At 71.1% G+C, this 45,791-nt stretch carries 53 protein-coding genes, 1 tRNA gene and 1 pseudogene; 17 read left to right on the top strand and 38 right to left on the bottom strand.

The genetic code is table 11. The features are described 5' to 3' along the window. Positions 1–486 (top strand): Dph6-related ATP pyrophosphatase (locus DJ70_RS00405; protein ID WP_094529020.1); only part of this gene is annotated, 486 nt, incomplete at its 5' end. Between the two features lie 131 nt (positions 487–617). Beyond that, a complete protein-coding gene (locus tag DJ70_RS00400) occupies positions 618–1,085 on the top strand; it encodes a hypothetical protein (protein WP_094529017.1) in 468 nt (155 codons plus the stop codon). Positions 1,086–1,115: 30 nt separating this feature from the next. Here the strand turns inward: DJ70_RS00400 and DJ70_RS00395 are convergent, their stop codons facing one another. Then, positions 1,116–2,369: a Glu/Leu/Phe/Val family dehydrogenase gene (locus DJ70_RS00395; RefSeq protein WP_094529014.1), complete on the bottom strand. Its 1,254-nt coding sequence runs from the start codon at positions 2,367–2,369 to the stop codon at positions 1,116–1,118. 66 nt (positions 2,370–2,435) lie between these two features. After that, a complete protein-coding gene (locus DJ70_RS00390) occupies positions 2,436–3,320 on the bottom strand; it encodes an HpcH/HpaI aldolase/citrate lyase family protein (RefSeq protein WP_094529011.1) in 885 nt (294 codons plus the stop codon). Positions 3,321–3,398: 78 nt separating this feature from the next. On the opposite strand from DJ70_RS00390, the gene DJ70_RS00385 reads away from it, so the two are divergent. Beyond that, positions 3,399–3,947 carry a MaoC family dehydratase gene (locus DJ70_RS00385; RefSeq protein WP_094529008.1) on the top strand — a complete coding sequence of 183 codons (549 nt, stop codon included), beginning with the start codon at positions 3,399–3,401 and terminating at the stop codon, positions 3,945–3,947. Here the strand turns inward: DJ70_RS00385 and cyaB are convergent. Then, complete coding sequence (cyaB, locus tag DJ70_RS00380) at positions 3,944–4,519, bottom strand: class IV adenylate cyclase (protein ID WP_094529005.1); 576 nt, start codon at positions 4,517–4,519, stop codon at positions 3,944–3,946. The genes DJ70_RS00385 and cyaB overlap by 4 nt on opposite strands. A 90-nt stretch (positions 4,520–4,609) precedes the next feature. Between cyaB and DJ70_RS00375 the strand changes: the two genes are divergently transcribed. Continuing rightward, a complete protein-coding gene (locus DJ70_RS00375; RefSeq protein ID WP_094529001.1) occupies positions 4,610–5,569 on the top strand; it encodes an FKBP-type peptidyl-prolyl cis-trans isomerase in 960 nt (319 codons plus the stop codon). 105 nt (positions 5,570–5,674) lie between these two features. Continuing rightward, complete coding sequence (locus tag DJ70_RS00370; RefSeq protein ID WP_094528998.1) at positions 5,675–5,941, top strand: hypothetical protein; 267 nt, start codon at positions 5,675–5,677, stop codon at positions 5,939–5,941. Between the two features lie 72 nt (positions 5,942–6,013). On the opposite strand, the gene DJ70_RS00365 is transcribed toward DJ70_RS00370, so the two are convergent. The 3 genes from DJ70_RS00365 to DJ70_RS00355 all read right to left on the bottom strand — a co-directional run bounded on the left by DJ70_RS00365 (position 6,014) and on the right by DJ70_RS00355 (position 7,869). After that, on the bottom strand, positions 6,014–6,640 hold the full coding sequence (locus DJ70_RS00365) for an RAD55 family ATPase (RefSeq protein WP_094528995.1): 627 nt from the start codon (positions 6,638–6,640) through the stop codon (positions 6,014–6,016). A gap of 83 nt (positions 6,641–6,723) precedes the next feature. Then, positions 6,724–7,434 (bottom strand): MinD/ParA family ATP-binding protein, encoded by a 711-nt coding sequence (locus DJ70_RS00360; RefSeq protein ID WP_094528992.1) that lies wholly within the window; start codon positions 7,432–7,434, stop codon positions 6,724–6,726. Between the two features lie 60 nt (positions 7,435–7,494). Beyond that, the gene (locus tag DJ70_RS00355; RefSeq protein WP_094528989.1) at positions 7,495–7,869 is read right to left on the bottom strand and encodes a YlbF family regulator; all 375 of its coding nucleotides are present in this window, start codon (positions 7,867–7,869) and stop codon (positions 7,495–7,497) included. A 112-nt stretch (positions 7,870–7,981) separates the two neighbouring features. Between DJ70_RS00355 and DJ70_RS00350 the strand changes: the two genes are divergently transcribed. Then, positions 7,982–8,797 carry an endonuclease III domain-containing protein gene (locus DJ70_RS00350; RefSeq protein WP_094528986.1) on the top strand — a complete coding sequence of 272 codons (816 nt, stop codon included), beginning with the start codon at positions 7,982–7,984 and terminating at the stop codon, positions 8,795–8,797. A 100-nt stretch (positions 8,798–8,897) separates the two neighbouring features. Continuing rightward, the gene (locus tag DJ70_RS00345; RefSeq protein ID WP_094528983.1) at positions 8,898–9,479 is read left to right on the top strand and encodes a transporter; all 582 of its coding nucleotides are present in this window, start codon (positions 8,898–8,900) and stop codon (positions 9,477–9,479) included. Between the two features lie 35 nt (positions 9,480–9,514). Here DJ70_RS00345 and DJ70_RS00340 read toward each other — a convergent pair whose 3' ends face one another. Next, complete coding sequence (locus DJ70_RS00340; RefSeq protein ID WP_094528980.1) at positions 9,515–9,967, bottom strand: RNA-binding domain-containing protein; 453 nt, start codon at positions 9,965–9,967, stop codon at positions 9,515–9,517. Continuing rightward, positions 9,964–10,572 (bottom strand): AAA family ATPase, encoded by a 609-nt coding sequence (locus DJ70_RS00335; RefSeq protein ID WP_094528978.1) that lies wholly within the window; start codon positions 10,570–10,572, stop codon positions 9,964–9,966. Before DJ70_RS00335 ends, DJ70_RS00340 begins: the two co-directional genes overlap by 4 nt. A 111-nt stretch (positions 10,573–10,683) precedes the next feature. On the opposite strand from DJ70_RS00335, the gene DJ70_RS00330 reads away from it, so the two are divergent. After that, positions 10,684–10,758: transfer RNA gene (locus DJ70_RS00330), tRNA-Arg, on the top strand. A 223-nt stretch (positions 10,759–10,981) separates the two neighbouring features. Then, entirely contained in the window at positions 10,982–11,374 is a 393-nt protein-coding gene (locus tag DJ70_RS00325) for a DUF1648 domain-containing protein (RefSeq protein ID WP_094528975.1), read from the top strand. Between the two features lie 85 nt (positions 11,375–11,459). On the opposite strand, the gene DJ70_RS00320 is transcribed toward DJ70_RS00325, so the two are convergent. Beyond that, positions 11,460–12,473, bottom strand: coding sequence for a hypothetical protein (locus DJ70_RS00320; RefSeq protein WP_094528971.1), 1,014 nt, complete (start codon positions 12,471–12,473; stop codon positions 11,460–11,462). A 154-nt stretch (positions 12,474–12,627) separates the two neighbouring features. Here DJ70_RS00320 and DJ70_RS00315 point away from each other — a divergent pair, with 154 nt between their 5' ends. Continuing rightward, on the top strand, positions 12,628–13,332 hold the full coding sequence (locus tag DJ70_RS00315; protein WP_094528968.1) for an SDR family oxidoreductase: 705 nt from the start codon (positions 12,628–12,630) through the stop codon (positions 13,330–13,332). 389 nt (positions 13,333–13,721) lie between these two features. Here DJ70_RS00315 and moaA read toward each other — a convergent pair whose 3' ends face one another. From moaA to DJ70_RS00275, 8 genes are all read right to left on the bottom strand, one after another. Next, positions 13,722–14,726: a GTP 3',8-cyclase MoaA gene (gene moaA / locus DJ70_RS00310; protein WP_094528965.1), complete on the bottom strand. Its 1,005-nt coding sequence runs from the start codon at positions 14,724–14,726 to the stop codon at positions 13,722–13,724. Positions 14,727–14,793: 67 nt separating this feature from the next. Then, positions 14,794–15,528, bottom strand: coding sequence for a thiaminase II (gene tenA / locus DJ70_RS00305; protein ID WP_094528962.1), 735 nt, complete (start codon positions 15,526–15,528; stop codon positions 14,794–14,796). A gap of 133 nt (positions 15,529–15,661) precedes the next feature. Further along, the gene (locus tag DJ70_RS00300; protein WP_094528959.1) at positions 15,662–16,444 is read right to left on the bottom strand and encodes an MBL fold metallo-hydrolase; all 783 of its coding nucleotides are present in this window, start codon (positions 16,442–16,444) and stop codon (positions 15,662–15,664) included. A gap of 49 nt (positions 16,445–16,493) precedes the next feature. Beyond that, positions 16,494–16,919, bottom strand: a complete 426-nt coding sequence (locus DJ70_RS00295) for a universal stress protein (RefSeq protein WP_094528956.1) — start codon at positions 16,917–16,919, stop codon at positions 16,494–16,496. Between the two features lie 99 nt (positions 16,920–17,018). Continuing rightward, a complete protein-coding gene (locus DJ70_RS00290) occupies positions 17,019–17,576 on the bottom strand; it encodes a diadenylate cyclase (protein WP_094528954.1) in 558 nt (185 codons plus the stop codon). Positions 17,577–17,702: 126 nt separating this feature from the next. Beyond that, entirely contained in the window at positions 17,703–18,599 is an 897-nt protein-coding gene (cruF, locus tag DJ70_RS00285; protein ID WP_094528951.1) for a bisanhydrobacterioruberin hydratase, read from the bottom strand. Further along, positions 18,596–19,546 (bottom strand): prenyltransferase, encoded by a 951-nt coding sequence (locus DJ70_RS00280; RefSeq protein WP_094528949.1) that lies wholly within the window; start codon positions 19,544–19,546, stop codon positions 18,596–18,598. The genes cruF and DJ70_RS00280 overlap by 4 nt, the downstream gene beginning before the upstream one ends. 5 nt (positions 19,547–19,551) lie before the next feature. Next, positions 19,552–21,051 carry a phytoene desaturase family protein gene (locus DJ70_RS00275; RefSeq protein WP_094528946.1) on the bottom strand — a complete coding sequence of 500 codons (1,500 nt, stop codon included), beginning with the start codon at positions 21,049–21,051 and terminating at the stop codon, positions 19,552–19,554. An 88-nt stretch (positions 21,052–21,139) separates the two neighbouring features. On the opposite strand from DJ70_RS00275, the gene DJ70_RS00270 reads away from it, so the two are divergent. Continuing rightward, positions 21,140–21,886: an SDR family oxidoreductase gene (locus tag DJ70_RS00270; RefSeq protein WP_094528943.1), complete on the top strand. Its 747-nt coding sequence runs from the start codon at positions 21,140–21,142 to the stop codon at positions 21,884–21,886. A gap of 63 nt (positions 21,887–21,949) precedes the next feature. Here DJ70_RS00270 and thiM read toward each other — a convergent pair whose 3' ends face one another. The 11 genes from thiM to DJ70_RS00215 form a co-directional block, all read right to left on the bottom strand. Then, the gene (thiM, locus tag DJ70_RS00265; protein WP_094528939.1) at positions 21,950–22,813 is read right to left on the bottom strand and encodes a hydroxyethylthiazole kinase; all 864 of its coding nucleotides are present in this window, start codon (positions 22,811–22,813) and stop codon (positions 21,950–21,952) included. Then, complete coding sequence (thiE, locus tag DJ70_RS00260) at positions 22,803–23,453, bottom strand: thiamine phosphate synthase (protein ID WP_094528936.1); 651 nt, start codon at positions 23,451–23,453, stop codon at positions 22,803–22,805. The genes thiM and thiE overlap by 11 nt, the downstream gene beginning before the upstream one ends. 194 nt (positions 23,454–23,647) lie before the next feature. Further along, positions 23,648–24,508, bottom strand: coding sequence for a mechanosensitive ion channel family protein (locus tag DJ70_RS00255; RefSeq protein WP_094528933.1), 861 nt, complete (start codon positions 24,506–24,508; stop codon positions 23,648–23,650). Between the two features lie 107 nt (positions 24,509–24,615). Then, positions 24,616–25,788: a 7,8-didemethyl-8-hydroxy-5-deazariboflavin synthase subunit CofG gene (gene cofG, locus DJ70_RS00250; protein WP_094528930.1), complete on the bottom strand. Its 1,173-nt coding sequence runs from the start codon at positions 25,786–25,788 to the stop codon at positions 24,616–24,618. A gap of 73 nt (positions 25,789–25,861) precedes the next feature. Further along, entirely contained in the window at positions 25,862–26,548 is a 687-nt protein-coding gene (gene cofC, locus DJ70_RS00245; protein ID WP_094528927.1) for a 2-phospho-L-lactate guanylyltransferase, read from the bottom strand. 11 nt (positions 26,549–26,559) lie between these two features. After that, on the bottom strand, positions 26,560–27,738 hold the full coding sequence (locus DJ70_RS00240; RefSeq protein ID WP_179233912.1) for a tubulin/FtsZ family protein: 1,179 nt from the start codon (positions 27,736–27,738) through the stop codon (positions 26,560–26,562). A 196-nt stretch (positions 27,739–27,934) separates the two neighbouring features. Next, entirely contained in the window at positions 27,935–28,831 is an 897-nt protein-coding gene (locus DJ70_RS00235; RefSeq protein ID WP_094528920.1) for a complex I NDUFA9 subunit family protein, read from the bottom strand. A gap of 172 nt (positions 28,832–29,003) precedes the next feature. Beyond that, the gene (gene fen / locus DJ70_RS00230; RefSeq protein ID WP_094528917.1) at positions 29,004–29,981 is read right to left on the bottom strand and encodes a flap endonuclease-1; all 978 of its coding nucleotides are present in this window, start codon (positions 29,979–29,981) and stop codon (positions 29,004–29,006) included. Between the two features lie 90 nt (positions 29,982–30,071). Next, positions 30,072–30,836 (bottom strand): response regulator, encoded by a 765-nt coding sequence (locus DJ70_RS00225; RefSeq protein WP_094528914.1) that lies wholly within the window; start codon positions 30,834–30,836, stop codon positions 30,072–30,074. Between the two features lie 113 nt (positions 30,837–30,949). After that, positions 30,950–32,236: a GTPase HflX gene (hflX, locus tag DJ70_RS00220; RefSeq protein WP_245810624.1), complete on the bottom strand. Its 1,287-nt coding sequence runs from the start codon at positions 32,234–32,236 to the stop codon at positions 30,950–30,952. Positions 32,237–32,355: 119 nt separating this feature from the next. Beyond that, positions 32,356–32,721 carry a DUF2209 family protein gene (locus DJ70_RS00215; protein ID WP_094529023.1) on the bottom strand — a complete coding sequence of 122 codons (366 nt, stop codon included), beginning with the start codon at positions 32,719–32,721 and terminating at the stop codon, positions 32,356–32,358. A 203-nt stretch (positions 32,722–32,924) separates the two neighbouring features. Here DJ70_RS00215 and DJ70_RS00210 point away from each other — a divergent pair, with 203 nt between their 5' ends. Beyond that, positions 32,925–34,328, top strand: coding sequence for an MFS transporter (locus DJ70_RS00210; RefSeq protein ID WP_094528909.1), 1,404 nt, complete (start codon positions 32,925–32,927; stop codon positions 34,326–34,328). A gap of 39 nt (positions 34,329–34,367) precedes the next feature. On the opposite strand, the gene DJ70_RS00205 is transcribed toward DJ70_RS00210, so the two are convergent. The 3 genes from DJ70_RS00205 to DJ70_RS00195 form a co-directional block, all read right to left on the bottom strand. Further along, positions 34,368–35,462 (bottom strand): archaeosine biosynthesis radical SAM protein RaSEA, encoded by a 1,095-nt coding sequence (locus DJ70_RS00205; RefSeq protein WP_094528906.1) that lies wholly within the window; start codon positions 35,460–35,462, stop codon positions 34,368–34,370. Between the two features lie 77 nt (positions 35,463–35,539). Next, complete coding sequence (locus DJ70_RS00200; protein ID WP_094528903.1) at positions 35,540–35,995, bottom strand: hypothetical protein; 456 nt, start codon at positions 35,993–35,995, stop codon at positions 35,540–35,542. Between the two features lie 60 nt (positions 35,996–36,055). Then, a complete protein-coding gene (locus DJ70_RS00195) occupies positions 36,056–36,517 on the bottom strand; it encodes a VanZ family protein (RefSeq protein ID WP_094528900.1) in 462 nt (153 codons plus the stop codon). Between the two features lie 202 nt (positions 36,518–36,719). Here DJ70_RS00195 and DJ70_RS00190 point away from each other — a divergent pair, with 202 nt between their 5' ends. The 3 genes from DJ70_RS00190 (at position 36,720) to DJ70_RS00180 (ending at position 39,453) form a co-directional block, all read left to right on the top strand. Beyond that, a complete protein-coding gene (locus tag DJ70_RS00190; protein WP_094528897.1) occupies positions 36,720–38,645 on the top strand; it encodes an aldehyde ferredoxin oxidoreductase family protein in 1,926 nt (641 codons plus the stop codon). Between the two features lie 81 nt (positions 38,646–38,726). Next, complete coding sequence (locus tag DJ70_RS00185; RefSeq protein ID WP_094528894.1) at positions 38,727–39,035, top strand: hypothetical protein; 309 nt, start codon at positions 38,727–38,729, stop codon at positions 39,033–39,035. Between the two features lie 46 nt (positions 39,036–39,081). Next, on the top strand, positions 39,082–39,453 hold the full coding sequence (locus tag DJ70_RS00180) for a hypothetical protein (RefSeq protein ID WP_094528891.1): 372 nt from the start codon (positions 39,082–39,084) through the stop codon (positions 39,451–39,453). A gap of 16 nt (positions 39,454–39,469) precedes the next feature. On the opposite strand, the gene DJ70_RS00175 is transcribed toward DJ70_RS00180, so the two are convergent. The 5 genes from DJ70_RS00175 to DJ70_RS00155 form a co-directional block, all read right to left on the bottom strand. Continuing rightward, positions 39,470–39,826: an AzlD domain-containing protein gene (locus DJ70_RS00175; protein WP_094528888.1), complete on the bottom strand. Its 357-nt coding sequence runs from the start codon at positions 39,824–39,826 to the stop codon at positions 39,470–39,472. After that, complete coding sequence (locus DJ70_RS00170; protein WP_094528885.1) at positions 39,823–40,521, bottom strand: AzlC family ABC transporter permease; 699 nt, start codon at positions 40,519–40,521, stop codon at positions 39,823–39,825. Before DJ70_RS00170 ends, DJ70_RS00175 begins: the two co-directional genes overlap by 4 nt. Beyond that, positions 40,518–41,345: an RNA methyltransferase gene (locus DJ70_RS00165; protein ID WP_094528882.1), complete on the bottom strand. Its 828-nt coding sequence runs from the start codon at positions 41,343–41,345 to the stop codon at positions 40,518–40,520. Before DJ70_RS00165 ends, DJ70_RS00170 begins: the two co-directional genes overlap by 4 nt. After that, the gene (locus DJ70_RS00160) at positions 41,342–41,941 is read right to left on the bottom strand and encodes a hypothetical protein (protein ID WP_094528879.1); all 600 of its coding nucleotides are present in this window, start codon (positions 41,939–41,941) and stop codon (positions 41,342–41,344) included. Before DJ70_RS00160 ends, DJ70_RS00165 begins: the two co-directional genes overlap by 4 nt. A gap of 138 nt (positions 41,942–42,079) precedes the next feature. Beyond that, positions 42,080–42,529, bottom strand: a complete 450-nt coding sequence (locus DJ70_RS00155) for an SHOCT domain-containing protein (protein ID WP_094528876.1) — start codon at positions 42,527–42,529, stop codon at positions 42,080–42,082. 394 nt (positions 42,530–42,923) lie between these two features. On the opposite strand from DJ70_RS00155, the gene DJ70_RS00150 reads away from it, so the two are divergent. Beyond that, the gene (locus DJ70_RS00150) at positions 42,924–44,117 is read left to right on the top strand and encodes a dihydropteroate synthase (protein ID WP_094528873.1); all 1,194 of its coding nucleotides are present in this window, start codon (positions 42,924–42,926) and stop codon (positions 44,115–44,117) included. A 177-nt stretch (positions 44,118–44,294) separates the two neighbouring features. Next, positions 44,295–44,999: a 6-hydroxymethylpterin diphosphokinase MptE-like protein gene (locus DJ70_RS00145; RefSeq protein ID WP_094528869.1), complete on the top strand. Its 705-nt coding sequence runs from the start codon at positions 44,295–44,297 to the stop codon at positions 44,997–44,999. A 22-nt stretch (positions 45,000–45,021) separates the two neighbouring features. On the opposite strand, the gene DJ70_RS00140 is transcribed toward DJ70_RS00145, so the two are convergent. After that, complete coding sequence (locus DJ70_RS00140) at positions 45,022–45,213, bottom strand: hypothetical protein (protein ID WP_143420880.1); 192 nt, start codon at positions 45,211–45,213, stop codon at positions 45,022–45,024. Further along, positions 45,197–45,791 (bottom strand): annotated as a pseudogene (locus DJ70_RS17105) (hypothetical protein); the annotation flags it as partial. The pseudogene DJ70_RS17105 and the gene DJ70_RS00140, both read right to left, overlap by 17 nt.

Genomic DNA, 45,791 nt, shown 5'->3' with positions numbered 1-45,791 from the left:
GCCGCGCAGGGCGACGCCGAGCTGGAGCCGATGGAGGGCGCGCTCCGCGATCTGGCCGCCACGGACGGGGTCGAGCTGGCCGGCGTCACCGCCGGCGCCGTCGAGAGCGAGTTCCAGACGAGCCGCATCAGGGCGATGTGCGATCGGCTGGGGATCGACCTCTTCGCGCCGCTGTGGGGCGAGGATCCGGCCGCGCTCGCCGAGGCGATGTTCGCGGCCGGCTTCGAGATCCGGATCGTCCAGGTGGCGGCCTACGGCCTCGACGAGTCGTGGCTCGGGCGGCGCTACGACGCCGACGCCCTCGCGGAGCTGCTCGAGCTCCGGGAGGAGTACGGCGTCCATCCGCTCGGCGAGGGCGGCGAGTTCGAGACGTACGTGGTCGACGGCCCACACATGGATCGCCGGATCGACTTCGAGTACGAGGCCGTCTGGGAGGGCGACCGCGGCCACCTCGAGGTGACGGCCGCGACGCTTGAGACGGCGTGACGGCCGCGACGCTCGGGGAGGACTCCGCACGCCGGTCGGAGCCCGACGTCCCGAGGGATCCCGGAACCGCGGCGACGGTCCCCCGCCCGCGGGTGTGTCATTTTTTATCACGTGGCCCCGTCGTCAGTGACATGGACATCGACCGGTACCGCGAGGCGGTCGCTGCGAACCGACGAAAACACGGATTCGACGCCGTCGAGGGCGACGCGGACGGCTTCGATCGGCTCTGGAGCGCGCGCGAGGAGGACCCGACGGTCGGACACGTCTCCGTTCTCGCCACGGTCGTGGACGCGACCGACGACGATGCCGAGGACGTCGTCGCCGGCGCCGACCGGTTTCGAGAGCTGCTCGTCGAGCGGAGCGACGGAGGGGACTCCGCGACGCCGATCGGCTACGTCGCGTTCGCGGTCACGTCCCCCGGCGAGGACCTCGTCTCGGCCGCCACCTCCTACACCGTCGCCGAGCGTCGGACGAACGTGTTCCCGCTCGTGTACGATCTCGGGAACGAGCGGCTCCACACGCATCCCGTCCCGCGGCTCAAGGGTCGGGGGATCTACCGGAGACAGCGCGAGGACGCCGACCGGCTCTTCGACGTGTGAGCCGGGGAGGGCGATCCGCCTCGGGGACGGTCAGGGCCAGTTGCCGCCCTGCTCGTAGGCGTTCACGACCCGGCGGATCGCGACGACGTACGCGGCGGTTCTGAGGTTCGGGAGGTCCTCGCTCTCGTACGCCTCGACGATCCCGTCGAACGCCTCCGTGATGGTGCGCTCGAGCTCCTCGTTGACGCGCTCCTCGGTCCAGTGGAACCGCTGGCGGTTCTGGACCCACTCGAAGTACGAGACGGTGACGCCGCCCGCGTTCGCGAACACGTCGGGGACGACCCACGTTCCGCGGTCGGTGAGCACGTCGTCCGCGCCCGGCGTCAGCGGGCCGTTCGCCGCCTCGACGACCACGTCGGCCTCGAGGTCCGCCGCGAGGTCGGCGTCGACGGCGTTCTCGAGGGCCGCGGGCACGAGGAGGTCGACGTCGAGCGTCAACAGCTCCTCGTTGGTGATCGCGGCCGCGTCCTCGTATCCCGAGACGGCCCCCGTCTCGGCCTTGTGCGCTTTGACGCCACGGGCGTCGAGCCCGTCCGGGTCGTGTATCCCGCCGCTCGAGTCCGAGACGGCGACCACGTCCGCGCCGAGGTCCTCGATGAGGGCGGCCGCGACCGACCCGGCGTTGCCGTACCCCTGGACCGCGACGGTCGCGCCCTCGACGTCGCGGTCGAGCCACTCGAACGTCTCGCGGGCCGCGAGCATCGTCGACCGGCCGGTGGCCTCGACGCGTCCCTCGCTGCCGCCCGAATCGAGCGCCTTGCCCGTGATCACGCCGGGAGCGGTCGTGTTCTCCAGCGTCTCGTAGGTGTCCTTGATCCAGTTCATCTCCCGCTGGCCGGTGTTCACGTCGGGGGCGGGCACGTCCCGGTCCTCGCCGATGAGCGGGCGGAGCTCGGTCGCGAAGCTCCGGGTCAGTCGCTCCAGCTCGTCGGCCGAGTAGTCGGCCGGGTCGATCGCGATGCCGCCCTTCCCGCCGCCGTAGGGAACGTCGACGACGGCGCACTTGTACGCCATCCAGCCGGAGAGCGCCTTCACCTCGTCGCGAGTGACGCCGGGATGGTACCGGATCCCGCCCTTGTAGGGGCCACGGTCCCCGTTGAACTGTGAACGATACGCACGCACGGTCTCCAGCGAGCCGTCGTCGCGCTCGAACGTCAGGTTCGTCTCCAGGATCCGCTCCGGACGCTTCAGGCGCGTGAGGACCCCGTCGTCGGCGTCGATGTGCGCCGCCGCGTCGTCGATCTGCGCTTTCAGACTCTCGTAGGGGTTGGCCTCGTCGCTCATACTCGAACGTTCCCACCCCACGAGTTAACGGTGGCGGCCGCGGTCGGAATCGCGGCCGTCACGGGGTCAGTCCCCCGCGTCGTCGCGGATCCCCGCGGCCGCGGCGCGCTCGAGCACGCGTTCCGCCCGCGCGACGAGCGGCGCGTCGATCATCTCCCCGTCGACCTCGAAGACGCCACGGTCGGCTCGATCCGCGGCGTCGCGAGCGTCGAGAACCGCCTCGGCCCACTCGATCTCGTCGCTCCCCGGCGTGAACGCCTCGTTGATCGGCACGACCTGATCCGGGTGGATCGCCAGCTTTCCGTCGTACCCGAGCGTGGCCGCGAACTCGGTCTCCTCGCGGAGGCCCGTCTCGTCGGTGAAGTCGGTGTGGACGGTGTCGAGGGCGTCGACGCCCGCCGCGCTGGCCGCGAGGACGACGTGCTCGCGGGCGTAGAGCACCTCGGTCCCCTCGGCGGTCCGCGTCGCGCCGACGTCGGCCGCGAGGTCCTCCGCGCCGAAGACGAGCGCCGTCGTCGCCCCCGCCGCCGCGACCTCTCGGGCCGCGAGGACGCCCTCGGCGGTCTCGACGAGCACGAAGACGACGGGGTCGAGGCCGCGGTCGACCAGAAGCGTGCCCGCGCGGTCGACCGCGGCGGCCTCCTCGACCTTCGGGAGCATGACCGCGTCGAGCCGGAGCGGGTCGCCGGCCGCGTCGGCCTCCGCACCGCCGATCAGGGCGTCGAGGTCCGCCTCTGGCTCGTCCGCGGTCAGGCGCACGCACACCTCCGCGTCGGGCTCGAATGCGGGGTCCGAGAGGACCGCTCCCGCCGCCTCGCGAGCCTCGTCCTTCCGGGCCGGCGCGACCGCGTCCTCCAGGTCGAAACACAGGACGTCCGCGTCCGTCCGGGGCGCCTTCCGCATCAGTTCCGGCCGGTCGCCCGGCGAGAAGAGGAGGCTTCGTCGGGGCATGTCGACCGCTCGTCGCCGGGGCACATTAAATCGGTCGCGGTCGACAGCGATATGTGGGCGCCCGTGGAGGGGTCCGGCATGACGGGACGCTACTACGAGGAGTTCGAGGTCGGCGAGACGATCGAACACCGGCGACGGCGGACGGTGAGCGAGGCCGACAACCAGCGCTTCTGTGACATGACGATGAACGGGCAGCCGCTCCACCTCGACGCGGCGTTCGCCGCCGACACGCGGTTCGGCGAACGGCTCGTCAACGGGCTCTACACGATGTCGCTGGCGGTCGGCATCTCGATCCCCGAGACGACCGACGGGACGATCGTCGCCAACCTCTCGTACGACGACGTCGAGCACCCGAACCCCGTCTTCCACGGCGACACGATCCGGGCGCAGTCGACGGTGGTCGACAAACGCGAGACGAGCGACGGCGAGCGCGGGATCGTCACCATGCGCGTCGAGGCGTTCACGGTGGGCCGCGAGGGCGACGGCGGTGGTGGCGACGACGGTGACGGAGACGACGGTGGCGACGATGACAGCGACGACGACGTCCTCGTCTGTTCGTTCGAGCGGACGGCGCTCTCGTTGAAACGACCGGAGGGAGACGACGGCGAGACGGGCGTCGACGCCTAGCCGTCGGCGAGCAGCAGCCCGAGATACGACGTTCGGACCTGGTCGGCCGCGTCGAGGCCCAGTCTCGCGAGCGTCCCGATCGCGGCCTCCCGCGTCGGATCGATGGCGTCCTCGGCGTCGACCTCCCGTTCTATCTCCACGAACTCGCCGACCCCTTCGACGGCGTCGAGCGCGACGGTGAACTCCTCGAACCGCCAGTACTCCCGGCGCTTCTCGACGGTCGCGGCGGGGTCGAACCCGAGGCCGTCGAGGACCCCCGCGAGCTCGTCGCCGTCCGCCACGTCCGTCTCGTGTTCCGTGCGGGTCTTCGAGTCGCCGTCAAGCAGAGGCCCCTTGTAGGTGAGCCGGACCGCCTCCCCGTCGGTCGACGCGTCGCGGTGGGTATCTCCCCCGTCGATCGTCGTCTCCCGGCGGATCCGCAGCGCCTCGTCGGTCTCGGCGAACTCGCGGTGGGGCGCGTCGTAGTAGACGTCGCGCTGTCGGCGGGTCTCGCCGGGGTCGGCGTCGAGCTCGCGGAGCCGATCCCGGACGGTCTCGAGGTCCGCCGGGACCTTGATCTCGACCTCGTACATACGTCCGCGTCGCCGGCGGCGGTCAAAAGGGCGGCGGGACGTTCCGACCCGAACCGTGCGCCTTAAGAGTGTAACGGGTGATGTTCCGCTATGAGCGATCAGGAGCAGGCGGACGCGGCCGAGAGCGCCGAAGAGGCCGACGCCGAACCGGACGCCGAACCGGAGACCGAGGACGCCGGACTCGCCGACGGCGACTTCGTCCGGCTCGCCTACACCATCCGGACGGCCGACGACGGCGACGTCATCGACACGACCGACGAGGCGGTCGCCGAGGAGGCCGAGATCGACACCGAGGAGTACGAGTTCGAGCCCCGGATCGTCGCGCTCGGCGCGGGCCACGTCTTCCCGTCCGTCGAGGAGGAACTGACCGGGAAGTCCGTCGGCGACGAGGGAACGGTCGACGTGCCCGCCGACGACGCCTTCGGCGAGTACGATCCCGACGAGGTCGAGACGGTCAAGGCCGACAAGATCCCCGAGGACAGCCGCTACCCCGGCGCGCAGGTCCAGATCGACAACCGCCAGGGCCACCTCGAGACGATCATCGGCGGCCGCGCCCGCGTCGACTTCAACCACCCGCTGGCCGGCGAGGATCTCGAGTACGAGTACGAGGTGCTCGAGGTCATCGAGGACCGCGAGGAGAAGGCCGCCGGCATGCTCGGGATGTACCTCCAGGACGCGCCCGAGGTCCGGATCGAGACCCTCGTCGAGGAGGAGGAAAGCGTCACGGAGGACGACGACGGCGAGGAGGTCGTCGAGACCGAGGAGGTCGAGAAGGACGTGCTCTACGTCACGGCGACCCAGGCGATGCAGATGAACCAGCAGTGGATGTTCCAGAAACAGCAGATCGCCCAGGACCTCATGGGCCGGCTCGACCTCGACCGCGTCGTCGTCGAGGAGGTCATCGAGGGCGGCGGCATGGGCGGCCTCGGCGGCATGATGGGCGGCATGGGCGGCGCCGGTGCCGGCGACATCGAGGACGCGCTCGAGGACGTCGACGTCGACGCCGACGAGATCGCGGACGAACTGGACGCGGACCTCGACGAGGAGTAACCGCCCGTCGACGCGGCGTCGGATCGATCCCCTCGGCGCTCGAGGGGTCGGTCGGCCCGCGGACCGAACCGATCCTTTTGCGTACTCCCGCGTTCACGCTCGAGCATGGAGATCGAACGGGCACGCGAGGACGTCGTCGTCGCGGCCAGCGCGGGCGTCTCGACCGTCGCCGTCGCCATCCTCTCGCGTTTCGTCTCGGAGATCACGGTCGGATCGCTGCCGTCGCTCGCGCCGCTCGCCGTCTATTTCGCGTACCTCTTCACGCGCAAGGGCGGACCGTACGGACCGATCGACACGCCGCGGAACTGGGCGGCCCTCGCGGTCGCCGTCGGCGTCGTCGTGCTCGCGGTCGGAACGACCGGGGCGATCTGAGCGGTTCGGCCGCTCGGACCGCGGGCGGCGGCTCCCCTCGTCCGAGTCCGTCACCGCCGACGTCGGCCCTCGTCACGCGATGTCCCGGCTCGTGTCGACCGAGACGGTGTCGGTGAGCTTGAGCTTGACCGGCTCCTCGAGGGCCGCCCCGCCGCGGAACTTCGGGACCGCGAGGCGGTTCTCGATGGCGGTCCCCGTGACGACGGTCCGGAGGTCGAAGACGACGTCCGCGACCTGCTCCGTGACGACGCGGTTCCGGGAGCGTCCGCCGCCGGCCTCGAGCGCGTGGAGCACCGCGGTCGCGTCCGTCTCCCGCACTCGATCGCCGAGGTCAGAGAGCAGCGACCGGTAGCGCGGGGTCGACGCGTCCTCGAGCGGGCCCACGGAGTCGACGATCACGGTTCCGTCGTCCGGTACGGACGGAAGGAACCCGCGTGCGTCCTCGATCGGGCCCTCGCCGTGGACGGCCTCGACGACGGGATCGCCGGTCTCGACGGACGATCCGGAGAGGCCGCTCTCGACCGCGTCGGCGGACCGTACCGTCGTGAGATACAGCGTCTCCCGGACGCCGGCGAAGGTGTTCAAGAACAGCTCGGACTGGCTGGCCGGGTCGGCCGTCAACGCCACCACGCACCCGGCAGGGAGCCCGCCGTCGAGCTCCCTGTCCAGGACCGGGATCCCGGTCGGCAGCCGCTCCATGCCCCTCACTGACTCGCGTGGACGCTTGGCTCTGTCGATGGCGGCGCTGCGGCGCCGACCGGGCCCTCCGCCACGTCGTCGGTTCACGCGATCCGCCACCGGTCGCCGCCCGCGTGCGCCTCGACGAGCGCCGTCGCGGCCGCGTCGTACGCCGTCTCGACCGCCGCGGCCGCGAGCGGCACGGGAGGCCTCGACGGGACGCGTCCGAGCAGCGGGCAACCGAACAGCTCCGGAACCGCGGCCGGAACCGACCGCGTACGGGTGACGACCACGCCGAGCGGCGGACAGTCGAGCCGCCGAGCGATCGCCGCGGTCTTCGCCGCGTCACGCAGCGCCGGGCGTCGAAGCGGCGTCACCAACACGCATCGATCGGCCGCCCGAAGCGGGGCCGCCACGTCCGGCGACGCTCCCGCCGGGCAGTCGAGGAGGAGCGGGGTGTCCGCCGGAACGACGTCGTCGAGGTCGGCGAGGACGGTCGCCGCGTCGTGTTCGCGCGGCCGGTCCGGCGCGTCGAGCACGACGGGTTCGCGACGACCGACCGGGACCGATCGTTCCCCGCGGGCGACTCGAGTGACGCTCGGTCGACCCGTCCGCTCGGCCGTCCCGTCGGCGGACCCGCCCTCCGGCGTCGCGACCGGCTCGCCGGTCTCGTCGGCCAACTCCGCCAGGTTCGGGAGGTCCCAGTCGGCATCCGCGGCGACCACCGGCGCGCCGCGCCGCGAGAACGCGCGCGCGAGCCCCACGGTCGTCGTCGTCTTTCCGCTTCCGCCCTTTCCGCCGGCGACGGCTATCACGCGACGGGATGTGTCGCCATCCGGAATAAACGGAGGGGCGGTCGGGTCGGGCCGCCCGGATCAGTCCTGACAGCAGCCGCCAGCCTCGCCGCCGAAGTCGACGGCGAGCGGCTCCGAGATGGCCTCGTTGACCGCCTCGAGGCGGTCGGAGAGCTCGTCCTGGGCGTCGAGGAACTCGCTCATGGTCGGCATGGAGTGAAGTTCCTCCTGGGCGTTCTGGACGCGATGGAGGTCCGACTGGGTCGCGTCCCCGGTCTGGCGCGCCTGCATGAACTCGGCGCGGATCCGCTCGAACTCGTCGATGCGTTCCTGGACGTCCTCGTCGCGCTGGACCGCCTCGTGTGCCTCCTCGAAGCGCTCGTACTCGGGCGTGGCGGCGATCCGCTCGCCGAGTTCACGTCCGAGCTCCTCGATGGGGGCCTGTTCGACGCTCATGGGTTCAGTTACGGGCCGATCGGTTTCAACCTGCCGGAGGGAGTCCCGTGCCGGTTCGACGGCGACCGACGCGGACACGAGCCTTTTGACCGATCACGCCCAACGGACGGCCATGGTCGACGAGCCGGCGGAGAACATCAGCGGCGGTCCGGACGGCGGCGGCGAGATCGACGAGTTCGCGCCCGGCGACGGCGACTCCCGCGCCGAGGCGGTCGTGGACGCGCTCGGCGAGCTGTACTGGCGGAAGGCGTACGGCGGCCGCGACGGCTTCGAGTGTCTCGTCCGGACGATCCTCTCACAGAACACCTCCGACAAGGCGAGCCAGCCGGCACACGACTCGCTGATGGACCGGTACGGGCCGGCCGACCGGCTGGCCGAGGCGCTCGCGGACGCCGACCGCGACGAGCTCGCCGAGACGATCGCCTCCGCGGGACTGTACAACCGGAAGTCGGAGGTCATCGGCGAGGCGGCCGCGTGGGCGCTCCGGGAGTTCGGCTCAACCGAGGCGTTCGACCGCTTCGTCGCCGACGGCGACCCGAGCGAGGTCCGCGAGACGCTGTTGTCCGTCGACGGGATCGGCCCGAAGACGGCCGACTGCGTCCTGCTCTTCGCCGGCGGCCGCGGCGGCGTCTTCCCCGTCGACACCCACGTCCACCGGATCGCCCGACGGATGGGGTTGGCCCCGCCCGACGCCGACCACGAGGGGGTCCGCGAGGCGATCGAGGCCGCGGTCCCGCCCGAGAAGTGCGGCTTCGGACATACGGCGATGATACAGTTCGGTCGAGAGTATTGTACCGCGCGCGAGCCCGCGTGTCTGGACGACCCCGAAGCCTGTCCTCTCTATGACCTGTGTGACCGGGTCGGGGTGAACGAGTTCGACGGCACCGTCGTCGATCCGGGTGAGACGGTCGCGGCCGGCGACGACTGACGTCCCGGCCGGGACGTGAGGACGGTCGATCGGGGAAACGGCGGAGCGAGGACGCCTCCGACCCACCAAGCACTTACCGCGTCCCCGACGACCGACCGGCATGTCGACCACTGACCGTTCGAACGCGACGCGCGACCTCGCCGTCGGCGCGGCCGGCGGCGTCGCGGCGTACGTCCTCGGCTACCTGATCGTGTTCGTGACACAGCGCGGGCGGGTCGGCGAGTCGCTTCGGGGGATCAACTTCGTCGCCGACCTGATCGGCGGGGACCCGATCCCGCCGTGGAAGGCGGTCGGATGGGTGTTCTACAACGCGCACGTCGTCGCCACGGAGGTGCCGACCCCGCTCGGCGGGACGCAAGTGGTGAACTTCATCGCCGAGTCGGACGCCGGCTCGCTCGCGGCGATGTACCTCGTTCCGCCCGTCCTCCTGCTCGTCGCCGGCCTCCTCGTCGGACGCCTCGCGGGGGTCACCGAACCGGTCGAGGGCGCCCGCGCCGGCGGGCTCGTCGTGGCCGGCTACCTTCCGGTCGCGCTCGCGGGCGTGTTCGTCGTCGGCTACGCGATCGGCGACGGCTCCATCGCGCCGATCCTCCCGACGGCCGGTCTGATCGCGGGAATCGTCTATCCCGCGGTCTTCGGTGCCATAGGCGGCGCGGCCGCGGCGCTTCTCGCGGACGGGTAGGGGTCGAATAGAGAGCCGGACCGCTCGCTCGGGCGTCAGTACGCCCCGTCCTCGGGGTCGAACCGGTCGCCGTACTCGCGAACGGGGTCGACTGGCCGGCCGTCGTCGGTCTCGGGCGCGACGTAGTCGATGAACGACTCGACGTCGGGCTCCCGGACCCGCACCTCGACGTCGATGTCGCCGAGCTCGTCGGGGTCGCCGACGGCGAAGTTGACTGTTCCCTCGAAGGCCGCCTGTTTCTTCAACGCGAAGGAGAAGCCGTCCGCCGTCGATTTGCGGAGGAACACCCGGCGAGCGGTGTCGAGTATCTCCTGTTCGTGGAGCACGTCGGAGAAGGCGTCGAGCGTGTGCGTCTCCGCGACGAGGCGGCCGTCCTCGTGGGTCGGCTCGGCGTCGGGGAACACGTTCCGCACCGCGTCGGCGACGCGGTCCGTGACCTCGGTGTCGTTGACCGGCGCGACGATCCGGACGTCGACGCTGTAGATCACCGGCGACCACCGCCCGCGGGCTCGGCGTTCGACCCGGTCGCTCCCGATCCCGTTCCGGCGTCCACGTCGAGCACCTCGCGGACGCGCTCCCGGAACGCCTCGAGCGTCCCGGTGTTGTCGATCTCGACGTCGGCGCGCTCCAGCGTCTCGCCGAGCCCGAGGGCGATCTCGCGCTCGTCGCGCTCGCGGAGCGCCTCGAGGTCGGAGTCGGAGTCGTCGCGGCCGCGCTCGCCCAGCCGCTCGGCGCGGAGTTCGAACGGCGCGTGGACCGCCACGAGCGTGAAGTCGTCGCCGAAGGCCTCGCGGAAGCGCTCGAGTTCGACCGTGGAGCGGAGGCCGTCGACGAGCACGGTGTCGACGTCGCGTCCCTCGGCCGCCTCCCGGATCCGGGGGATCGTCCGGGCGGCGATGGCGTCGTCGCCCTCCTCCTCGCGGAGGAGTCCGGCGATCCGTCCGTGGTGTTCGGCCGGGTCGAGCCCCCGTTCGCGACACTCCTCGCGGATCACGTCGCCCATGACGACGACCGGGACGCCGGCCGTCTCGGCGACGTTCGCCGCCTCGCCCTTGCCGCTGCCGGGGAGGCCGACGGTACCGATGACGTTCATTACCGGGAGCTACCGGCGTCGCGGACTTAGGCTTGCTGTTGCGGGGTCGACGCCGGCGCGGCGGCACGAACCACGACGGTTTTTACCCGCCCGCCCGGATAGTCGGGGCGAGGGCACGTAGCTCAGCCAGGATAGAGCGTCGGACTTCTAATCCGACGGTCGTGGGTTCGAATCCCACCGTGCCCGTACAGCAAGGAGCGAAGCGACGAGCGAACCGGTACGTAGGGGATTCGAACCCTATCAGTCGCGCGCAGCGAACGGAGTGAGCGAGCACGTCTGATTTCGGTTCGAATCCCACTGTGTCCGTTCAGTTCCTCCACGACGATCCCGCCGTGTTCGTTAGCCGCGAGTAGTGTCATCGAACCGACTCGAACAACGTATTTATCCGTCGGTCGCGTCACCGCCTGCCATGAACCCTCCAGCACGACTCCTCGCCCGACAGAAGACGGTCGCCGCCCTCGTCATCGGCGCGCTGCTGGCGGTCGGGGTCGCCCTCTACTCGACCCTTCCAGAACAGATGGCGATCCACTGGAACGCCGCCGGCGAGCCGGACAACGTCGTCTCGAAACCGGTCGCGGTCCTGGCGATGCCGGCGGTCGTCGTGTTCATGAGCGTGCTGTTCGAACTCACGAACAATGACGTCGGCGAGCGTATCGTCGGGTCCCTGGCGATGCTCCTGCTTCTCGTCGTTCAGATGATGGCGTTCGGGGTGAACCTCGGGTACGACGTACCGATCGTCCCGATCACGCTAGCGCTGGCCGGCGGGATGGTGGCCGTGGCGGTTTGGGTCGAGACGAGATAGCGGGCGGCCGCGTCGCGACGCCGGGACCGCGGCCGCCACGGCGTGGTCTGATGAGGCCCCCGCGAGGACGTTGGCAGGTGCCGCTCTACGGCCCGGAGGAAGTGGTGAACCGCAGCCGGTACTCGTAGTACTCGCCGCCGTACAGGACCGTCCCCGATCCGCGGGCGGCGTCGCTGAAGGCGTCCTTCTCGACGTTCCCGTCGAGATAGGCACGCTCGTGGAGGGTCGTCAGCACGCCCCGATACCCCTCGGAGTACGGACGTGGCTCGTCGTACCCCTCTCCACGGGCCGACCGAAGGATCCTCGACTCCTCCGTGGAGAGCGCGTCGCGGGCGATCCGCGCGTCGACGAACTTGGCCCGGAGGATCGCCTCCATTCGTTCCGGACTCGTCGCGACGGGTTCCACGGTCGCGCGGTACACCGGCTCGTGGAACCGCTCCTCCGTGATCTCGACCGTGTACGCCGTCTCGCGGTAGACGACGCGGTCGGGACCGTCGTCGGACAGGAGGCGGCTCGTTTCGACGGCCTCCGCGGACCGGTACACGTAGCCGCCGCGCTGGACGAGCCCCCACGGGACGCCGCCCTCGTCGCCGCGGGCACGGGCGGCCATGTGTGCGATCTCGACGGCGCGTCGGTCGCCCTCGGGAAGCGCCTCCGTGGCGATCGCGTCGTCGTCGGTCGCGTCGTCGTCGATCCGGGTTCCGTCCGGGAGTCTGAGGACGGGACGGGTCTCGACGGCCTCGTCGACCACGACCGACCCGAGCCGATAGTAGGTCCCCTCGTCCCTGACGTACGTGGGGTCGTCGAGAGTGGAGAAGAACGGCCTTCGGTACTGCGTCGTGTACGTCGACACCTCGAGCGTCGTCCGGAACGCCTCCTCGGCGTCCGGCGGGCGGGCGTCGGCGAGGTCGATCACGTACCGTTCCCGGAGGGAGCCGCCCCGAGAAGCGATCGAGAGACGGAGGGATCGCTCGGCGGGATCGGTGGAGTCGCCGCTCCCGCCGGAGCCGAGCGGTCCGAGACATCCCGCGGCCGCGACGGCCGCGGTCACACACCCGGCACCCAACAATCGCCGTCTGGTCGTCGACTGCTCCGTCATACGTGGAGGAATCCCCGATCGAGTAAAGACGTTGGTATGACTCAAGCGGGGACTTGACTCTACGTCCGTCGCCGAGCGTGGGTTCCGGACTCGTCGAGTCACTTGGACGCGGGCGCGCCGGTGGAATTATGTCCGCACCCGCGGCATCGCCCGTATGGACGACACTCAGGTCGCGATCGTGACGGCGGCGGGAAGCGGCATCGGCGAGGCCTGCGCGCGGCGGCTGAACGACGACGGATACCGCCCGGTGTTGCTCTCTCCCTCCGGAAGCGCGGTCGACGTCGCGGACGACCTCGGCGGCGACGGCTTCGAGGGGTCGGTGACCGAACCCGACGATCTGGCGGCGCTCGTCGAGACGACTCACGAGCGCTACGGCCGGATCGATGCGGTGGTGAACAACACCGGCCACCCGCCCGCCGGCGACCTCCTCGAGGTCTCCGACGAGGAGTGGTACGAGGGGATGGACCTGGTGTTGCTGAACACGGTCCGGATGGCCCGGCTGGTCACGCCGATCATGGCGGAACAGGGGCGCGGGGCGATCGTGAACGTCTCGACCTTTTCGGCGTTCGAACCCTCGCCCGACTTCCCCGTCTCCTCCGTCCTGCGGGCCGGGCTCGGCGCCTACACCAAGCTCTACGCCGACCGATACGCGGCGGACGGGATCCGGATGAACAGCGTCCTCCCCGGCTTCACCGACAGCTACGACGTCGACGAGGAGACGAGGGCGGAGATCCCGATGGGTCGGGCCGCGCGAACCGAGGAGATCGCGGACGCGGTCGCGTATCTGCTCTCCGAGGAGTCGAGCTACGTCACCGGCCAGAACCTCCGCGTCGACGGCGGGATCACGTCGTCGGTGTAGGCGACCGAGCGGGGATCGCGGAGCGTTGACGCGGTACTACGCTGACCGAAACTCGTCGTTTCCGGCGCGGTGACCGCCGCCAAAGCCTCAGTCGCGAGGACCTCCGAAAGACGTTCCTGCTCGCTTCGCTGCGCGGGCTGCGACTTTCGTGGTCCCGCTCGCTCACGCTCGCGGGAATCGCGACTGCCCCGTGGAGTCCCACCCGACCGCCCCGCAACCGCACCTCACGCCTCCCCAGCCTCGTCAGTCGCCGCCGGCGACTGACTCCCTCGTGCGGTCTGCTCGCGCCCGTGCGGGCGCTCGCAGGCGCACGCCACCGCACTGATTGATCACTGATCACTGATCGCACTGGTTTCGTTGCGGAAGCGATCCGTGTCGGCAGGAGAGCCTCAGTCCGCGACGCTCGGGGTTCCGAGGTACTCCTCGTTGATCTCGTACTCGCCGTCGTCGTTCTCGATCAGGTACTCGCCGTAGTAGGGGACGCGGTTCGCGACGACCGCCTCGAACGTCTCCGCGATCTCCGCGCGACTCATCTCGCCCATCGACCGGAGGTCGTCGTTCCGGTTGAGACATCCCTTCAGGTACCCCTCGTGAGTGACGCGGACGCGCCCGCAGTTGGCACAGAACTCCTCGTTCTCGACGGGGTCGACGATCTCGACCATCCCGCCGCCCTCGCCGGGCGCGTCCTCGCCGACGAAGTATCGCTTCCGGTCGTGCATCTCGCGATGCTCGACGCGGTCCGCCTTCTCGGCGAGCCAGTCGTGGACCCGTCCGATGTCGACGTTCCACTCCGGTTTGCCCGTCAGTTCGGGCATGTACTCGATGAGCTGGAGCTGGAGCCCCTCGTTGTCGGCGACGTGCTCGACCATCTCCTCCACGTAGCCGGCGGTGTGGGTGAACACGACCATGTTGAGCTTCACCGGGTCGAGCCCGGCGTCGACGGCGGCCGTGACGCCCTCGAGCACCCGCTCGTAGGCGCCCGACTTCGTCACCTCCGCGAAGTCGTCGGGGTCGAGCGCGTCCTGCGAGACGTTGACGCGGTCGAGCCCCGCCGCCTTCAGGTCCGCGGCGCGTCCGGGCAGGAACGTCCCGTTCGTCGTCATCGAGACCTCCATCGAGTCCGGGGTACGCTCGACGATCTCCTCCAAGTCCTGGCGCAGCATGGGCTCGCCGCCGGTAAACTTCACCGAGTCGACGCCGTACCCCTCCACGACCTCCAGGAAGCGGACCACGTCGTCGGCGCTCATCTCGTCCTCGCTGGGCTCCATCGGGCCGCGCGTGTCGCCGAGACCCTCGTTGTGACAGTAGACACAGTCGAAGTTACACCGGTCGGTGAGCGAGACCCGAACGCCCGTCACCTCCCGTCCGAAGTCGTCCGCGAGCGGCTCGGCCATACTACCGGATACCCGCACGAACGTTTAAACATCCGGGTCGATGCGGGGAGAGCGTAACGATCGAACGTTACGTCCCGCCCCGATCGTCGACGCGATCGTGGTCGCGACCCCGGTCGTGACCGTCGACGCGATCGGTCGTCCCGCGGGCCGGCCACGCCTCGCCGGCGTACGCCATCTCCCAGAACGCCGCCTCCAGGCGGGCGCTCGTGAGGAACGCCTCGCGCATCGCGTCGCGGTGGCCGGGGTACGACTCGGCGTAGCCGTCGAGGAGGTCGCGCATCGAGGCGGTCTCGGCGCGGAACTCGTCGCTCGTGTACGTCTCGATGAACGGGATGTACCGGTGGTCCGCCTCGGCGAGCTCGGCCATGTGGTCGGCCACGTCGAGGTAGCCCTTCATACACGGGAACAGCGCGGCGACCGCGACGGCGACCGGGCGCTCGTGTGCCGTCCGGACGAGGAAGCTCGTGTACGCCTCGCACGTCGGCGCCTTCGTCGTCGTCCGGAGGTCGTCCTCGGTCACGCCGTACTCGGCCGCCAAGGAGCGATGGAGGTCGAGCTCCTCGTTCAGGACCGCGTCGGCCCCGCCGAGCAACGTCGCCATCGCGGCCTCCTCGCGCGCCTTCGCGCCCGCGACCGCGTACGCCCTGGCGTAGTCGAGGAGGTACCGGTAGTCCTGTTCGAGCCACCGTTCGAACGCGGCGTCCGCGAGGTCGCCGGCCGCGAGCTCGCACACGAACGGGTGCTCGAACTGCGCCGCCCAGATCTCCGATCCCGCGTCGAGGAGGGTGTCGCTGAATCCCATGGGATCGCGTTCGGACGAGGTGGATATAACCTTATGGTATTACTTAGTTATAGGAACGGTTCGGACCGCGATCGGGTTCGGGAGGTCGTCGCGGGTCCGCGAACGCGTGGCGTCGTCGTCCCGGAGTCCCGCGTTACGGGATCCGGACGGCGAGCCCGTCGACGGCGGCCCGCACGTCGCCGTCGAAGCCCGCCTCCCGGACGCCGGCTTCCATCTCCGTCTCGCGCCCGCCGGCGTGCGGATAGAGGTGCGAGAGCAGCAGCGTCCCGACGTCGACGTCCGCGAGCGACTCCCCGAGCGACGTCGGCGTCGGATGGTTCGAGACGTCGATCCCGTCGGGGAACGAGCAGTCGTGGACGAGCACGTCGCTGCCGTCCGCGAATCGTGCGAGCCCCGCGAACGCCTCGGAGTCGCCCGAGAGCGTGAGCGGCCCCTCGGCGGGGTCGACCTCGCGACTCGGCGGCGAGAACCGATACGCGAGACATCGCATGGAGTGGCGCGTCTCGCGGCCGACGACGTCGAACCCGCCCGCGGTGAACGGCCGGCCCGCCGGCACCTCCCGAACCGCGAGGTCGATCCGGCCGTCGAGGTAGTCGTGGACGTCGAGCAGGCCGTCGACGAGCGCCTTCGTCCCGGTCGGACCGACGACCTCGAGGTGCTCCTCGCCCGCCAGCCACCGCGCCTTCACGAGCGGGAGGAGCGCGGCGACGTGGTCGAGGTGGTGGTGCGTCAGGAGGACGGTCGAGACTCCCTCGTAGCCGGGGTCGGTGTCGGCGAGCCGCTGGAGCACGCCGCTGCCGCAGTCGACGAGCAGCGACCGGTCGACGTCGCCGTCGCGGTCCGTGAGGAGGTATCCCGACTGGACCCGGTCGGGAACCGGCATCGCGCTCCCGCTGCCGAGGACGGTGAGTTCCATGCGTGCCCCTTCACCGCCGCGGGCAAATACGTTGAGGACCGGAACCGGCCTACTTGATCAGGAACACGGGTACCGTCGAGTCGTCGGTGACGCGGTCGGAGACGCTCCCGAGCGACTGGATCCGCTCGCGCGGCGACTTCCCCTCCGGGCTCATCACGATCACGTCGATCCCGGCGTCCGACGCGTAGGCGACGATCTCCGTGTCCGGCGTCCCGTGTTCCACGTGCGTCTCGACGTCAAGTCCGGCCTCCCGCGCGTGCTCCGCGACAGCCGCGACGGCGGCCTCGCCCTGCGACTCGAGGTCCGCGACCACCTCCTCGTGGAGGTCGCTCGAACTCGCGTTCGCCACCCGACGGTCCACGACGTACAGCGCGTGGACGGTCGCGTCGTGATCGCTCGCCAGCGGGATCGCGTGATCGAGCGCGCGGTCGACCGCCTCGCTGCCGTCGGTCGGAACCAGAACGTCGTCGTACATACGCGACCGTTCGCGGGGGAGGGGAATAAGAATGGGGTCGGCTCCCCACCGCGTGGGGTTCCCCGGCGTCGACCGGTCGAGGACCGACCGGTCGGGTCCCTACTCCGCCCGCCAGGGGCCGCCGATCTCCTCGCGCGTCGCCGACTCCGCCTCCCCGCCCCTGAAGACGCTCACGCGACCGGTCTCCTCGCTCAGGGTGACGGTGGCGACCACCTCGGGTCTGACCGACGTCTCGATCGCGCTCATGTGTCGCGACCCCATCCACGGCTCGTAGGCGATGTCGTCGGCGAGATCGGCCTCCCCGCTTCTGGTTCCGAGGTCCCGGAACCGGACCATCTGTGATTCGACCTCGCCGTCGACGGCGACGACGATGCCGCCGTCACACTCGAGGCTCACCTCCTCCGCGGCCCCGACGAACGCGTCCTCCTCGAAGACGGACCGACAGCGGTCCCGCGGCCACCGGTTGTCGCCCATGGCGTCCGCGTACGACCCGTACTCGCGGTCGGCGACGACGGCGAAGTACAGCCCCGGCCCCTTCACGTGGGGCTCTCCCCACCCGTCGAAGTCGACGCTCACGTGTTCCGCACAGAACGTCAACCGGTCTATCACCTCCCGGACGCGCTCGTGAGTACCGTACTCGATGGCGAGACTACTCATCGCTCCTCCGTTCGATACCCGTCTCGTCGGCGACGACCGTCTCCATATCTCAAGGATGGACGGCCCGCATATAAGGGGTTTCGAGTCGGAGCCGCGGGCGACGCCGTCGACCCGGCCGGTCCGCCCTCACGGCCGCAGCAGGCCGGCGTCGAACCGGTCCGTCGCGAGGAGTCCGAGGCCGAACGCGACGGCGACGAGCGCGGGGAGGAGGTTGCCGAACCGGACGTTGATCCCGCCCCAGAGGATCACGAAGCTCACCATGTCGTCGAGCATGAACTCACACGAGGCCAGCCGCTCGCGGACGGCGTCCGCCTCGAACGCGCGATCCAGCGTGAACACGGCGACGACCGCCGACAACACCCAGCCGGCGTAGTTCGAGAGCGGCACGCCGTAGAACGCGCCGCCGCCGAACGTCCAGAAGCCGACGGCGACCGCGCCGGGGTCCAACACCACGTCCATCGCGACGACGGTCGCGCTCACGGCGACGAGCCGGATCGCAGTGCTCGAGGCGCGCCCGCCGAGGAGCAGCAGACAGAGCAGGTAGGCGTTGACCACGAGCGGGATGAAGAAGACCGGCAGCGCGAGGGGAACACCACCGAGCATCGGGCCGAGGTCGATCGCGTACTCGAAGCTACCGTAGGGCCACCCCGTCGCGACCCCGACGCTCTCGATGGCGTAGGTGTACGCGACGAGGACGCCGAGCCAGCCGGCCGCCCGCCGGTCGAAAAGCGGGAGGACGCCGACGGCGAGCGGCGAGCGCATCACGCAGACGCCGAACAGCACGAACCAGGGGTGGAAGGCGAACGGCTCGGGGATCCACCCCTCCGCGCTCCCGACGAGCGTGACCGCGCCGATCGCCGGGAACAACACGGCGATGGTGAACCGATTGTCGCGGACGATCCCGTCGAGAAGGCGCTCGGCCCCCTCGCGGGTGTTCGGTAGCCGGTCGCGGAGGGTACCCGACTCGGAACCCGCGGACGTCTCCGGGCCCGCGTCCGTCGTCGAGGGAGCGTCGTCGCTCATCCGAGGACCTCCCAGACGGGATACACCCGCCAGAGCCCGCCCATCGCGAGCAGCGTCCCGACCGCGGTGTTGAGCGCGGGGAACCACCAGTAGGCGCGGTCGACGGGGACCGCGGAGACCGACACCCACGCCACGAAGACGGGGTAGACCCCGAGAAGCGCGCCGATCCGGGCGTCGACCGCGGTGAACGAGAGCGCGGCGGCGGCCCAGCAGCCGAGACAGTAGGCGTAGGTTCGCGACTCGCCGAGCAGGGTCGCGGTCGTCCGGATCCCGGCCTCGCGGTCGGGCTCGATGTCGGGGATCGCGGAGAACGTGTGCATCCCCATCGTCCACAGCCACGCGCCCGCGAGCGCGGCCGTCGGCGGGGCCGCCCCCGCGACCGTCGCGTACGCGGCCGCGCCGGGGAGGACGTAGAGCCCGTTCGAGACGGAGTCGGCGAACGGGGTCGTCTTGAACCGCAGCGGCGGCGCGCTGTATCCCGCGGCGAGGACGAGGAAGCCGGCGAGGAAGGGCCACGCGACCCGCGGCGTGATCGCGAACGTTCCGGCCCCGAGGACAGCCGAGACGACCACGGCGGCGAGCGCGAGCCGGTTTCCCCGCCAGCGGGCCTCCCGGTCGTCCTTCTTCGGGTTGTGTTCGTCCACGTCGGCGTCGAAGAGGTCGTTGACGCCGTAGAGGTAGACGTTGGCCGGGACGAGGAAGTAGCCGGCGAGCGCGACCGTCGTCGGCGTGAACAGCCCCGCCACCCCGTCGATGCCGTACGTGACCCCGACCGCGACGGGGCCGGCGAGGTAGAGCCAGAAGCGCGGCCGCGAGAGCACGAGCAGGTACCGGAGGTGGTCGGCGAGGTCGGCCGCCCCGTTGCCGGCGCGGTCGAGGCTGGTCCCGTCGCCGGCGCGGTCGGCGTCGTCTCCGGCCTCGTCGTCCGCGGCGTCGAACCCGGTCACGGCTCTCAGATCGTGTCCGCGATCCGCTCGGCGGTCAGTCCTCCGCTTATCAGACACATCGGGACGCCGATGCCCGGCGTCGTGGTCCCGCCGACGAAGTAGAGCCCGTCGACCGCGTTCGAGCGGTGCGGCGGCCGGAACAGCGACGTCTGCCGCAGGGTGTGTGCGAGCCCGAGCGCGCTCCCGTCGTAGCTGTTGTAGCGGTCCGCGAAGTCCTCGACGCAGAACGTCTCCTCGAAGACGATCCGGTCGCGCAGCTCCGTCCCCGTGTTCTCCGCGATGTCGTCGAGCACGACCTCGCGGTACTCCTCGCGCAGCTCCGGGGTGTCCTCCAGGCCGGGCGCGATGGGGACGAGCGCGAAGAGGTTGCTGTGGCCCTCCGGGGCGACCGTCTCGTCGGTCTTCGAGGGGACACAGAGGTAGTAGGCGGGGTCGTCGGGCCAGGCGGGGTCGTCGAAGATCTTCGCGAAGTGCTCCTCCCACCGCGTCGGCAACACCAGGGTGTGGTGGGCGAGCTCCGGCACGTCGCCCTCGACGCCGAGGTACAGGAGGAACGCCGAGGGCGCGAACGTCCGCGACTCCCAGTACTCCTCCGTGTACTGCCGTTTCCGCTCCGGCAACAGCGCCTGCTCGGTGTGTGCGTAGTCCGCGTTCGAGACGACGATGTCGGCTAGATAGCGGTCGCCGCCCGCGGTGTCGACCGCGAACGCGCCGTAGCGACCCTCGATCCCCGCCACCTCCGCGTCCGTGACGAACTCGACGCCGAGCTCCTCCGCCAGCTCGACGATCCCGTCGACGACCGCGCCGATCCCCCCGTCGGGGTAGTAGACGCCCATGTTGAAGTCGACGTGGCTCATCAGGTTGTACAGCGCGGGCGTGTTCGTCGGCGACCCGCCGAGAAAGACCAGCGTGTACTGCATCAGCTGCTGGAGCTTCGGGTGATCGAAGTACCCCTCGACGTGGCCCTGCATCTTCCCCAGAAGCGAGAGCCCCCAGGAGTAGCGCAACACGTCGCGGTCGACGTAGTCGCGCAGGCGGGGGCGGTCCTCGTAGACGAAGTGTTCCATCCCGATCTCGTAGGTGCGTTCGGCCTCCTCGAGGTAGGCGTCGAGCGCGTCGCCCGCGCCCGGCTCGTACGCCTCGAACAGCTCCCGGTTGTGCGCCATGTCGGGGAGCACGTCGACCCGGTCGCCGTCCTTCCAGAACACGCGGTAGTGGGGGTCGAGGTGGGTGAGCGTGTAGTACTCCTCCGGCGAGCGGCCGAAGTGGCCGAAGAACCGCTCGAAGACGTCGGGCATGAGGTACCACGACGGTCCCATGTCGAAGCGGAACCCCTCGGCCTCGAGGCGGCTCGCGCGCCCGCCGAGCTGTTCGTTCTTCTCGAGGAGGGTGACGTCCGCGCCGGCGTCGGCGAGGTAACAGGCCGTCGAGAGGCCGCCGAAGCCGCCGCCGATCACGACGACGGACTCGTCGGCCACGGCGTCGATGTCGGGGGCCGCGTCCATATCCGATCCTCGGACGGGAGGCGTATAAATACCACCACGACGGCCGCGGTGGGTACCACTAAGTCGCCGTCGCCCCTACGGATCCCCGATGGAACCGACGGTCGCGATCACCGGGGCAACGAGCGGGATCGGGCGGGCGGTCGCCGAGGCGTTCGTCGAGGCCGGCGCGTTCGTCGCCGTCTCCGGCCGCGACGGCGCGGCCGTCGAGCGAACGGTCGCCGAGTTGAACGGGGAGACGAGCGAGGACGGCGCGGCCGGAGACGACGACGCTGGAGACGACGCCGACCCCGACGGCACCGCCTGGGGAGCCCGCGTCGACGTCCGCGACGAGTTCGACCTCGAGCGGTTCTTCGAGCGCGTCGCCCGCGAGGCCGGCCCCGTCGACGTCGTCCTCGCCAACGCGGCCGTCTTCCACGGCGCGCCCGGCGAGTCGCCGCTCGACGGGACCACCTACCGCGCGTTCGACGACGCGGTTCGGACGAACGCCCGCGGCGTGTTCGCCACGATACGCGAGGCGGTGCCACACCTCGCCGCGGACGCGCGCGTCCTCGTCCCCTCCGGATCGGTCGCCCACGAGTCCAAGGCCGGGATGGGCGCGTACGCGGTCTCGAAGGCCGCCGCCGAGGGGGTCGCCCGCGGCTTCGCCGCCGACCTCGACGCGACGGTCGGCGTCGTCGATCCGGGGCTCGTCGCCACCGACCTCACGGGGATGGAGCGCGCCCGCGACCCCGAGAGCGTCGCCCCGCTCTTCGTCTGGGCCGCGACCGACGCGCCGGCCGAGGACGTCGACGGCGAGCGCGTCGGGCTCCGCGAGTGGAAGAAGGCGACGCGGTAGGTCCGCCGCCCCCGCCTCGTCGGGAGGTTCCGATCGTGGAGCGGGCCCCGCTCGCGTCGGGAATCAGACTCGCGACACGCGATCGTCGACGCCGACCGCCGGCGGGTCCGCGGCCGTCGCCGCCACCGCGTCCATGAACGCGGTTCGGTAGCTCGACGGTCCGGGCGGGTTCGTCTCGGCCGCGCGCTCGCCGGCCAGTCCGTACGCCGTCGTCGCGACCAGCGCCGCCTCCGTCGTCGTCCCGACGGGCGCGTCGCTCCCGCGGGACGTCGCCGCGACCGTCCCGAGCGTGCTCGCGAGCATACACCCCGAGCCGACGAACGAGCCCATTCGCTCGTGGCCGACCGCGAGTTCGTACGCGCTCCCGTCCGCGCCGGCGACGACGTCCGTCGGTCCGGACGCCACGACGACTGCGCCGGTTTCGGCCGCGAGCGCGGTCGCGGCGTCCGCGACGTCCGACGCCTCGCCCACGGACTCGACGCCCCTGACCGTCGCTTCCTCCCCCGCGAGCCCGCGGACTTCCCCGGCGTTCCCCTTGATCACGTCGAACGTGACCGCGTCGAGCAGTCGACCGACGGACTCGACGCGGTGTGGGGTCGCGCCGTACCCGACCGGGTCGAGAACCACCGGAACGTCCGCCTCGTTCGCCCGCTGCCCGGCGTCGATCATCGCGTCGACGTCGGCCCGACCGGCCGTGCCGGTGTTCACCACGACCGCGTCCGCGCCGGCGGCCATGTCGCCCGCCTCGGCCGGCGCGTCGGCCATCACCGGGAGTCCGCCCCAGTGAAGGGTGACGTTCGCCGTCTCGCTCGTCGTCACGTCGTTCGTGAGGTGATGGACGAGCGGCGCGGTCTCCCCGACCGCGGACAGCGTCCGGCGGAGGGAGTCGGCGTCGAGGGCGGTAGTCGGGTCCCGCTCATCGGGCATCGGAGACCACCTCCCGGAGGGACTCGGTCGCGGCCTGCGGGTCCTCGGCGGCCGTGATCGCCGAGACGACCGCCACGCCGGCCGCGCCGGCCTCGACGACGCTCGCCGCGTTCCCCGCGTCGATCCCGCCGATCCCGACCGCGGGCACGTCCACCGCGTCGGCGACCGCGGCGATCCGATCGGTTCCGATCCCGTCGCGGTCGCCGGAGACGTCCTTCGAGTCCGTTCCGTAGACGGCCCCGACCCCGAGGTAGTCCGCGCCCGCGTCGACCGCCGCCGTCGCCTCCGCGACGGTCGACGCCGAGACGCCGACGATCGCGTCGGGACCCAGCCGCTCGCGGGCGACCTCGACCGGCAGATCGGCCTGTCCCAGGTGGACGCCGTCGGCGTCGACCGCCGCCGCGAGGTCGACGCGGTCGTTGACTATCAGGGGAACGTCCGCGTTCGCGGTCAGGTCGCGGAGGCGGCGGCCGAGGTGGTAACGGCTCCGCGCGTCGGCTCCCTTCTCGCGGAGCTGGACGACGTCGATCCCGCCGGCCAGCGCGTCGGCGACGATCGTCGGCGTCTCCCTGCCCGCCGAGTGCTCCGCCCCCGTCACGAGATACGTCCGCCACGACGACGGATCCGATGTCGTATTCATCGGTTGTATGTTTTAGTGGTCACGCAAAACGATTGCGGGAGGCCGACGGGAGGACGGCGTCGCCGGGGACGGAACGGAACGTGAGAGGGAGCGGAGGGTGAGGGAAGCGGGTTGTGAGGAGAACGGACCGAAACGGGGAGAGGGGGGAACGGCCGGCGAATAGCGGATCGAGACGGGGGGAGGTTCGGACGACGCTACTCGCCGTCCGCGACGTCCTCGATGACCTCGACGCTGCCGGTGAGCTGCCGGTGGACGTACGGCATGTCGATGCCGGCCTCGTCGAACGCCTCCTTCACCGCGGTGACGTACTCCGAGCGCACCCGGACGAAGTCGCCGCGGTCGGGCTCGTCGATCCACCAGCGCGACTGGAGCCCCACGGCGGAGTCGCCGAGTTCGACCACGCGGACCGACGGGGCGGGGTCGTCGAGGATCTCCGCGTGCGCCTCGGCCTTCTCGACGATGATGTCCGTCGCCCGTGCGATGTCGTCGTCGTAGCCGATGCCGAAGACGAACTTCTGGCGGAGCGTCTCGTAGGCGACCGGGTTCGTGACGGCGTTGTTCGCCAGGTCCCCGTTCGGCACCGTGATCCGCTCGTTATCGAAGGTGCGGATCCGCGAGACGCGGAGGTCGATGTCCTCGACGCGGCCCGCGTTGCCGTCCCACTCGATCCAGTCGCCGACCTCGAACGGCTTGTCCTTCAGGATGAAGACCCCGGCGACGAAGTTCCCCAGCAGGTCCTGCGCGGCGAAGCCGACCGCGAGCGCGATCGCGCCGCCGAAGACGGCGAACGCCGAGAGGAACGCGCCGTACCCCGCGAGCGTGAACCCGATCGCGATCGCCGCGACCCAGACGACCGCGTTCGCGACGCTCGACCCGAGGCTCTTGACCGCCTCGTCCAACCCGCGGGAGGCGATCGCCCGCTCCACGCCGGGCACGAAGACGACCTTCCCGAGCAGTAACACCGCGACGAAGCCGGCGACGAACAGGAACGCGGTGAACAGGAACCCCGCGATCGCCGCCGCGATCCCCGACAACCCGAACTGTAGTGGTATCATCGTCCACCCGTTCGGAGGGATATTTAAAGAAGCTACTGGCAGCGCAGTTGTTTATGCCCGCCGGATCGGGGGGTCCGCCGCCGCGGCCGACCGCCGCGATCGACCCCTCAGTCGCCGCGCGCCGGCCGGGGATCGAGCGGCCCCTCCCCGCGGGCGACCGCCCGCAGCCGCCGGCCGTGGACGTCGTCGGCGCGGATCCGGTCCGCGACCGCGGGCGGCAGCCACGCGTCGCGGGTCGCCGGGTCCGGAGCCGGATCCGCGTCGGCCGGTCGGAGGTCCGCGGGGAGATACCGGACGTAGGTGGGGAGCCGTTCCCGGAGCGGGATCCCGCCCGCGTCGGCGACCGTCCGGAGCCCCTCGAGGTCCGGCCACGCGTACTGGGGATTGACGTAGTCGTCGGTGACGGGCGAGACGCCGCCGAGGTCGTCGATCCCGCAGTCGACGAGGTCGGCCGCCGGCGAGAGGTTCGGCGGCACCTGGACGGACACCTCGGGCGGGAGCGCGGTTCGCGCCATCGCGACGACCCGCCGCATCGTCTCGAGGTCCGGCTTCGCGAAGTCCGACCGCTCGTTGGGGACGACGTTCTGGACGATGACCTCCTGGACGTGGCCGTGTCGCTCGTGGAGTTCGCGGATCGCGAGCAGGCTCTCCGCGCGGTCCCGCCACCCCTCGCCGATCCCCACGAGGATCCCCGTCGTGAACGGGACGTCCTGCCGGCCCGCCGCGCGGATCGTGTTCAGCCGCTGGCCGGGCGTCTTCCGTCGACCCCCGGCGTGCGCGTCGACGTCGGCGGTCGTCTCCAGCATCACGCCCATCGACGCGTTCACCTCCCGCAGGTCACGGAACGTCTCCTCGGTGAGGTCGCCGGGGTTCGAGTGCGGGAGCAGGCCCTCCTCCAAGGCGATCTCGCAGGCCCGATACAGGTAGTCGTGGATCGAGTCGAACCCCCACTCATCGAGCGTCTCGTGGATCCGCGTGTACCGGTCGTCCGGCTCGTCGCCGAAGGTGAAAAGCGCCTCCGTACACCCCGCGTCCGCGCCGACCCGGCACCGCTCGCGCACCTCCTCGGGCGAGAGCAGCGACGCCTCGCCCGGCACGTCGTAGTAGGTACAGTACGTACAGGTGTACCGGCAGGCGGTCGTCAGGGGCACGAAGACGTTCCGGGCGAAGGTGAGCCCGTCCGCGACCTCGACGTCGGCGGGCCCGACCGAGAGCAGCCGCTCGACCGCCCGATCGTCGACGTCGATGTCGATCCCGTACGCTGCCGCCTCCGCGAACACGCCACCACCTCGGCGGCCGAGTTCAAAAAGCGTCGCGGTCGCGGATCGCGGCCGCGAACCGCTCCGAGGGGTCCTACTCGCGGACGACCCCGACCCGGCCGCCGTCCGCGTCGAGCGAGAAGCCGGCCTCCCGGAGCCACGCCGCGGCCGCGCCGTCGCCGTGGATCAGGAGCTCCGCGAGGTCCGAACGTTCGTCGACGTCCGTCGCGAGCCGGTGGGAGTCGACCGTCCGGACCGTCGCCCCGACCTCGTCGGCGATCCGCCGGTGGTCGAGGTAGGACGCGCCGTGGTAGTCGACGCGGAACCGCGGGTGCGAGACGACGAGGGCGTTGGTGCCGCCGCCGCGGCCGGGCACGATCGAGACGTCCGGCGCGCCGCTCCGGTCGCGTCCGTCTCCGCCCGCGTGACCGGCGAACAGCCGGTCGAACGCGGCGGGCGTCGCGAGCGCGAGGTCGGCCATCACGACCGCGAGCGGGTCACCTTCCCCGCCCGGTCGGCGCTCCGCGAGGACGGCGTTGACCGCGTCGGTGAGCGGCCGGTCGTCGACGGTCACGGGCGGCGACGGCCCGCCCGCTACGGGGCCGTCGCTCGGGTCGAACTCGTCGGTCGCGAGAACGTGCGGGTCGCCGCCGGCGCGGTCGATCGCCGCTAACACGTCGGCGAGCATCGTCCGCGCGAACGTGGCCCGCTCGGAGGGAGAGAGGGCGTCCGCGAGCCGCGATTTCGGTCGGTCGGCGGAAAAGGGGACGAGGACCTCCATTCGACCGTCGCCTAGAACAGCGACTCGAGCTCGTCGCCGTCGTCGCTGACGAGGTCGTCGAGGTTCTCGTCGCTCTCCTCGCGGATCTCGTCGAGGTTGTCCTGCGCCTCGATGGCGACCTCCTGGAGCTCCTTGATCCGCGGGACGTTCGTGACGCCCGCGAGCAGGATCACGGTGGCGACGAAGCCGGCGCCGCGGTACGGGTAGTCGCCGCCGCGGACCTCCATCGAGCCCGTCTGCTCCTCGAGCCACTTGCGGCCGCGTTCGATGCCCTTCCGATTCAGGTACTCCGGCGGCCCCGCGAGCACGAGCAGCGCGCGCTCCGCGCCCTCGATCTCACACGGGAGCGTGAGCCGGCCGAGCGCCGCCTTGCGTACGAGGCTCGTGATCCGGTTCGTGGTGTGGGCGCTGTCGAGCTCGTCGCCGTCGTCGTCGTTGCGGAGCCGCGAGAGGAGCCCGCCGGAGCTGCGCTCCTCGACCTCCTCCTCGGCGTAGCCGACCGTGGAGACGCCGCCGCCCGACAGCGTGTTGATGATCTCGGAGGAGTCGACGACGCTCTCCGCGATCTCCTGGCCCTGCTGGACCTCCCCCGCGCCGAAGAGGATCCCGAAGCGCCGGACGATCTCCTCGTTTATCTCCTCGTAGCCGCCCTGGACGGACTCGCCGGTCTTCCGCCAGGCGTCGTTGTCGAACACCATCAGGTTGTCCACCTCGCGGACGAACGTCTGGAACGACCGGGCCGCGTTCAGGGTGTAGATCCCGCCCTCGTCGCTGCCGGGCAGGACGCCGAGCCCGTAGACGGGCTCGGTGTAGATCCGCTTGAGGTGTTTGGCCAGCACCGGCGCCCCCCCGGAGCCGGTGCCGCCGCCGAGTCCCGCCACGACGAGGAACGCGTCCACCTCGTGGACCGGGATCGAGTCGATCGCCCCCTGTACCTCGTCGATGTCCTCCTCGGCGATCTCCGCGCCGAGCTCGTTGTCCGCGCCGACGCCGTGTCCCTTCACGCGGGACTGTCCGATGAGCACGCGCTGGCTCTCGGGGACGTGTTCGAGCCCCATGAGGTCGGCCTTGGCCGTGTTCACCGCCGCTGCGGCGCGCACGATCTCGGACCCCGTCCGTTTGTCGTACTCCAGGAACTTGTCGACGACTTTCCCACCCGCCTGTCCGAATCCGATCATTGCCAGTTTCATGTTGAACTCCCTCCGTCTTTGAAACGACCAGAGTGGGATCCGGACCATAAGGCTTCTGATGGCGTTACCAGTCCTGAGATCCGCACGGATCCCGCTCCGGCCATCGGGGCCGTCGGGTCCGGCGATCGCGAGACGATCGCCCCCGCTCTCCCGGCGTCGACCCGCACGATCCCGGCGGTCGAGCCGGTGGAACGGGTCATTCGACCCCCAGATACGCCGCGAGCGTGGTCATCTCCGAGGCGTCGACGCCGAACGCGCCCACGTCGTTGTCGGCGGTCGTGTTGTCGAACTTCAACGACCGGTACTGGTCGCTCCCCATCGGGAACCCCGGAACGGCGCCCAACACCGAGAGCCCGAGTCGCGCCAGCGGCATCGGCAGCGGGACGATCGTGACGCCCTTCCGCTCGGCCTCGTAGACGAGGTTCGTCACCTCCCGGAGCGTCAGCGTCTCGGGGCCGCCGACCTCGTACACCGCCCCGACGTGGTCGTCGGACTCGAGGGCGGCCGCGAGCATCGGAACGAGGTCCTCGACGTGGATCGGCTGGAAGCGCGTCTTCCCGCCGCCGGGGAGCGGGTACAGCGGCACGCCCGGCGCGAACATCCCCTTGAGCCGCTTCGTGAACGAGACGAACTCGCCGCCATCGCCGAAGACGACCGAGGGGCGGAACACCGTCCACTCGAGGTCGCTCTCCCGGACGATCTCCTCCGCCTCCCCCTTCGCCCGGATGTAGGCGGTGTCGCCGTCGGGGTCGGCCCCGAGCGCGCTCATCTGAAGGAACCGGTCGGCGCCGGCCTCCTCGGCCGCCCGGACGAGGTTCTCGGTCCCGGCGCGGTGGACCCGGTCGTGCATGACGTTGCCCCCCTTCGGCTCGAAGAGCGGCGAGAGCGCGACCAGGTTCACCACCGCGTCGTGGTCCTCGACCGCGGGGGCGATGGAGTCGTACGCCGTGACGTCGCCGACGGCGGAGTCGACCCCCTCGGGGGTCTCCGCCGGGGACCGCGACATCGCGGTCACTTCGTGGCCGTCCTCGGCGAGCGCGCGACAGAGGTACGACCCGATGAAACCGGTTCCGCCGGCTACCAGGACCTTCATATCCCCCCGATTGGCGAGGAACGAACGTAAACCTACCGCGGCGTCAGACGCCCGGACGACGTCCGTCAACGCGAACCACGGTCGTCGGCGGACGCGACGGGGAACACGGTCGTCGGCGGGCGCGAGGGGGAGCGCGGCCGGCGGGAGGGGTCCGAGGGGCCGACTCCGCGACTCAGGTCCAGCGGTCCAGTCCCGTCTGGACCTGCGACTCGCGGATGCGCTCGAACCCGCGATCGACCTCGCCGGCGTCGATCCCCCACTCGTCGACCACGTACGCCCGCGCGGCCTCGACGTCCGGGTCGATCGTCGGATCGACGTCCGCGTCGGAGACGGGCGGGTCGAGGAAGAACCGCCGGACCGCCTCGGCGTTGGGGATCGACGCGTCGCGCGCCGCGAGGACGGCCCACAGGTCACCGTGTTCGCGCACCGCGGACACCGCCGTCTTCGGCCCGATCCCGCGGACGCCCTCGTTGAAGTCGGTGCCACACAGCATGGCGACGTCGACGAGCCCCTCGCGGTCGAGTTCCAGGTCCGCGAGCGTCGCCGCCAGGTCCATCAGCTCCGGGTCGCCCTTGCTCGTCAGCTGCCGGAGCGTCGTCGGCGCGCCGAACAGCAGGGTGTCGTAGTCCTCGCTGCCGGCGTGATCGACGGACCCCGTCGCGGCCATGTGCGCGCACTGTGCCTCGCCCTCGGCCGGGGCCTCGACGACCGGCACGTCGAGGAGCGCGAACAGCTCGCGGGTCGTCTCCTGGATCGTGTCGGTGAGCCGCTGGGTCCGCGCGGAGAGGCGGGCGGCCTCGACGGCGTCGCCGCGCTCCGCGGCGGCCGCCTGCCGCTTCTCGGCGCGCTCGCGCTTCTCCCGCCGCTCCGCCACCTCGTCGGCCTTCAGGTCGGTCATCTCCCCGTCGAACACCATCACCGGCGTGAGGTCGTGTTCGAAGAACTTCGGGAGCCCCTGGACGACCCCGATCAGGTTGGCGACCTCGACCCCGTCCGCGGTCGTGTAGGCGTCGTCGTTCGTCCACTTCACCGTCGTCGTGAGGTAGCGGTACAGCCAGTTGTGCGCGTCGACGGCGACGACGCTCCCCTCCAGCTCCTCGAAGGCGACCTCCCGTATCGACGCGAGGTCGCGCAGGTCCGCGTTTCCCATTACCCGTCCGATCGGTTTCCGGGGTATTAAACGGTCGAGACCGGCGTCGAGGACGGGACTTCCGCTCGCGCGCTCCGACGGGGGTTCCGTTCACTCCCGTCGGTCGGTCACGTCGGTGTAGATGGCGAACCCGCCCGAACCGTCGTCGTAGACCGCGTTCTGGAGGAGGAACTCCCGGTCATCCGTCGCCGTCCGGCGCACGACCTCCACCGATTCGAGGCCGCCGCCGGCCTGGACGCGCCGGTTGATCCGCGACGCCCCCTCCTCCCCGCCCGGCGGAACGATGTAGGCGTCGAGGGAGTCGTCGACGATCTCGGACGCCTCGTAGCCGAACACCGCCTCGAAGGCGGGGTTGATGCGTCTGACGATCGGCTCGTCGTCCTCGTATTCGACCTCGACGGTCGGCTGGGTGAGCCGCTCGAACAGGAGCTGAAACCGCCGGCGCTCCTCCCGGAGTCGGCGCTCGGCACGGGCCTGGTCGACGGCGTTGCTCACGCGGTTGGCCAGGACGGCGTACTGGTGGGTGCCGGACTGCTTTCGGAGGTAGTCGGTCACGCCGGCCGAGATGGCGTCGCTCGCGACCTCCTCGCTGCCCTTGCCCGTGTAGAGGACGAACGACAGGTCCGGATGCTCCTCCCGGACCGCCCGGAGGAGCTCGATCCCGTTCATCCCCGGCATCTCGTAGTCCGAGACGACGCAGTCGGGCGGGTCGTCGTCGATCAGGTCCAGCCCCCGGTCGGGACTCGTCACCGTCTCGACGACGAACCGGTCGTTCCTGCGCTCGAGATACGTCGCCGTCAGATCCGCGAACTCCGGGTCGTCGTCGACGCAGAGAACCCGGATCGGGTTCGGCATGGGCTAGCATGGAATAACGAACAATTATGTGTTGCGGTGATACCCCCGGCGAACCGACCGGCGATCGAGCGGGCCGGTCACGTCGACCGCACCGGCGTCGGCGACCGAACCGGCTACGTCGAACTCGCCGGGGCCAGCTCCGCCGCCTTCGCACGCGCGCGCGAGACGATGGACGGCTTGGCCTCGAAGGCGAGCGTGACCTGCTCGTCCGCGTACGTCTCCTCGTCGACGTGCGCGTGGTCGTGGACCCACGAGACGAGGCTCATCGCGTCGTCGGAGACGGGCACCACCAGCCGCTCGCGCTCCCACTCCGGGAGCTCCGCCTCCACCCGGTCGCGAAGCTCCGCGACGCCCGCGCCCGTCCGCGCCGAGACGGCGACCGGGTCCGGCGCGAGCCCGGAGAGCGCGGCGCGTTTGTCCGCCAGCTCGCCGGGGTCGAGCCGGTCGATCTTGTTGAAGACGGTGACGATGGGGGCCTCGTTGCGCTCGTACAGGGTGTCGTGGCTCGTCACGAGCTTCTCGCGCATCTCCGGGACCGGCTCGCTCGCGTCCACGACGAGCAACACCAGGTCCGCGCGGTACACCGAGTCCAGCGTCGACTCGAACGACTCGACGAGCCAGTGGGGGAGGTCCGCGATGAACCCGACCGTGTCCGTCAAGAGGACGTCCCGCTTCTCCATCTCCGCCCGCCGGGTCGTCGTGCCGAGCGTGGTGAACAGCATGTCCTCGGACTCGGCGGTCCGCGCGAGGTCGGGGTGGCGGTCCTCGTTCTCGTCGACGTCGAGCTCGGCGGCCAGCTGCCGCATCAGCGTCGACTTGCCCGCGTTGGTGTAGCCCGCGAGCGCGACGAGGTCGAACCCGGAGTCGCGGCGCTGCTCGCGGCGGGCCTGCTCCTTCTCCGCGATCGACTCCAGCTCGTCGCGGATCTCGGAGATCTGGCGTTTGATGTCGCGCTCGACGCTCTCGTCGTACTCGCCGAGCCCCATGAAGCCGGGGCGCTCGTCGCGTTTCGCCAGGCTGGCCTTCGCCTCCGCGCGTGGGAGCTCGTACCGCAGCTCCGCCAGCTCGACCTGGAGTTGCGCCTTCCGCGTGTTGGCTCGCTGGCCGAAGATCTCGAGGATGAGCGTGAAGCGGTCGATCACCTCGACGCCCTCGGGCAGTTTTCCGCCGACGTTGAACGTCTGGTAGGGTCCCACGTCGTTGTCGATCACGACGCAGTCGGCGTCGCGCTCGCGGACGAGGTCGCGAAGCTCCGCGACCTTCCCCTCCCCGAACATGAACGCGGCGTCCTCGGTGCGGGTCTGGGTGAGCCCGCCGACGACCGCGTAGCCCGCGGCCTCCGCGAGCCGGGAGATCTCGGTCAGGTCGGCGTCGCCGGCGTCGACGCGCTTCGCGACGATCGCCCGGCGGTCGCCGGTCGGCTCGCCGCCGCCTCCCCGGTCCGCGCGTTCGGCTCCTCGGTCCGGTCGGGCGCTTCGTTCCGTCCGATCCGTCGACGCCCCCCGGTCGGCGTCCCCCGTCACAGGAGCAGCCCCCGAGCGGCGTACGCGGCGTGGTGTGCGGCCTGCACTGTTTCGCGTTCGCCTATGCTCTCGACGTATTTAAACTCGGGCTGGAAGCTCAACCCGACCCGCTCGGCGGGCTCCTCGTAGAACTCGCCGTGCTCGGAGACGATCGGACACGCCGGCGGCTCGGGGAGGTTCCCGACCGCCTCGGCGACGAGGTCGACGGTCGCCTCCAGCGTCGGCCCCTCGCGGGCGCTGGCGAACCCGATCCCCTCGACCGAGCGGATCCGGCTGGAGTCGATCGCCGCGTGGACCGCGGCCGCGACCATCAGGTACTCCCCGTCCTCCTCGTGGCGGCCGCTGATGTCGACGCCGACGATCTCAGGGGCGGGAGCGGGCCACCCCGGTTGGCGCGCCGACCGCGTGCGTTCGAACCATACCGCGGCGTAGGTCCCCCCTCGGCTTGAAGTTCCCGCCCGGATCGTTCCGTCCGCCCGACCCGCTCCGCTCACCTGAACCGCGCCGTCCGCCTGAACCGCGCCGCCCGCCCGAGTTATGTGTCCCCGGACGCGTGGTGACAGGCATGTCGAAGTCGTGGCTGTACGCGTGGGGGCTGGCGTCGGTCGCCTTCGGGGGCGCGTCGCTCGTCGTCCCGTTGTACGTCGTCGATCTCGGCGGATCGGCGGCCACGCTCGGCACCCTCGCCGCGGTCGCGGCGGCGGTCGGGGTTCCGGGCGCGCTCGTCTTCGGTCGGCTCGCCGACCGGACGGGACGGCGACGGGGGTTCGTGCTCGCCGCGCTCGCGCTCCTCGCGGCGACGCTCGGGCTCCTCCCCGCCCTCGAGTCGATTCCGGCCGTGATCGCCGCCAACGGCGTCGTCTGGTTCGCCTCCGCGTCCGCGACGCCCGTCGTCACCCTGCTCGCGGTCGCCGGCGCGCCCGAACCCGAGTGGAGCGCGCGGATCGGCGAGCTGAACGAGTACCAGGGGATCGGCTGGGCGCTCGGGCTGCTCCTCGGTGCGGTGTGGACCGGGGTCGCGGCCCGCCTCGGCGGCGGGAGCGGCGTGGACGGGCTCCTCCTCGCGCTGGCCGCCGTCGCGGGCGTCGGCCTCCTCGCCTCGGTCCGGTGGCTCCCGCCCGACGCCGAGTCGGCGGACGTGTCGCCCCGGCGGCTCCGGCGCGCGCTCCGGCAGGCGAATCGCTTCAGCGTCCGGGCGGCGACGTTCCCGTTCGCCGTCGGTCGCGCGGACTTCCGGCGGCTCCACCCGGAGCGGATCGCCGACCGCTTCACTCCGACGCTCGCGCTCTACTTCGGCGCGCTTTCGCTGTGTTTCACCGGCTTCGCCGCCTTCTTCGCGCCGCTGCCGGCGTACCTCACGGACGTCGGCGTCGGGTCGGACGGGGTGTTCGGTCTCTACCTGGTCAGCAGCGTCGCCTCGGCGGCGTTCTTCGAGCGGGTCGGGGAGCTCTCCGGACGGCGCGACCCGATGTCGATACAGGTCGTGGGGCTCACGGCGCGGGGGATCGCGTTCCCGCTCGTCGCCGTCGTCGGGGTTGCGCTCGGGGTCTCGACGCTCGGCTATCTCGGGATGGGGGCCGTGTTCGGACTCGTCGGACTCACCTGGGCCGTGATCGCGGTCACCGCCGGAACGCTCGTGACCCGGCTCGCGCCGCTCTCCGTTCGCGGCGAGGCGCTCGGCGTGTACGCCGCGTTGAGCGCCCTCGCCGGGGCCGCAGGCAGCGTGATCGGCGGCCGACTCGCCGCCGCGAGCTACGAACTGGGCTTCGCCGCCTCCGGCGCGCTGGTGCTCGTCGGCGCGGTCCTCGTCCACCTGCTCGGGCGACGGATGCGCCGGAACGCCGACTCTGCGATGACCGAATCGACCGCGGCGGCCGCGGCGGCCGCGACCGACCCGGCCGAGGAGTCGCCGACCGAGAGTCCGCCGACGGAATCCGGGGCGACCGAAACGCCGACGGACGACGAGTGAGTTCGGGCGATCTCCGCCCGGACGGGCCCCTGAGCCCCGCTACCGCGCCAGGGGCATGTTGTAGCTCGTCTCCTCCGCCATGACGACCTCCCAGGTGTCCTCACAGGCACACGAGACCTGCTCGAAGACGCTCGGGTCCTGGCGTTTGTCGAAGTCCTTGATCGCGGTCTGGACCCGGTCGTCGCACTCGCCGCAGTTGTGCGCGCCGCGGTCGGAGCCGTGACCGACCGGGTCGGAGACGACGATGGCGTCGACGTCGGCGGTCTCCTCGAGCACGTGCGCGACCGTCCAGAGCCACGGCGGGCGGTAGCCGCCCTCGAAGAACAGCTCGTCGACCATCGTGTACCGCTGGACGTTGGTCGGGTTCATCGAGACGGTGTGACAGCCCTCGACGGCGGCACACCGGCGGATCGAGTCGACCATGTCGGCGGCGGCCTCGGGCTCCGCGAGGAACGGCGGCTTCAGGAGGAGGTACGCCTTGACGCCCACGTCGGCGTCGAAGGCGTCGTCCGCGGCGGCCGCCTCGGCGCAGGCGTCCTCGAAGTCCGCGAAGTCGAAGTACTTGTTGACGCAGTCGCGCCGGACGCGGTCGGTCGCGGTCTCGAGCCCGACCGCCACGTCGGTCGCGATCCCGTGGTCGGCGAAGTCGCCGATCTTCTCCCGACTCACGAAGTCCGGCAGCGACTCGACGACGATCCGGTCGCGGTCCGCGAACGTCTCCGCGATCGCTTGCCGCGTCTCCGCCGGGACCTCGCGCTCGTCGAGGAAGGAGCCGGAGGTGTAGATCTTGATCAGCTCGGCGGGCTCCGCGGCGTTCTCGCGCTCGTGTTCCAAGCAGGCCTCGATCTGGGTGATCAGGTCCTCGTGGCTCACGCTGCCGCCCTCGACGGACTCGGCGACGTAGCCGCACATCGTACAGCCGCCGGCGCGGGCCCAGCGGCAGCCGCCGGTGTTTAAGATGATCGTGAGCGAGTTCACCACCCCGTCGGGGGTGTTGTCCTCGTCGATCCAGACCCTGGTCGGCTCCGTCGGGTCGTACGTCTCCGAGCGCTCGGCGCGGATGTCGCGCATGACCGCGTTGTGCGCATCCATGCCGCGCCCCTGCTCGTAGGCCTCGGGGCTCGGTTGGCTCATTGGCGGGGGAAGCGGCCGAGCGCGTAAAGCCGTGTCGTCACGTCGGAAGGGTGACGCTCACGCCGGCGGGTCGGCGATCACGTCGGGAGGTTCACGAGCATGATCCCGAGCGCGAACGCGAGGAAGGTGACCGACGCGACGACCGCGTACCAGCCCACGCCGACCGCGAGCGCGACGCGGCCGCCGAGTCCCGTCCCCTCGGGCGTCCAGACCCCACGGTCGGGGAGGAACCGCAGGCAGGCGACGGCCGCCGCGCCGGGAACGAGGACGTTCGCGGCGATGACGCCCGCGACGATCCCGGCCGCCTCCCCGCCCGTGACGGAGCCGGTGCCGGCGACGAGGAGGGCCACGCCGAAGTACGAGAGCACCTGAACCACGACCACGCCCGCCCCGACGACGAGGTAGTTCGCGAGGAGGGTGCGCGTCGGCCAGACGAACAGCGCCCGGAGCCGTTCGATGGCCAGGAGCGGCGACCAGATGAGCAACACGACGGCGGCGAACGCGGAGAGGACGGTCAGCTCTGTGGGGACCATGGCCGGGACTTCTCTCTGCCCGTCACAAATATTCTCCCCATCGAGCTCCGGGGAACCGCCTCAGCGACGCCCGGCGGCCCCGATCGCGCCGCGCGCGGCCCGAGCCGCGACGACGAGGGCGCCCGCGGCCGCCCCGACCGCGTTGACGAGCGCGTCCCGCCACGCGAACGTCCGCCACGGGACCGCGGTCTGGAGGAGTTCGACGCCGAAACCGACCGCGACCGCGACCGCGGCCGCGAGGAGCAGCCCGCGGCCGTCTCGACCCGTCGCGCGCGCCGACAGCGCCGCGAGGACCGCGTAGCCGACGAGGTGGAACGGGTCGGTGAGCACGATGACGCCCGCGACGCCGCCGCTCCCGCCGGCTCCGAGACCACCGCCGCCCCCGCCTCCGGGAACCGGGACGACCGACGCGACGACCACGAGCGCGGCGAACGAGGCCGCCGGCCGCCACCGGTCCCACGCGGTGCGTTCCGGCGGATCGTCGGAGACCGGGTCGCTCGCGGGAGAACGAGGGGCGTTCACGGAGGCGTGATTCCCCGCCCGGTCGGTTACGTGCTTCGGTGGACCCGTCCGTCGCTCGGCGGTCGTCGGTCAGCGATCGCTCGCGGGAGGGATCCCGCGCCACTCCGCGCCGGCGACTCACGTGCGGGCGTAACCGGTTTCGGTTTCCGTCTCACGTGAAGGCCTAACACGCTCTGGACCGTATATAACGAAAGAGCATTACATGACCGAAATGGGCGGCTACAGGGACCGAGTTGCACAGGTCGATCTCACCGACGGGGCGGTCGAGTACCACGGGATCGACGACGAGGACGCGGAGAAGTACATCGGCGCGCGCGGGCTGGGCGTCAAGTACGTCTTCGACGCCGGCCCCGACGTCGACCCGATGGGGCCGGACAACCGGCTGGCGTTCATGACCGGGCCGCTGACGGGCACCCAGACCGTGATGAGCGGCCGGATCGCCCTGGTGACGAAGTCCCCGCTGACGGGGACCGTCACCGACTCCCACCACGGCGGCTGGTCGGGTGCGCGGCTCAAGTGGGCCGGCCTCGACGGGATCCTGCTCGACGGCGCGAGCGACGACCCCGTCTACCTCGTCGTCGAGGACGGCGACGTGGAGATCCGCGACGCCTCCCACGTCTGGGGGAAGGGCGTCCACGACACGGTCGACGAGCTCGGCGAGGAGGTCGAGGGGTCGGTCGGCAAGAACCTCTCGGTGATGGCGATCGGACAGGCCGGCGAGAACGGCGTCCGGTACGCCTGCGTGATGAACGAGGACGACCGCGCCTCGGGCCGCGGCGGCACCGGCGCGGTGATGGGCTCGAAGGGCGTGAAGGCGGTCGTCGTGAAGAGCGGCACGGACATGCCGAAGCCGGCGGACCCCGAGACGTTCAAGGAGGGGTATCAGCAGGCGATGGAGGTCATCCGGGAGTCCGACGTCACCGCGCCGAACGAGGGCGGGCTCTCGATGTACGGCACCAACGTCCTGATGAACGCGACCGAGGAGATGGACGGGCTCCCCACCAAGAACGCGAAGTACACCTCCACGGAGGCGTACAACGGCACCGAGGGGATCGACGTCGACGCCGAGCGCGTCTCCGGCGAGAACGTCCGCGAGAACATCCTCGTCGACGAGCCGACGTGTCACTCCTGTCCCGTGGCGTGTAAGAAGGAGGTCGAGGTCCAGCTCCACCACAAGGGCCAGGACATGAACGTCCGCACGGAGTCGTACGAGTACGAGTCCGCGTGGGCGCTCGGCCCGAACTCCGGACACACCGACCGCGACGAGATCGCCCTGATGCTCGAGCGGTGTAACGACGTGGGCGTCGACACCATCGAGGTCGGCAACACGATGGCGATGGCGATGGAGATGACGGAGGAGGGCAAACTCGACGTCGGCATCGACTGGGGCGACTCCGAGCGGATGGTCGACCTCATCGACGAGATCGGCAACCGCTCGACCGAACTGGGCGACCTCCTCGCGGAGGGGCCCGACCGGATCGGCGAGCGCAAGGACGCCCACGACAACAAGCTCTCGGTCAAGGGCCAGAGCATCGCGGCGTACGACCCGCGCTGTATGAAGGGGATGGCGATCGCGTTCGCCACCTCGAACCGCGGCGCGTGTCACCTGCGCGGGTACACGCCCGCGGCGGAGATCCTCGGGATCCCGGAGAAGGTGGATCCCTACGAGTGGGAGGGCAAAGGCGAGCTCACCGCCACCTTCCAGGACCTCCACGCGATCTCCGACTCCTTCGACATCTGTAAGTTCAACGCGTTCGCGGAGGGGATCGAGGAGTACGTCCTCCAGTACAGCGGCATGACCGGCCGCGAGGTCACGGAGGACGAGCTGTTCGAGGCCGGCGAGCGGATCTACAACCTCGAGCGCTACTTCAACAACCTCGCGGGCTTCGACGGCGAGGACGACAGCCTCCCCGGCCGGTTCGTGGAGGGCCACCCCGACGCGATCCCCGGTCAGGGCGCGAGCGAGGGGGAGCTCGCCGAACTGGACCTGATGAAGGAGGAGTACTACGAGCACCGCGGCTGGGTCGACGGCGTCGTCCCCGACGAGAAGCTCGACGAGCTCGGGATCGACATCGGCCCCGGAACGGGCGTCTCCGCCGGCGACTCGGCGGCACCCGCCGACGACTGATCCGACGAGCGATCCGGCGACTGCCGCCCGACGGATCACCCGCCTTCAGTTTTTAAGTAGCCGGCCGCGGTAGCCGCCGGCATGGTCCACGACCCGCTCTCTCCCTCCGAGGCGCTGCGCACTCGAGGCGGGGCGGCCCTCGCCGCCCTGGCTCTCCTCGTGCTCGTGTACGGCGTCCTGATCGTCGCGGAGCTGCTTCTCGCCGTCCTGGTCGCCGGGTCCCTGACGGCGGGCGCGTACCTCTCCTACCGGACGTTCGCCGTCCTCGACGCCGTCGCCGACGCGGCACAGCGGTTCGCCGACGCGACGGAACGCGAGGCGGACGCCGCCGCCAACGGCGACGCGTCGAGCGGGACGGAGCCGACCCGTCCCACGGAGCGCGATCGGTAGTCGGTTCGACGGGGCAGTTATATACGCTCACGGCGAATCCGGCGGCATGTCCGGACGTGCCGTCGCGACGCTCGGGACCGCGCTGACGACGTTTCTCCTCGTCGCCGTGCTCGTCACCGAACTCCTTTCGGCGAGGATCGCCTTCTCGGCGCTCGTCGGGCTCCCGGCCGGCGTCGTCGGCGGCGCGGTCGCCGGGGTCGCGACGTGGCTCCGGCTCTGGCGTCGAGCCGCGCTGCGTCCCGTGCTCCTCGGCTGCTCCGCGGTCGGCTACGCCCTGCTCGCCGCGGCCGCGGTGTCGTACTCCGTGCCGCCGGCTCGTCCGTTCGTGAGCGCGGAGAGCGCGGTCGGGGTCGCGGTCGTCTGCGGCGTCGCCGTGCTTCTGATCGCCCGTCGGTATCCCGAACGGATCCCCGAGTGAACCCGCGGGGAGAGGATCACGCGAGGAGGACGAACCGAAGCAGCCACAGCGCGCCCATGCCCGCCCCGATCGTCGCGAACACGTTCTCGGTCCGCCACGCGACGGCGCCGGCGACGACCCCGGCGAGCAGCCGCTCGTCGAGGAGCGTCGCGGCGACCGAGGGACGCACCGTCACCAGGTCGGGGAGGACGAGCGCCGCCAGCACCGCGGGCGGGACGTACCGGAGCGGCCGCTTGACCCGCGGCGGCACCGCGTCGATCCGGCCGAACAGGTGGATGAACGAGAGTCGGATCCCGTAGGTGAACGCTCCGATCACGACGATGGCCGCCCAGACGCGCGGGTCGCTGACGACCGCGTCGAGCCCGGCGATCACGTCGCCGTCACCTCCGTCGCCATCCCGGCCGCGATCCCGAACAGCGCGCCGACCAGCAGGCCGAGATTGAGCGGGAGCCCGGCGGCGACGACCGCGACCGCGCCGCCGACGATCCCCGCGGCCGTCGTCGGTCGGTCCTTCATCGCGGGGACCAGGAGCGCGAGGAACACGAGCGGCACGGCGAACGTGAGCCCCCACGCGTCGGGGACGCCGGCGCCGACGACGACGCCGACGACCGTTCCGATCTGCCAGACGATCCACAGCGACGCCGCCGCCCCGAGGTAGTAGCGCCAGCGGCTGCGGTCCTCGTTCCGCTCGTACTCGGCGATCGAGAGCGCGTACGCCTGGTCCGTGAGCAGATAGGCGAGCCCGGCCCGCGTCCGGCGGGCGTAGTCGGCAAAGTACGGCGCGATCGACGCGGAGTACATCATCATTCGGAGGTTGATCACGACCGCGGTGCCGATCACGACCGCGAGCGGCGCGTTCGACCCGAGGAGGTCGATCGCGGCGAGCTGGGACGCGCCCGCGAACACGATCACCGAGAGGCCGACCGCCTCCGCGAGCGTGAGCCCGGCGTCGACGGCGGCGATCCCGGCGACGAGCGCGAACGGGACGATCCCGAGCATGAGCGGCGTCACGTCGCGCACGCCGGCGGCCAGGTCCTCGTGGAGCACGTCCCCGTCCGTCCGGGTCATTCGCGGGGGTAGGCCGGCTCGTCGTGTTTGGCGGCGAGGTAGTCGGCGTGTTCCAGCTTCGTCGTCGCCTTCCGAACGGTCCCCAGAAGCGAGTGGACCTCCCGCTCGGTCGGGTGCGCGCGGCCGAGCAGCCGGCGCATCAACAGCGCGTTCTTCTCGCGGCGGTGCTCGCGCTGGCCCGTCGCCGCGAGGAAGTCGCCGAAGAGGTCGTGGAGCCGCTCCACGTCCTCCTCCGGCGCGCGGGTGACCGCGGTGTCGGGAAGCTGCGTCTCCTCGACGGTGAGGTCGCGGAGCTCGTAGAGGAGCACCGTCGCCGCCTGCCCGAGGTTGAGCACGGGGTAGTCGTCGGCGGCGGGGATCGAACACACCTCGTCGAGCCGCGAGAGCTCCTCGTTGTTGAGCCCGCGCCCCTCGCGACCGAAGACGATCGCGGTCGGCGCGTCGACGGTCGCGAGCGACTCCCGCAACTCCTCGGGCGTCTTGAACGGCCACCGCTCGTGGCGGCGGTCGTCCTCGCCGGTGATCGCGGTGGTGCCGACGGTGTGGTAGTTCTCGACGACCTCCTCGAAGGTCACCTCGTCGGCGTTCGGCAGCACGTCCTCGCGGGCGTGGCCGGCGAAGCCGTACGCCTCGCCGTCCTCGTCGAGTTCGGGCGGATCGACCAGCTTGAGGTCGGAGAGCCCGAAGTTCTTCATCGCCCGCGCGATGGTGCCGACGTTGCCCGGCGTCTCGGGTTCGACGACGACCACGACCGGCTTCCGCCGGACGGACGGGGCCCCCGCGTCGTCCGTGGAGCCGGTCCCCTCCGCGTCCTCCTCGCTCATCGGTTCGATGGGTACTCCGTCGAGAGGTCGACGTCGGAGTCGGAGAGTTCCTCCTCGGTGAGCCGGTCGTCCTCGGCGTCCTCGGCGGGCTTCTCGCCGGCGAGCGCGCGGATGTCGATCCGGTCGCCCTCGAAGTCCTCCTCGAGACGCTTCTGGATCTCGTGTTGGTCCGGGAGGTCGGGCAGTCCGTCGGGGTCCTCCTCGACGTGTTCGACGGACGCGTAGCCGTCGGGCGCCTCGTTGCCGGCGGCGACCCACTCGTGGAAGCGGTCGCCGAACTCCTGGCTCCCCTTGTGGTCGCTGCCGCCGGCCTCGCGGAACCAGTAGATGAAGTCTGGCTCGTGGTCGGGACAGAGCAGGACCTCCCCGCCCGGCTCGCCGTAGACGATCTCCGCCTCCTTGCTGCGGTGGACCTCCTCCTCGCCGTACTCGAGATAACAGACGTCACACGGCTCCTCGACGAGCCCGACGAGCCGCACGAGCCGCTCTCTGGGCTCCTCGGGGATCTCCTCGAGGGGCTTCAACTCCCCGTCCTCGGAGATGATCTCCTCCTCGTCGAACCGCCAGCCGCGGAGGCCGATGCTCACTTTCGCCATGCTCGCGGCTTGTCGCGGCGCGGATAAAAGCGCGTCCTTCCGGGCCCGCGGTTCCGGTACTCGGCGGATCCGCGGTCGCCGGGGAGGCGCTGGCGGAGAGGTGTCCGAAACGGAACGCGGCAGAGGGTTTCCGAGCCGTCAGGACCGGTCCCGGTCGAGCGCGCGCTCCCGGTCTCGCTCCTGCTCCCGTTTCCGCCACTCCGCCGCGTCCTCCGGCGTCTCCGTCTCGAGCAGCCTGTCCAGCTTGCGCTCGAACTGCTCGTCGGTCAGGTCGCCCTCCGCGTACCGGGCTCGGAGGCGGTCGATCGCGTCGGCGTTGCCCTCGGTGACGCCGTCCTCGTCGATCCCTCGGGCTCTCGTGTCCTCGCGTGCGGTTTCCGTGGCGGTCTCCGTCGAGTCGTCCGCTTCCCCCTCCTCGTCGAAGAGCATCGAGACCACCGGGACGACCACGACGTAACCGAACAGCATGAGCGGGAGCCACCACTCGACGTCGAGAAAGAGCGCGGCCAGCCAGACGCCCGTGACCACGGTCGAGGCGATCTCGGTGGCGTTCGCTCTCGCGCGTTCGAGCGGGGACGAGTCGGTCATACGGCCGGGTTCGGCGGAGACGGACAAAACGGTACCGTCGGATCCAGAGGTGGGTGTCGTTGCCGGCGCGGTGAACACGTCCAAAGTCCCACCCGACCGCGACCGTCCCGCACCTCACGCCTCCCCAGCCTCGCGGTTCGCGGTTTCACCGCTCACCGCGTCCAGCGAGAATCAAAGATTCTCTGGCAGCCGGCGGCTTCGCCGCCGGCGACCTCGCGGACTCCTCGCGCCCTATCGGACGCTCGGAGGCGCAGGGCGAGAGCGAAGCTCTCGCTTGAAGCCGGCGGCGGAGCCGCCGGCGACGCCACCGCCCCGGCGATCGTTGCGGTGGATCGTCCGTCCCCTCGCCCGCCGGTTCCGGGCGGGCTTTAAGAGTCGCGACCCTCGATCCGGTATGCGAAACGTGGACGCCGCGGGCCTCGGGATCGGCGACGACCACCCGCCCCGGATCATGGGCGTGTTGAACGTCTCGGCGGAGTCGCCGTACGACCCGAGCGTGTACGACGATCCCGGCGAGGCCGCCGAGTACGTCGACGAGGAGCTGATCGGCGAGGGAGCCGACATCGTCGACGTGGGGCTCGAGTCCGCGAACAAGGACCTCGACGTGCTCTCCGCGGAGGAGGAGCTGGAACGGCTCGACGTCGCGATCGAGACGCTCGAGTCGACCTCGGGCGACGCGGTCTGGTCGATCGAGACGCGATACCACGAGGTCGCGGACGCGGCGCTCTCGCGCGGGTTCGACATGGTCAACGACGTCTGCGGGTTCGCCGACCCGGAGATGCCGCGGGTGTGTCGCGAACACGACGCCGCGGTCTCGAAGATGGCGTCGCCGCCCGACCTCGAGCGGCCGGGCGCGATCGAGGACGTCGACGAGATATACGACGCGCTCTCGATGAACGGCTTCACCGACAAGACGATCCTCGACCCCGCCTTCGGCGGCTGGTCGGTCGAGAAGACCCACGCCGACGACCGCGAGACGTTCCGCCGCCTGCGGGAGTTCCGCGGCTACGGCCGCCCGCTCCTCGTCTCGATCAACCGCAAGAGCTTCCTCAAGACGATCGCGGGACGAAGCACCGAGGAGGCCCTCCCGGTGTCGCTCGCGGCCACCTCGATGGCGGTCGAGCGCGGCGCACACGTGATCCGTACCCACGACGTGGCCGAGACGCGGGACGCGGCGCTGGTCGGCGAGACGTTCGCCCGGAGCCGCCCCAGCCACGACGGTCCGGTGTCCGCCGAGGAGCTGGACGTGACCACGGTCCGCGAGGCCGAGCGCCACCTCGACCGACTCGACGCGCCGCGGGCGGTCGCGGACGGGGCGGTCGTCCACACCTACGAGCTGTCGGGACTGTCGCCGGAGGCGGTCGGCGCGCTCCGGGCGGCCGCCGACGGGGACGCCGCCGCCTTCGCGGTCGGAGGGCGAGCCGGGAGCGCGGACGCGGAGGCGGCCACGGGCGCCGAGGGGGCGCGCGGGGACGCGGATCGCGGACTCCTCGTCGGCACGGCCGACGGGCTCTCGTCGGTCGTGTCGTCCGTTTCCGGCGTTTCGGAGCCGCTCGACGCCGCGCTCGCGACGATCGACGACACCTAGAAGTAAGAGAAAGTTTATGCCGTCGTGTGGACAACGCTTCAACCGGACGCCGAAGGGGCACGCGGGTAGGGGTACTCTGTGCCACTTCGGCCCATACCATATTCACGACCGCGAGCGGCAGCGCCGCCGCGACGGATCGGGCCGCCGACCGTCCGACGCGACGTCGGAGGTGATCCCGTGAACTTCGAGACCTTCGAGCCCGTCTACGAGGCCATCCTGGCCGATCTCGGGTTCGACCGCGACGCGGACGAGGCGGCTCGCGACGTCGCCGCCGGGTTGTCGACGCCGTTCGACCTCTCGCGGTTCGACGGGTGGGAGGGCCGGACCGTCGCCGTCGCCGGGGGCGCGCCGTGTCTCCGCGAGGACGAGGAGATCCGCCGCGCCCGCGAGGCCGACGTCGTCGTCGCGGCGTCGACGGCGGCCGACGTGCTGCTCGAGGCGGGGGTCGCCGTCGACTGTCTGGTCACCGACCTCGACAAGAACCCCGAGACCGCGGTCGAGCTGACCGAGCGGGGGGTGCCGGTCGCCGCGCACGCCCACGGCGACAACGTCCCCGCGGTCCGCGAGTGGCTCCCGCGGTTCGACGCCGATCACACCCTGACGACGACCCAGGCGGCCCCGGTGGGTCCGGTGTACAACGTCGGCGGGTTCACCGACGGCGACCGCGCCGCGTTTCTCGCGGACCACGCCGGTGCCGGACGGCTGACCTTTCCGGGCTGGGCGTTCGACGATCCGGAGGTGGACCCGATGAAGGCGCGGAAGCTCGCCTGGGCCGCCAGGCTGCTGGGGTGGCTGGAGCGGCTTCGCGGCGATCGGTTCGCCGTCCTCGACGACCGACGCGATCGGGTCGATCGGGAGCTGGAGGCGCTGCTCGAGCCGTGAATCGGACGCGATCCGGGACGTCTCAGAGCCCGAAAACCAGTCCGTAGCCGAGAAGCGCCAGGAGCGCGGCGAACAGCGTCAGGAGCACGCGACGTTTCGTGATCCACGGCCCCGCGACGAGCGACTCGAGCCGGCCGGCCCGGTGGCCGTTCCGCAGGTTCGGCGACGATTCGGAGTTCTCTCGGGCGCGCCGTCGCTCACGACGATCGGTCATCGTCGTCTCCGGGGCCATCCGCCCCGTCGCCACCCCCGTCACCTCCGGCGTCGTCACCGGAGTCGTCGTCACCGGAGCCGTCGCCGCTCTCGCTCCCGTCGGTGGACTCCTTCGCTTCGGCGTCGTCGTCCTCGTCGCCGGCGTCGGCGCCATCGCCGTCGGCGGAACCGTCGTCTCCGCCCTCGGCGTCACCGGGAGCGTCCCTGGTTCCCGTTTTCCCGTCGCCGGAACCGTCGCTCTCGTCGTCGGGAAGGTTCGCGTCGTCGCCGACGGACTCCTCCGCCCCGTCCTCACCGGCCTCGCCGTCGGCCGCGTCCCCTCCGCCGTCGGACCCATCCGCCGCGTTCTCGGGGGTTCCGTCGCCAGCGTCGCCGGCGTCAGCGGCACCAGCGGCGTCGCCGTCAGCGCCGTCCTCGCCGCCTTCGGCGTCGTCGCCACCAGCGGCATCGTCGTCAGCGGCACCGGCAGCGTCGCCGCCGCCGACCGTCCCGTCGGTCTCGCCGCCGTCGGTTTCGTCGACCCCGCCACCGCTCTCGGCCTTCGTCGGCCGTTCCGGCTTCGGGTCCGGGTCGGCGACG

Origin of the sequence: Halorubrum halodurans, from assembly GCF_002252985.1 — an archaeon.
In the GTDB taxonomy this organism is placed as follows: domain Archaea; phylum Halobacteriota; class Halobacteria; order Halobacteriales; family Haloferacaceae; genus Halorubrum; species Halorubrum halodurans.
The sequence above is the reverse complement of the archived record's forward strand: the minus strand, read 5'-3'. Positions and strand labels throughout refer to the sequence as shown.

Excerpts from the sequence above, each read along its gene's own strand:
- DJ70_RS00385 (WP_094529008.1), top strand. The coding sequence starts at position 3,399 with ATGACGGGACGCTACTACGAGGAGTTCGAGGTCGGCGAGACGATCGAA.
- DJ70_RS00165 (WP_094528882.1), bottom strand. The coding sequence starts at position 41,345 with ATGAGCGAGGAGGACGCGGAGGGGACCGGCTCCACGGACGACGCGGGG.
- DJ70_RS00390 (WP_094529011.1), bottom strand. The coding sequence starts at position 3,320 with ATGCCCCGACGAAGCCTCCTCTTCTCGCCGGGCGACCGGCCGGAACTG.
- cofC (WP_094528927.1), bottom strand. The coding sequence starts at position 26,548 with ATGGAGGTCCTCGTCCCCTTTTCCGCCGACCGACCGAAATCGCGGCTC.
- DJ70_RS00255 (WP_094528933.1), bottom strand. The coding sequence starts at position 24,508 with ATGATACCACTACAGTTCGGGTTGTCGGGGATCGCGGCGGCGATCGCG.
- DJ70_RS00315 (WP_094528968.1), top strand. The coding sequence starts at position 12,628 with ATGGACGACACTCAGGTCGCGATCGTGACGGCGGCGGGAAGCGGCATC.
- DJ70_RS00355 (WP_094528989.1), bottom strand. The coding sequence starts at position 7,869 with ATGAGCGTCGAACAGGCCCCCATCGAGGAGCTCGGACGTGAACTCGGC.
- DJ70_RS00275 (WP_094528946.1), bottom strand. The coding sequence starts at position 21,051 with ATGGACGCGGCCCCCGACATCGACGCCGTGGCCGACGAGTCCGTCGTC.
- DJ70_RS00155 (WP_094528876.1), bottom strand. The coding sequence starts at position 42,529 with ATGACCGACTCGTCCCCGCTCGAACGCGCGAGAGCGAACGCCACCGAG.
- DJ70_RS00375 (WP_094529001.1), top strand. The coding sequence starts at position 4,610 with ATGAGCGATCAGGAGCAGGCGGACGCGGCCGAGAGCGCCGAAGAGGCC.
- moaA (WP_094528965.1), bottom strand. The coding sequence starts at position 14,726 with ATGGCCGAGCCGCTCGCGGACGACTTCGGACGGGAGGTGACGGGCGTT.
- DJ70_RS00335 (WP_094528978.1), bottom strand. The coding sequence starts at position 10,572 with ATGAACGTCATCGGTACCGTCGGCCTCCCCGGCAGCGGCAAGGGCGAG.
- cyaB (WP_094529005.1), bottom strand. The coding sequence starts at position 4,519 with ATGTACGAGGTCGAGATCAAGGTCCCGGCGGACCTCGAGACCGTCCGG.
- DJ70_RS00400 (WP_094529017.1), top strand. The coding sequence starts at position 618 with ATGGACATCGACCGGTACCGCGAGGCGGTCGCTGCGAACCGACGAAAA.
- DJ70_RS00170 (WP_094528885.1), bottom strand. The coding sequence starts at position 40,521 with ATGACCCGGACGGACGGGGACGTGCTCCACGAGGACCTGGCCGCCGGC.
- DJ70_RS00345 (WP_094528983.1), top strand. The coding sequence starts at position 8,898 with ATGTCGACCACTGACCGTTCGAACGCGACGCGCGACCTCGCCGTCGGC.
- DJ70_RS00185 (WP_094528894.1), top strand. The coding sequence starts at position 38,727 with ATGGTCCACGACCCGCTCTCTCCCTCCGAGGCGCTGCGCACTCGAGGC.
- DJ70_RS00180 (WP_094528891.1), top strand. The coding sequence starts at position 39,082 with ATGTCCGGACGTGCCGTCGCGACGCTCGGGACCGCGCTGACGACGTTT.
- cruF (WP_094528951.1), bottom strand. The coding sequence starts at position 18,599 with ATGAGCGACGACGCTCCCTCGACGACGGACGCGGGCCCGGAGACGTCC.
- fen (WP_094528917.1), bottom strand. The coding sequence starts at position 29,981 with ATGGGAAACGCGGACCTGCGCGACCTCGCGTCGATACGGGAGGTCGCC.
- DJ70_RS00395 (WP_094529014.1), bottom strand. The coding sequence starts at position 2,369 with ATGAGCGACGAGGCCAACCCCTACGAGAGTCTGAAAGCGCAGATCGAC.
- DJ70_RS00370 (WP_094528998.1), top strand. The coding sequence starts at position 5,675 with ATGGAGATCGAACGGGCACGCGAGGACGTCGTCGTCGCGGCCAGCGCG.
- thiE (WP_094528936.1), bottom strand. The coding sequence starts at position 23,453 with ATGAATACGACATCGGATCCGTCGTCGTGGCGGACGTATCTCGTGACG.
- DJ70_RS00225 (WP_094528914.1), bottom strand. The coding sequence starts at position 30,836 with ATGCCGAACCCGATCCGGGTTCTCTGCGTCGACGACGACCCGGAGTTC.
- DJ70_RS00240 (WP_179233912.1), bottom strand. The coding sequence starts at position 27,738 with ATGAAACTGGCAATGATCGGATTCGGACAGGCGGGTGGGAAAGTCGTC.
- DJ70_RS00190 (WP_094528897.1), top strand. The coding sequence starts at position 36,720 with ATGACCGAAATGGGCGGCTACAGGGACCGAGTTGCACAGGTCGATCTC.
- DJ70_RS00350 (WP_094528986.1), top strand. The coding sequence starts at position 7,982 with ATGGTCGACGAGCCGGCGGAGAACATCAGCGGCGGTCCGGACGGCGGC.
- DJ70_RS00140 (WP_143420880.1), bottom strand. The coding sequence starts at position 45,213 with ATGACCGATCGTCGTGAGCGACGGCGCGCCCGAGAGAACTCCGAATCG.
- thiM (WP_094528939.1), bottom strand. The coding sequence starts at position 22,813 with ATGCCCGATGAGCGGGACCCGACTACCGCCCTCGACGCCGACTCCCTC.
- DJ70_RS00205 (WP_094528906.1), bottom strand. The coding sequence starts at position 35,462 with ATGAGCCAACCGAGCCCCGAGGCCTACGAGCAGGGGCGCGGCATGGAT.
- DJ70_RS00210 (WP_094528909.1), top strand. The coding sequence starts at position 32,925 with ATGTCGAAGTCGTGGCTGTACGCGTGGGGGCTGGCGTCGGTCGCCTTC.
- DJ70_RS00160 (WP_094528879.1), bottom strand. The coding sequence starts at position 41,941 with ATGGCGAAAGTGAGCATCGGCCTCCGCGGCTGGCGGTTCGACGAGGAG.
- DJ70_RS00200 (WP_094528903.1), bottom strand. The coding sequence starts at position 35,995 with ATGGTCCCCACAGAGCTGACCGTCCTCTCCGCGTTCGCCGCCGTCGTG.
- DJ70_RS00150 (WP_094528873.1), top strand. The coding sequence starts at position 42,924 with ATGCGAAACGTGGACGCCGCGGGCCTCGGGATCGGCGACGACCACCCG.
- tenA (WP_094528962.1), bottom strand. The coding sequence starts at position 15,528 with ATGGGATTCAGCGACACCCTCCTCGACGCGGGATCGGAGATCTGGGCG.
- DJ70_RS00365 (WP_094528995.1), bottom strand. The coding sequence starts at position 6,640 with ATGGAGCGGCTGCCGACCGGGATCCCGGTCCTGGACAGGGAGCTCGAC.
- DJ70_RS00235 (WP_094528920.1), bottom strand. The coding sequence starts at position 28,831 with ATGAAGGTCCTGGTAGCCGGCGGAACCGGTTTCATCGGGTCGTACCTC.
- DJ70_RS00295 (WP_094528956.1), bottom strand. The coding sequence starts at position 16,919 with ATGTACGACGACGTTCTGGTTCCGACCGACGGCAGCGAGGCGGTCGAC.
- DJ70_RS00320 (WP_094528971.1), bottom strand. The coding sequence starts at position 12,473 with ATGACGGAGCAGTCGACGACCAGACGGCGATTGTTGGGTGCCGGGTGT.
- DJ70_RS00270 (WP_094528943.1), top strand. The coding sequence starts at position 21,140 with ATGGAACCGACGGTCGCGATCACCGGGGCAACGAGCGGGATCGGGCGG.
- DJ70_RS00300 (WP_094528959.1), bottom strand. The coding sequence starts at position 16,444 with ATGGAACTCACCGTCCTCGGCAGCGGGAGCGCGATGCCGGTTCCCGAC.
- DJ70_RS00325 (WP_094528975.1), top strand. The coding sequence starts at position 10,982 with ATGAACCCTCCAGCACGACTCCTCGCCCGACAGAAGACGGTCGCCGCC.
- DJ70_RS00290 (WP_094528954.1), bottom strand. The coding sequence starts at position 17,576 with ATGAGTAGTCTCGCCATCGAGTACGGTACTCACGAGCGCGTCCGGGAG.